The sequence below is a fragment of the Paenibacillus sp. YAE3 genome (assembly GCF_057546105.1).
Genome location: NZ_BAAIYF010000014.1, coordinates 57,672 through 115,342, shown reverse-complemented (window position 1 = coordinate 115,342; position 57,671 = coordinate 57,672). Strand labels below are relative to the sequence as shown.

At 49.6% G+C, this 57,671-nt stretch carries 43 protein-coding genes and 4 pseudogenes (1 of these 47 only partly in view); 8 read left to right on the top strand and 39 right to left on the bottom strand.

What is annotated here, in order from left to right; all coding sequences use genetic code 11:
* The 3 genes and pseudogenes from AC27KL_RS23545 to AC27KL_RS23535 form a co-directional block, all read right to left on the bottom strand.
* A pseudogene (locus tag AC27KL_RS23545) lies at positions 1–43 on the bottom strand (DUF4317 family protein) (its annotated part extends 281 nt beyond the left edge of the window); the annotation flags it as partial.
* 837 nt (positions 44–880) lie between these two features.
* Positions 881–2,071 carry a DUF4317 domain-containing protein gene (locus AC27KL_RS23540; RefSeq protein ID WP_487171274.1) on the bottom strand — a complete coding sequence of 397 codons (1,191 nt, stop codon included), beginning with the start codon at positions 2,069–2,071 and terminating at the stop codon, positions 881–883.
* Positions 2,072–2,305: 234 nt separating this feature from the next.
* Positions 2,306–2,875, bottom strand: coding sequence for an SF0329 family protein (locus tag AC27KL_RS23535; protein WP_487171273.1), 570 nt, complete (start codon positions 2,873–2,875; stop codon positions 2,306–2,308).
* A 766-nt stretch (positions 2,876–3,641) separates the two neighbouring features.
* Here AC27KL_RS23535 and AC27KL_RS23530 point away from each other — a divergent pair.
* Together AC27KL_RS23530 and AC27KL_RS23525 are read left to right on the top strand one after the other, a co-directional pair.
* On the top strand, positions 3,642–4,109 hold the full coding sequence (locus tag AC27KL_RS23530; RefSeq protein WP_487171272.1) for a hypothetical protein: 468 nt from the start codon (positions 3,642–3,644) through the stop codon (positions 4,107–4,109).
* A gap of 402 nt (positions 4,110–4,511) precedes the next feature.
* Positions 4,512–5,263, top strand: a pseudogene (locus AC27KL_RS23525) (IS3 family transposase); the annotation flags it as partial.
* A gap of 314 nt (positions 5,264–5,577) precedes the next feature.
* Here the strand turns inward: AC27KL_RS23525 and AC27KL_RS23520 are convergent.
* Entirely contained in the window at positions 5,578–5,943 is a 366-nt protein-coding gene (locus AC27KL_RS23520) for a MerR family transcriptional regulator (protein ID WP_487171271.1), read from the bottom strand.
* A 118-nt stretch (positions 5,944–6,061) separates the two neighbouring features.
* On the opposite strand from AC27KL_RS23520, the gene AC27KL_RS23515 reads away from it, so the two are divergent.
* A complete protein-coding gene (locus AC27KL_RS23515) occupies positions 6,062–6,712 on the top strand; it encodes a nitroreductase family protein (protein ID WP_487171270.1) in 651 nt (216 codons plus the stop codon).
* Positions 6,713–6,910: 198 nt separating this feature from the next.
* On the opposite strand, the gene AC27KL_RS23510 is transcribed toward AC27KL_RS23515, so the two are convergent.
* The 5 genes from AC27KL_RS23510 to AC27KL_RS23490 all read right to left on the bottom strand — a co-directional run bounded on the left by AC27KL_RS23510 (position 6,911) and on the right by AC27KL_RS23490 (position 12,074).
* Entirely contained in the window at positions 6,911–7,978 is a 1,068-nt protein-coding gene (locus tag AC27KL_RS23510) for a BtaManbiosPhlase (RefSeq protein ID WP_487171269.1), read from the bottom strand.
* Positions 7,979–8,040: 62 nt separating this feature from the next.
* Positions 8,041–8,979 carry an MTP-1 family protein gene (locus tag AC27KL_RS23505; RefSeq protein ID WP_487171268.1) on the bottom strand — a complete coding sequence of 313 codons (939 nt, stop codon included), beginning with the start codon at positions 8,977–8,979 and terminating at the stop codon, positions 8,041–8,043.
* A gap of 45 nt (positions 8,980–9,024) precedes the next feature.
* Positions 9,025–9,864, bottom strand: coding sequence for a carbohydrate ABC transporter permease (locus tag AC27KL_RS23500; RefSeq protein ID WP_487171267.1), 840 nt, complete (start codon positions 9,862–9,864; stop codon positions 9,025–9,027).
* Positions 9,851–10,726, bottom strand: a complete 876-nt coding sequence (locus AC27KL_RS23495; protein ID WP_487171295.1) for a carbohydrate ABC transporter permease — start codon at positions 10,724–10,726, stop codon at positions 9,851–9,853. The genes AC27KL_RS23500 and AC27KL_RS23495 overlap by 14 nt, the downstream gene beginning before the upstream one ends.
* 16 nt (positions 10,727–10,742) lie before the next feature.
* A complete protein-coding gene (locus AC27KL_RS23490) occupies positions 10,743–12,074 on the bottom strand; it encodes an extracellular solute-binding protein (protein ID WP_487171294.1) in 1,332 nt (443 codons plus the stop codon).
* 355 nt (positions 12,075–12,429) lie between these two features.
* Between AC27KL_RS23490 and AC27KL_RS23485 the strand changes: the two genes are divergently transcribed.
* On the top strand, positions 12,430–13,503 hold the full coding sequence (locus tag AC27KL_RS23485; RefSeq protein WP_339323481.1) for a LacI family DNA-binding transcriptional regulator: 1,074 nt from the start codon (positions 12,430–12,432) through the stop codon (positions 13,501–13,503).
* A gap of 205 nt (positions 13,504–13,708) precedes the next feature.
* Here AC27KL_RS23485 and AC27KL_RS23480 read toward each other — a convergent pair.
* A pseudogene (locus tag AC27KL_RS23480) lies at positions 13,709–13,891 on the bottom strand (tRNA-dihydrouridine synthase); the annotation flags it as partial.
* A gap of 101 nt (positions 13,892–13,992) precedes the next feature.
* Positions 13,993–18,771 carry an S-layer homology domain-containing protein gene (locus tag AC27KL_RS23475; protein ID WP_487171266.1) on the bottom strand — a complete coding sequence of 1,593 codons (4,779 nt, stop codon included), beginning with the start codon at positions 18,769–18,771 and terminating at the stop codon, positions 13,993–13,995.
* 278 nt (positions 18,772–19,049) lie between these two features.
* On the opposite strand from AC27KL_RS23475, the gene AC27KL_RS23470 reads away from it, so the two are divergent.
* A complete protein-coding gene (locus AC27KL_RS23470; protein WP_487171265.1) occupies positions 19,050–19,952 on the top strand; it encodes an AraC family transcriptional regulator in 903 nt (300 codons plus the stop codon).
* 80 nt (positions 19,953–20,032) lie between these two features.
* On the opposite strand, the gene AC27KL_RS23465 is transcribed toward AC27KL_RS23470, so the two are convergent.
* From AC27KL_RS23465 to AC27KL_RS23435, 7 genes are all read right to left on the bottom strand, one after another.
* Positions 20,033–21,184 (bottom strand): glycoside hydrolase family 88 protein, encoded by a 1,152-nt coding sequence (locus tag AC27KL_RS23465; RefSeq protein WP_487171293.1) that lies wholly within the window; start codon positions 21,182–21,184, stop codon positions 20,033–20,035.
* Positions 21,185–21,566: 382 nt separating this feature from the next.
* Complete coding sequence (locus AC27KL_RS23460) at positions 21,567–23,153, bottom strand: response regulator (protein ID WP_487171264.1); 1,587 nt, start codon at positions 23,151–23,153, stop codon at positions 21,567–21,569.
* A complete protein-coding gene (locus AC27KL_RS23455; RefSeq protein WP_487171263.1) occupies positions 23,150–24,955 on the bottom strand; it encodes a cache domain-containing sensor histidine kinase in 1,806 nt (601 codons plus the stop codon). The genes AC27KL_RS23460 and AC27KL_RS23455 overlap by 4 nt, the downstream gene beginning before the upstream one ends.
* A gap of 100 nt (positions 24,956–25,055) precedes the next feature.
* On the bottom strand, positions 25,056–26,627 hold the full coding sequence (locus tag AC27KL_RS23450; RefSeq protein WP_487171262.1) for a glycoside hydrolase family 43 protein: 1,572 nt from the start codon (positions 26,625–26,627) through the stop codon (positions 25,056–25,058).
* A gap of 96 nt (positions 26,628–26,723) precedes the next feature.
* Positions 26,724–27,551 (bottom strand): carbohydrate ABC transporter permease, encoded by an 828-nt coding sequence (locus AC27KL_RS23445; RefSeq protein ID WP_487171261.1) that lies wholly within the window; start codon positions 27,549–27,551, stop codon positions 26,724–26,726.
* Position 27,552: 1 nt separating this feature from the next.
* Positions 27,553–28,476, bottom strand: a complete 924-nt coding sequence (locus AC27KL_RS23440; RefSeq protein WP_487171260.1) for a carbohydrate ABC transporter permease — start codon at positions 28,474–28,476, stop codon at positions 27,553–27,555.
* 76 nt (positions 28,477–28,552) lie between these two features.
* Positions 28,553–29,899, bottom strand: coding sequence for an ABC transporter substrate-binding protein (locus AC27KL_RS23435; protein WP_487171259.1), 1,347 nt, complete (start codon positions 29,897–29,899; stop codon positions 28,553–28,555).
* 191 nt (positions 29,900–30,090) lie between these two features.
* Between AC27KL_RS23435 and AC27KL_RS23430 the strand changes: the two are divergent.
* Positions 30,091–30,466 (top strand): annotated as a pseudogene (locus AC27KL_RS23430) (IS66 family transposase); the annotation flags it as partial.
* Between the two features lie 99 nt (positions 30,467–30,565).
* Here AC27KL_RS23430 and AC27KL_RS23425 read toward each other — a convergent pair.
* The 8 genes from AC27KL_RS23425 to AC27KL_RS23390 form a co-directional block, all read right to left on the bottom strand.
* Positions 30,566–31,459 carry a carbohydrate ABC transporter permease gene (locus AC27KL_RS23425; RefSeq protein ID WP_487171258.1) on the bottom strand — a complete coding sequence of 298 codons (894 nt, stop codon included), beginning with the start codon at positions 31,457–31,459 and terminating at the stop codon, positions 30,566–30,568.
* Entirely contained in the window at positions 31,456–32,340 is an 885-nt protein-coding gene (locus AC27KL_RS23420) for a carbohydrate ABC transporter permease (protein ID WP_487171257.1), read from the bottom strand. The genes AC27KL_RS23425 and AC27KL_RS23420 overlap by 4 nt, the downstream gene beginning before the upstream one ends.
* Before the next feature lie 74 nt (positions 32,341–32,414).
* A complete protein-coding gene (locus AC27KL_RS23415) occupies positions 32,415–33,701 on the bottom strand; it encodes an ABC transporter substrate-binding protein (protein WP_487171256.1) in 1,287 nt (428 codons plus the stop codon).
* A gap of 114 nt (positions 33,702–33,815) precedes the next feature.
* Positions 33,816–35,348 carry a response regulator transcription factor gene (locus AC27KL_RS23410; RefSeq protein ID WP_487171255.1) on the bottom strand — a complete coding sequence of 511 codons (1,533 nt, stop codon included), beginning with the start codon at positions 35,346–35,348 and terminating at the stop codon, positions 33,816–33,818.
* A complete protein-coding gene (locus tag AC27KL_RS23405; protein ID WP_487171254.1) occupies positions 35,345–37,093 on the bottom strand; it encodes a sensor histidine kinase in 1,749 nt (582 codons plus the stop codon). The genes AC27KL_RS23410 and AC27KL_RS23405 overlap by 4 nt, the downstream gene beginning before the upstream one ends.
* A 135-nt stretch (positions 37,094–37,228) precedes the next feature.
* Positions 37,229–39,241, bottom strand: a complete 2,013-nt coding sequence (locus AC27KL_RS23400; RefSeq protein WP_487171253.1) for a glycoside hydrolase family 31 protein — start codon at positions 39,239–39,241, stop codon at positions 37,229–37,231.
* An 11-nt stretch (positions 39,242–39,252) separates the two neighbouring features.
* Positions 39,253–40,131, bottom strand: a complete 879-nt coding sequence (locus tag AC27KL_RS23395) for an aldose epimerase family protein (RefSeq protein WP_487171252.1) — start codon at positions 40,129–40,131, stop codon at positions 39,253–39,255.
* A 412-nt stretch (positions 40,132–40,543) separates the two neighbouring features.
* A complete protein-coding gene (locus AC27KL_RS23390; protein WP_487171251.1) occupies positions 40,544–42,703 on the bottom strand; it encodes a CBM35 domain-containing protein in 2,160 nt (719 codons plus the stop codon).
* Positions 42,704–43,312: 609 nt separating this feature from the next.
* Between AC27KL_RS23390 and AC27KL_RS23385 the strand changes: the two genes are divergently transcribed.
* Positions 43,313–43,492: a hypothetical protein gene (locus tag AC27KL_RS23385; protein ID WP_487171250.1), complete on the top strand. Its 180-nt coding sequence runs from the start codon at positions 43,313–43,315 to the stop codon at positions 43,490–43,492.
* Positions 43,493–43,792: 300 nt separating this feature from the next.
* Here AC27KL_RS23385 and AC27KL_RS23380 read toward each other — a convergent pair whose 3' ends face one another.
* The 9 genes from AC27KL_RS23380 to AC27KL_RS23340 all read right to left on the bottom strand — a co-directional run bounded on the left by AC27KL_RS23380 (position 43,793) and on the right by AC27KL_RS23340 (position 52,279).
* Positions 43,793–44,368 (bottom strand): dihydrofolate reductase family protein, encoded by a 576-nt coding sequence (locus tag AC27KL_RS23380; protein WP_487171249.1) that lies wholly within the window; start codon positions 44,366–44,368, stop codon positions 43,793–43,795.
* A gap of 127 nt (positions 44,369–44,495) precedes the next feature.
* Positions 44,496–44,879 carry a DUF4288 domain-containing protein gene (locus AC27KL_RS23375; protein ID WP_487171248.1) on the bottom strand — a complete coding sequence of 128 codons (384 nt, stop codon included), beginning with the start codon at positions 44,877–44,879 and terminating at the stop codon, positions 44,496–44,498.
* A gap of 309 nt (positions 44,880–45,188) precedes the next feature.
* Positions 45,189–46,172, bottom strand: coding sequence for a tRNA dihydrouridine synthase (locus AC27KL_RS23370; protein ID WP_212952334.1), 984 nt, complete (start codon positions 46,170–46,172; stop codon positions 45,189–45,191).
* Between the two features lie 485 nt (positions 46,173–46,657).
* The gene (locus AC27KL_RS23365; RefSeq protein WP_487171247.1) at positions 46,658–47,374 is read right to left on the bottom strand and encodes a 3-ketoacyl-ACP reductase; all 717 of its coding nucleotides are present in this window, start codon (positions 47,372–47,374) and stop codon (positions 46,658–46,660) included.
* 153 nt (positions 47,375–47,527) lie between these two features.
* Positions 47,528–49,030 carry a 23S rRNA (uracil(1939)-C(5))-methyltransferase RlmD gene (rlmD, locus tag AC27KL_RS23360; protein WP_487171246.1) on the bottom strand — a complete coding sequence of 501 codons (1,503 nt, stop codon included), beginning with the start codon at positions 49,028–49,030 and terminating at the stop codon, positions 47,528–47,530.
* A gap of 313 nt (positions 49,031–49,343) precedes the next feature.
* Positions 49,344–50,225, bottom strand: a complete 882-nt coding sequence (locus AC27KL_RS23355) for a diacylglycerol kinase (RefSeq protein WP_036714990.1) — start codon at positions 50,223–50,225, stop codon at positions 49,344–49,346.
* Between the two features lie 115 nt (positions 50,226–50,340).
* A complete protein-coding gene (locus AC27KL_RS23350; protein WP_339325037.1) occupies positions 50,341–51,105 on the bottom strand; it encodes a sirohydrochlorin chelatase in 765 nt (254 codons plus the stop codon).
* Between the two features lies 1 nt (position 51,106).
* Positions 51,107–51,397: a YerC/YecD family TrpR-related protein gene (locus tag AC27KL_RS23345; protein ID WP_036714986.1), complete on the bottom strand. Its 291-nt coding sequence runs from the start codon at positions 51,395–51,397 to the stop codon at positions 51,107–51,109.
* A 645-nt stretch (positions 51,398–52,042) separates the two neighbouring features.
* On the bottom strand, positions 52,043–52,279 hold the full coding sequence (locus AC27KL_RS23340; protein ID WP_487171245.1) for a hypothetical protein: 237 nt from the start codon (positions 52,277–52,279) through the stop codon (positions 52,043–52,045).
* A 262-nt stretch (positions 52,280–52,541) separates the two neighbouring features.
* On the opposite strand from AC27KL_RS23340, the gene AC27KL_RS23335 reads away from it, so the two are divergent.
* Entirely contained in the window at positions 52,542–53,090 is a 549-nt protein-coding gene (locus tag AC27KL_RS23335; RefSeq protein WP_212952327.1) for a hypothetical protein, read from the top strand.
* A 218-nt stretch (positions 53,091–53,308) separates the two neighbouring features.
* Here the strand turns inward: AC27KL_RS23335 and corA are convergent, their stop codons facing one another.
* The 4 genes from corA to AC27KL_RS23315 form a co-directional block, all read right to left on the bottom strand.
* Complete coding sequence (corA, locus tag AC27KL_RS23330; RefSeq protein WP_339323470.1) at positions 53,309–54,268, bottom strand: magnesium/cobalt transporter CorA; 960 nt, start codon at positions 54,266–54,268, stop codon at positions 53,309–53,311.
* Between the two features lie 268 nt (positions 54,269–54,536).
* Entirely contained in the window at positions 54,537–55,526 is a 990-nt protein-coding gene (locus AC27KL_RS23325) for an inorganic phosphate transporter (protein ID WP_339323469.1), read from the bottom strand.
* Between the two features lie 15 nt (positions 55,527–55,541).
* Positions 55,542–56,156, bottom strand: coding sequence for a DUF47 domain-containing protein (locus tag AC27KL_RS23320; protein WP_036714980.1), 615 nt, complete (start codon positions 56,154–56,156; stop codon positions 55,542–55,544).
* Between the two features lie 342 nt (positions 56,157–56,498).
* Positions 56,499–57,617 carry a DUF3048 domain-containing protein gene (locus tag AC27KL_RS23315; RefSeq protein ID WP_487171244.1) on the bottom strand — a complete coding sequence of 373 codons (1,119 nt, stop codon included), beginning with the start codon at positions 57,615–57,617 and terminating at the stop codon, positions 56,499–56,501.
* Between the last annotated feature and the right edge of the window lie 54 nt (positions 57,618–57,671).

Here is a 57,671-nt window from a genome sequence, read left to right as displayed (position 1 = left end):
CGCCGCTTGCGGTAAGCACGCGTCCCACATCGGTATAATCCAGCTACGATGTCTTCAAAGATCGCTCGCTCTTCCAGCGCCATTGACCGTTCAAGAATGTACGATACTTTTATAACTATAAATAAAAGCAAAAATCAATACATGAAATTAGAGTTCAAGTATTCGAACCATACTGTAAATAAGTTCTACTCTTTTATTCCTAAACCAGTTCTATTTCCAATCCATTCCCTGGAATGTATGGCGATTGGAGAAGGGATAAATTCAGATATTTATATAATTATTTACAGTTACTAAAGTTTTCGTTATGGTTGTAATAAAGGCGGTGGAATATGGTAAAAAAAATAAGCGCTCTTATTGGAATATTTTCAATAATGATCATCGCTTTTTGGGGTACAGATTATCTACTTTATATTTTCTATAGCAAAAAAAGCAAATTGTTCATTCCTTGCTTTATCTTATTTTTACTAATGATGTCACTGTTTTCAGGAATAATAACTAAATTCAATCTAGCAAACAAAATAATTGCATCTAGTATAGTGTTTTTTTCCATCTTTATCAGCCTAGTCATATTGAGAATTACACTTCCTTACTTATAAAATTGTTAAACAATCATAAAAAGGAACGGGGAATCGGTAGATTGATTACCGGAGATTGATCGCAAAAAGGCTGCTTTACAGTAATGAATCTCTCTACCGCAAAGCAGCCTGTACTTATCTTTAGGAAAAGAACATAAATTGATTACGCCGCGCTTTGGCGACCTGCGGAAGGGTAATCACCTCACCGGCCTTAAATAACAAAAGGTCAATAACCCCTCACGTTAGACAGGAGAAATCATAAAGCCTGCCTTCGTAAGGGGAGCATCTCAAAAGCTCTTATCCTTTCAATCCGCCTTCTCCAACAACGTCTCTGTCGTAAGCGTAAAGCCCTCAATAACAGCATCCTCGTCAACCTCAATCATAATGCAGCGTTTGCCTTGGAAGCTCACCTGTTTAATATACCTTAAATCCTGTGGGCTGATGGTAATCGTGGCTACCTTGGTCTCGATCTTAATCGATTTGGACGTAAATTTCGGGATCACGCTTTTCGCCTTCAGTTCATAGTTCTTATCGTCAACGATGGTTTCAAACGCCCGTTCCACGGCTTCCTTGGTCACGTTTTCTACGCCGCTTGCTGTCAGCACGCGTTCCACATCGGTGTAATCCAGCTTCGGAGGTTCTTCCTCGTCCTGGTGGGATTCAATCACATGATGAATTTCCTCGTACACGTGGGCGATCGTGGCCGAGTCCAGCTGTTCACCCGCCACTTCCTTCACGATGTCTTCAAAGATCGCTCGCTCTTCCAGCGCCGTCACAGATCGTTCCGCATTCAGGACCTCAGAGATGAAACGCTCATTCGGATCATTCGATTTCCCCGTACAATAGAGAACCCGGTTCACGTCGGAATAATTGTCCGTCACGCTGGGATAAAAGAATCCTTCCTCCGGCGTGCTGAGCTTGATGATTGGATCTACGATGACATTGTACTTAAACTCTTTCTCCACATAGTCGAACAAGAGCGCCTTCCGCTGCTTCTCCGTAGAATTCACGCTGCATAGAATGAACGGATGTCCGAACACTTCGTCGTTCCCTGTCTCTTCGGCTTCATCATTCCGCGCCTTGGTCGGCCGGTAGTATTGTCCGCGTACGAACGTAATGACGGTATCCCGTTCATAGGTCGTGTCCGCCATCATTTTCTCTACGAGCAGCAGCATCAGATCCTGCCACTCCTCCGGATCGCCCGTCTGGATCGCTTGGTGAAGCAGCACCCGCGAAGGGTCTTTCTGGTCTTCCGTCTCCTCCGTAAACTTAAGCTCGAACAGCTTATGATCCAATTCGCCGGTCAGCAGCTTTTTGAAATTGCCCATGTACAGCTCCTGCTTCTCCCGGTCCACTAACCCAAAAGGACTCCGCTCCCAGTGATAAATCTCGTTCGTTTCCTTCATAATGTACACGTTCAGAATATCGTAAATTTGCATCAAATGATTATCCAGCTTAAACTGCTTGCGTATGTGCGCGACTTCTTTCTTGTTCATGGTTCGTCAGACAACTCCTAGAAAGTAAATTGGCTCTACCATATCGAATGAATTAAATTTTTTACTTGTCATTCCATGATCCACAGGGAATATCCGTTTCAAAGATGTGACTTACTTTAATTCAATCTATATAGTATAAACGATATAAAAACCCTCCGCTAGAAGGGTTACGCGTCTTGCTTCTTTTCTCTATTTTATAGCCATCTGCCTTGCCGCAACGAAAGCTATTTTTCCTCAACATGTACTACGCCGTAGTTCATAAAAAAACTGCACAACGGGATGCTTTAACTTCATCTTCTCGGACATGTTCAAAATCCGCTTTTTCCCGATTCGTCTGTCTACCAAGGCCAGAATATTCAATAAAATATCTTTGCTCTCAATGCTTTCTTCTATAGAAGTCGATATAAATTGAGTAGCGACAGCGACAAAATTGGATTTGCTTAATGAAGCCTGCGCCGCCAAAAGCTCCTTGGCATATTCCGATATTTTTCGGTTTCTTGCAATGACTTTCAGACGATCCTCCGGAACGGTTCCTTTGGTATCTTTTCTGACCTTTTCCATTTCTTTGTCGCTGATCGGAATTTGGATATCGGGGTCATTTTTAATTTCCAGCTCCGTCTGGTACCACCTGATTGAACTCGCTTTATCATTCATTCGGAGGACGTCCTTTTTATCTACCGAAATATAACAAAGCCCTGCTTTATCAGGCAAATAACGATAACCGGTTGCTCGGTATTCAACCCTTCCATCTAACGCAGGACAGAGAAAACTCTCCAGTTGCTGCTTCAATTTACTCCAGGACATGGTTCCTCCTATATTCTCAAACCCTGCCGATCCGTATGTGCGGCTGTCAGGTGTCAGGCTTTCTTTTTTTTAAAATAAGTTCTCGTTTCTTTGCGCCTCTGTTCAGTATGAATAACCCCCTGCCAAAAAACAACCCACAAAGTTTGCACTGTCGTTCTCCTGTCGTTTTTGTGGCACACATTTTTCAGTTCCGATCCGGAGCAAATCATCGAGGTATCTTGTTTCAGAATCAACCAAACGCCAATCCGCTTCTTTTTCAAAAGTCTCTGCATCTCAAACACCAGGGCTATTTTGAATCCTCAAAGATCTTTAGAAATAATTTCAAACAATAACTTTTCCTTTATAGATGTAAGGGAGAACTGCGTAAAAACGGAATATTGTATTCAAATGGACATCTTCCAAATTGTCACATAATTCAAGATCATCTGGTCCGATATCCCTTATCATTAAATTGGGAGAGAAATTCTTCAAATATAAAGATCACTCTCTAATTTATAGAGTATGACGAGTTTTCAGCCCTTAGTAAACGGTGTTATGCGGCTTTTCATACAACAACTAAACGACCGTTCCCCGGTGGAGTACCGAGAAACGGTCGCAGCATAATGGTGTCTTTTTATTCTTGTCTACTTGACGGGGTTATGACCAACCTGGCCGGTTCTCTTCATACACACAATTTAAAATAATGTAACTTTTGTAACTTATTCCATTTCCGAGTGTTTTATATATTGTTCCACAAAACACTTTTATTTCAAAGGAAATGTAGCTCATGAATTTGAAAAAAATTGTAATAACGACTTTCATGGCAGGAACTATTTTAGGTCTTCCTTCTGTATTTGCTGTGTTTCTTGCACCAGTGAAATTAGTAGAATCGTCGGGGTCCGATGTTCTTGTACCGTATTCTACAGATCCAGTTATAATAAATGAATCAATCTCGAATACCAGATATGTAAATAACTTTACTATTGATCCTGGATGGGGTTATGTAAAAGTGACCATTAAGAACACTGGACCAAACCCAATCACGTTTACAGTTAACCAAGGTAGTCAGACAGGTCCGGAAAAGATGTATTACACGGTCCCAGCTGATAAACTACCACACAGTTATTACACCCAAGGGGCCCCATGGTCTACGGGTATCTTCTTCATCACCATTTCCTCAGGACAACAAATGTCTGGAACGGTCGGCGTCCGTTTAGGAACCAATCTGGATGAGCTGAAAAACACGGGTAGTTAACGCATGGGTTATTCATGGCTTTTCAATCTAGACATGTCCAAAATCCCAACTTATGTGAACATGTCCAGTCTCCCAGCACCCAAGTGAGGTAGCCATATAGAGCAAGCAAATACAAGAATAATGAATAACGGCCTCTTCGTAAACGATACAAACAGAGGCCGTTTTTTGGGCTTGGGATCTGAAAGGCAAAATCGCCCATCGATAACGAATCACTGTATTCGGCTCCAATTTTAGAACATCCTCAGATGTTTTCGGGGTAGCATTCCACCACTTCTGCGACTGTTATAAGGTCCAAGCAATATGTTTCTTCATTAAATAGATTGATTAAATGAAGGGTTAAAAATGGGGGCTTTCACTAAACTGTACCCTATCGAGAAGACACTTTAAAAAAGTCTCTCGGTAGGGTACTTTTGCAGGTACTGGTCTTCCGCAGCAAAGCAAAAGAGAAGCGAGCGTGAGCAGCAAGACGAAAAAGTAAAAGAAATCATCTTAAAAGCTTATCATTTCAAAAGACGCAAGAAAGGCGCCCGTTCCATCAAGATGACACTGGAGGGTCAGTTTGAGATTGTCTACAATCTGAAACGAATCAGGCGGATCATGAAAAAATACGGCATCGTGTGCCCTTTCAGGAAGGAAAATCCCTATAAGAGAATGATGAAAGCTACTCATGAGCACCGGGTCGTTCCTAACCTGCTGAATCGGGAATTTAAGCAGAATATTCCTGGTAAGGTATTGCTGACGGATATCACCTATCTATTCTACGGTTAAGTAAGAAAGCCTATTTATCAACAATCTAGGGCAGTTCAACTAATGAAATTCTGGCCTATCATGTATCAGACCAAATCACAATGGACCTCGCAACAGATACCCTTCTTAAGCTTAAGAAAAACAGAAGTTTTAAAAAGTCCGATGGTGCCTTCATTCATTCTGATCAGGGCTCTCATTATACACATCCGGATTTTCAAAAAATGGTTAAGAAAATGAAATTGAAACAGTCCAAAGATCAGGCCTCCATTAAATCTTGTTTGACTTTGAACGAGTTAAAACAGGAGACCAAGTCCTACATAACCTATTACAACCACTACAGGTATCAATGGAATTTAAAAAAGATGACCCCTGTTCAATACAGAGATCATCTTCTTCAATCTGCCTAGGCTTTTTTTATAAGGGGCACAGTTTATAATAATACTCCTGCTCTTTTCATTGTCAAACCTCCTCGCAGATAATTCCATCCCATGTCCTACATGAACAGCAAAAAAGCAGTGATTCCAAATGTCCGAAAACCGGGCTGTCGTTCTGGTTAAAGATGCTGGTGTAAACCGAAAGTTCATGTATTGAGAAAAACAAGTGATTTTGGCTTCGAAAATTAACAGGCTGTAATATCACACCTACCAAAAGAATCAGTAGATTCCGTTTGTGCCATACGGCAATCCATACGCTCCGATTCACGAGGCCGGTTCTGCATGCGTTAATATTTTCCGAACCCTTTCTCGCATGTAATATCCGTTTCAAGAATGTCGTACAGGTCTTTTTTGGAATCCTCTAACTTTTTCTGAGCATTTTCGATTTCGGATATTTTCTCCAAAATAATATGTGATTGATCCTCTTTGGACATTCCATTTTTCGAGATCATCGCTTTGATATCGTTAATTGAAAATCCCACAGCCAAACATTTTTTAACAACTTCTAGATAAGGAATGATTTCTGAAGCATAATCCCGGTAATTATTCTGTTCTCTCCGGATGTAATCGTTCGTGATAATGCCTATTTTCTCATAGTAGCGGATTGTTGATATGGGAAGGTCAACCATTTTGGCGACTTCACTAATCCTCATGTTAATCACCCCAATTCCTTCTCTTGCTATAAAGTATACTTCATAGTTTACAATCCTCCTAGTGAGGTGAAGCGGCCTGAATCTCACAACAAATATAGATGAAGGAGAGAAATAATACATGAGCACAATGACTGGAAAATTCCAAGCAACTAACAATTTCAATGAAATTGTCTTGGGACGCCGTTCGGTCAAAGAATACGACCCTGAAGTGAAAATTAGCCGGGAGGAAATGACTGAAATTTTAACAAAAGCTACCCGCGCCCCTTCCGCAATTAACATGCAGCCATGGCGTTTCCTTGTTATAGACAGCGCTGAAGGCAAAGAAAAACTTGCACCTCTGGCATCCTTCAACCAGTCGCAAGTTCTGACTTCATCGGCTGTCATCGCGGTATTTTACGATGCCAACAACATTGAATATATCGACGAGATTTACGATAAAGCTGTAGAACATGGATACATGCCGCAGGACATCATGGAGTTGAATTTGCAGCAAGCGAAATCCTACTATGCGAATATATCCTCATCTGACCTGCGAGACATGAGCTTGATCGACTCGGGCATCGTATCCATGCAGCTCATGCTTGTTGCCCGCGCCCATGGATATGACACGAACCCGATGGCCGGATATGATAAGGAACGGATTGCTGAAGTTTTTGGTCTTCATAAAGACAGGTTCCAGCCGGTCATGTTGATCTCGATCGGAAAAGCAGCCAAAGAAGGCTATCCGTCTTACCGCCTGCCGGTTGAAACCATTACGACTTGGGCATAACCAAACATCAGCTAAAAATGTGAAATCAGAACTCTATCCTGAAACACTTTATGTTTCAAGCTTGTTCAGGAGCATGTCCGAGTGTAGTCAACGGATAGCGGCAGCCAAATCGCGGGACTGGCTTGGTTTTTCTAGGAGACGTTAAAAAGGAGGCCTCCGGATCCTATCCGAAGTCCTCCTTCATTCTACTTATGCGGGTCATTCCCCTACGGGTTCAAGACTCTCTACTATTTCGCTAAGGCTCAGCTCGGCGCACGCCATGGACGTGTCAGCCACTCCGTAATACATCCGGACGACGTCCCCATGAACCGTCGCGCCGCAGGAGAACACCACATCGCCAAAGAATCCATTGGTTTCATAATCCGCTTCGGGCTCCATCACCGGCTTGCCGGAACGGGCGATAACTTTGGACGGATCATTCAGGTCCAGCAGGACGGCTCCCATGCAGTACCGGTGATCCCGGGTCGCTCCGTGGTACAGTTCAAGCCAGCCCTGTTCGGTTTTGATCGGAACGGTTCCGCCGCCGATACGGCCGCTGTCCCACATGCCTTGACGCAGGCCGATCAGATGTTTGTGGTTGCCCCAATACAATAAATTGTCCGATTCGGCGATCCAGATTTCGGGGCGGCCTACGCTTTTGGTTGTCGGACGGTGCAGTGCGTAATACTTTCCGTTGATTTGCTCAGGGAAAATGATCACGTCCTTATTGTCCGGTCCAAAGATAAGGCCATGATGGGTCCAGGTCCGAAAATCCTTCGTTGATACCATCGCTTCCCCGATGCCTACCGGCGATACGGCCGAGAAATAAATGTAATAGGTGTCGCCGATTTGCGTAATTCGCGGGTCTTCGATGCCGAAAATCTCCAGCGAGTTGGAAGGGTAAATGAAAGGCTTATCCTCAATGGTGAAATGATGTCCGTCCTTGCTGCGAGCAATCCGCAAATAAGACAAGGACGTGAGGTATTCAAACGCCGGAGCGTTGTTTTTTTTCACGATGACCCGGGGGTCGGAAAAATCATAGCTTTCATCATCCAGACGGATTTCTATGAGATCCAGATCCTGCTTTGCCGGATTGTAAACCGGTGCCAGCACAATGCCCGGGTCACGGCTGACCGGGCGCTCCGCAACGCGGAGCAGCAGGATCGTTTCGCCGTTATATTCGGCCACCCCGGCGTTAAACGTACCGATCACTTCAAAGCCATCACGATGAGGATGGACGTCAGCCGGCGTAATCAGCGGATTCTGTTCATAACGGTATATATTCATGGCATCTAGCTCCTTGTAGTCACTTTAGTTCATGAAATAAAGTCCGGGGTTTCATTCCGGCGTTATTCGAATTTGGCAAAAGGATCATCAATCACGATACGCTGCGCGTCGGCGTCGCCGACACCAGCGTAAAGCACGGCTGATCCGTCCTCCTTGCGGATAAGCCCGCCGCTAAACACAACGTCCTGCAGATCCGGGCGCTTGGACGGTCCAGGCAGAAAACGGTCGCGTACCGCGATGAGCTCCATATCCGTAAAGGTCAAGTCGCTCGGGCTGAACACAAATGCCATCGGATAATAATGACGGTCACCGCTTGGATCGTAGCAAGCCGCATGCCCAAGCACGCCTACCCGTCCGTCCTTGAGAAGATGGGCTTCATTCGCTCCTCCCCATTCGTCGTCGGTAAATTGTCCTTCCAGCAGCGGAGCATCGTTAATGACCTGAAGGGTCAGCTTTTCCAGGGATGGAACCTTGGCAAACCCGATTTTACCGCGGCCACCTTTCTTGCCCTGCGGTCTTGTAAAAATGCCGATGCTGCCGTCCTTCAGCTCTACCAGGCGGAGATCCTTCATGCCGTCCGGTCCTTTGAAAAATTCCTTCAGCCCGTTAACGGAGCTCCCTTGGTAAAATACGGTGCGCCACATCAGCGCATTTTCTTTCCCGGGATGCGGATAAATCTGCACGCCGCCGACGATCAGCTTTCCGCCGATCCGGGTATGAAACGGATCCTGCAGATCGAATACCGGCGCGCCGGCTCGCGGCAGCCATTTTCCGTCCCGCTCCACAAAAAACATCACCTGGGAATGCTCGCTGTCCCGCGGCTCAACGCGTCCGAGAAGCACCAATTCCCCTTCATCCTCAAAAGGAGCTGCAATATTGTAGACATCCTTGTTTCCTATCCCGTCAAACACTAGCCTTTCTGCCTGTTCAGCTCTCGCCTGCTTGCTGTTATAGGAGGCCAGCAGGGCAGAGCAGGTCAATGCTTCTCTTTGTATACTCATGGTTTCTTCCTCCAAATCCAGTGTCCAATAACTTCTTCTATCTGCTTACTTCAAACTGAACTGCATGCCCTCCTGAAACTTCTTGCCGAAAATGATAAACATCATGATAATCGGCAGCGTCAGCAGCGCGGATGCCGCATAAAGCGGACCCGGATACGAGCCGTAAGGGCCGAACATTTGCGAAATGAGCACGTTCAGCGTGAGCATCCGGTCGCTTTTGACAACGATCATATCCCACAGCAGCTCCGTCCACCGTTCCATCAGCAGGAACAGGAAAATGACGGTGGTGATCGACTTGGACATCGGCAGCATGATCTTATACATAATCTTAAGGTCCGAGGCCCCGTCCAGGCGGGCGGCTTCGATAAAGACCGTCGGTACGGCTTTAAAGAAATTAGTATACATAAAAATCGCCCATAAACTGACGGCTTTAGGCAGAATCAACCCCAAATAACTGTCATATAGTCCTACTCTCTGAATGATCAGGAACGTCGGAATTAAAAGAATAATCGCCGGGAAAAACATATGGAACAAAACGAAGTTGTTGATCGCGTTCCGTCCAAAGAAATTCAGCTTGGACAGCGCGTAAGCGACCATCACGCCGAAGATCATCATCAGTACCGTGGAAGCAAGCGAAACCATGACGCTGTTCAGAAAAGCATGCAGCCAAGGACGGGGAATCCCCGTTTCCCCGCCGGTAAACAGCCATTCATACGATTTCAGGCTGTATTTCGTCGGGAGCAGCTGCTTATCGATGTGCGCCCAGTCGGCAAAAGAGTTCAGCACCATATACAGGTACGGGTAAACCATCACGAGGAGCAGGATCATGGCGAGCGCATACCGGACCGTCCGTCTGATGCCGCGATTTCGATTAGACCCAACCATTTCTCTTCCCCCATATCTCCAGTAATTTGCGAATGATAAAGATCGAAATAAAGGTGGCGACCGAAGCGAGCAAGGCTACTGCCGACGCATAACCGGCCTGCAGGTTCGTAAATGCCTGTTTGAAGATTTCCATCTGCCAGGTGTTGGTCGCATTGTTGGGGCCGCCGCCCGTCAACTGATACACCTCGGTGAAAATACCGAACGTGACGCCAAATGCCAGAATCAGCGTTGTATAGAGCGACGGATACAGCAGCGGCAGCGTAATGCGCCAGAAACGCTGACGGTCGGTAACGCCGTCGATGGCAGCTGCCTCGTACACTTCCTTATCGATGCTTTCCAGGCCCGAGGTCAGGATCAGCGCATAATACCCGGTGAATTTCCAGGCCAGAATCAGGCCGACAATACATAGCGCAGATAATGGCGTGCCCAGCCAGTCGATATCGAGCCCCATTTTTCGCAAAAATACGTTCATCGGGCTGGTGTAAGAAAGAAGTCCCTTGGCAATAAGCGATGAAACAACGCCCGAGGACAGGTAGGGCAGAAAAAAACCGATCAAGAACAGGCTTTTAAAGCGCGGCAGACCGTGCACCAGCACAGCGACGGCCGTCGCCAGCACCGTTACAATCGGTACGAAAATAATCATAAACTTATAAGTCACCCAGAAGGCCGAATGTACGCTTGGCGATTTTAGGGCATTCGCAAAGTTCTCGATCCCGATCAAATTAAAAGTCGGAGCGATCAGATTCCAATCCGTGACGGACAGGAAAAACGACCAGATCAGCGGTCCGAAAAAGAAAATAAGCGAATAGATAAGGTAGGGGCTGGTAAATAACCAGCCCATTTTATTGTTTCTATGGTCCATCATCGGTCATCCTCCCTTATTGAAGGGCGCCTTCAATCGCTTTCTGCATGTTAGCCCAACCTTCAGCCGGAGAAATTTGCCCTTTGACGACTTTGTTAAAAGCTTCGGTTCCGATGATGGTTTGCAAATCGTTGTATTTTGCGTTATCCATCGGCGGAATGGCATTGGGAACATTCTCCGCATAAGGCTTCAGCTCCGGCTGCTTATCCAAAATAGCTTTGAAGGAATCGTTGGTTGTCAAATCGTCTCGCGCTGGCGGCAGGTTGGTCTGCTCAAACCACTTCGCGTCGTTTGCCGCATCGGAATATACCCATTTCATGAAGTCAATCGCGGCTGCCTGCTGTTCTTTCGTAGCGGAGGCATAAATGACCAGCCCTTTGGTATCCGCAAAGGTTTTGCTGTCTTTAGGATCCATCCCGTCCGGCACCGGAGGCATGGTCAATGCAAAGTTGTCGCCGTATTTCAGATCCGGATATTTCTCTTTCCAGGTTGTGAACGTCCAAGGACCCACGTCCGTAAAGACACCGACGCCATTTTCAAACGGATCCGTCACCTGGCGGGCCAGGAGTCCGTTCGCTTTCCGCAAATCGTCCATGAAAGTAAGGACTTCTTCGCCGGCTGTCCGATCGCCGGTAAACCGGCTGCCTTCAATAAACTTGTTGCCGCCGGAAGCCGCATCATACAGCATGTAGAAGTCAAACCAGCGTTTCCAGGCCGTAGGATCGGCCAAATCGGCTTTCGCCCACAGATATTTTTTATCGCCGTATTTGTCTTTCAGCTTCTTGGTCAGCTCCACGATTTCGCTGTAGGTTTGCGGCGGTTCGTTATAGCCAAGCTCTTTCAGAACATCCAGTCTCCAGCCGAACAGCATAGCGTTGGAATAGATCGGCAGCACGTATTGGTGTCCATCCGCGAATTTCCAAGGTTCGATGGTGCTGCTCATGTTGCGTGCCTTGATAATATCTTGGAATCCGTCCAGCGTATCGAGCGGAACCAGCGCTTTGCTGTCCGCCAGCTGCGCGCCGAAGCCCCGGTTAATGTTCTCGGACATGGTCGGAGCGCTCTTCGCTGCAATCGCGGATTGAATGCTCGCTTCGGATGTCGGCGACTCTTTGATGGCACTGACATTAATTTTGACGTTGGAGTGTTCCGATTCATAAGCTTTGGCCATTTCCTGCCAGTAGGCCTGCTGCGTTGGGTTAGGAGCGGCCCAGAATTCGATGGTTGTCACTCCACCCGAAGCCCCTCCATTTCCACTGCTTTCCGTCGAGCCTTGACCGGTGGAGCATGCGGACAACATCGTGGCGGCTACGGCGGCCAGCAGTAGTGCACCAAGTGATTTTCTCATCATTTGAACATGACCTCCAATAGAATGTAATTTCAAATTCAAACAAAAATCCGCAAAATAACATTACAAAACTTTATTTTCAGTCCATGTAAGCGCTTATGCACCTTATTATTACCTTGATTATGATACTTGTCAACTCATATTAATAATTACACTCTATTATAATACAACGAAAAGTAAGTTTACATTTCTATTTTGTAACGTTACAATCTTATCATATAACTAACGCTTGGATGAGGTCCGGTTTCAGAGCCTCGAATGCTTGACAGTCGTCTCCGGAACTGAAAAAATGAAATCGAATGCAAGACCGGTTTAATGCCCTTCCGGTTGTTGCTCGACGGAGGTTGAATTTATTTTGAAAAATAAAGTTACCATGCAGGACATCGCAGACCATCTACATATATCCAAAAATTCCGTCTCCCAGGCTCTAACAGGGAAGGACGGGGTCAGCGAAGCGACGCGCGCCCTGGTGAAGGAAACCGCTGAACGGCTGGGATACGTCTATAGGAAAAGCCGCCGCGGCCGGCAAAACGAAGCTGCCGCTTCCCCTGCTTCCACCGATCCTTCTGCGGTCCTTCAAGACGGCGGCACCATCGCCCTCATTGCTTCGGATTATGCTTTCTCCAGAAAATCGTTTTTTGGGGACATTTATTTAAGTGTAGATAAAGAATTGAAAAAGTACGGCTATGAACTTGTCATTCAATCCATCAGCCCGGAGGACGCAGAGGCGCTTCGCCTGCCCGCCTTTCTGGAGAACCGGTCGGTAGACGGCATTTTGATCCTGAGCCACATTACGACGCCCTATGTACAAGCCGTGTTGGATACCGGCATTCCTGCCGTCCTGATTGACCACCACCATCCCTCGCTGCAAGCCGACAGCATCCTTACGAACAACCGTTTCAGCGCGTATGAGGGGGTGCGCCATCTGATCGAATTAGGCCATAAGGACATCGGTTTCATGGGCGATATCGACTATTCTCCCAGCCATTACGAGCGGCTTGAAGGCATGCGTCTCGCCGCTTTCGAAGCCGGCATCCGGCTTCGCGAAGACTGGCTTATTCAAGACGCCATCGAAGACAGCAGCTATGTACACGGTGCAATTGCACAAATGCAGGAACGCCCGACCGCCTGGTTCTGCGTCAACGACGGCTTCGGCTTTATGATTACGTCCGCTTTGCAGCATCTGGGCGTGAAGGTTCCCCAAGAGGCTTCGGTGGTCAGCTTCGACAACGGGTATCTGTCGCAGGTTTGTACTCCCCCGACCACAACGCTGGATGTGAATCGCAGGTTATTTGCCACTTATGCCATTAAGCAGCTTTTCTCCCGCCTGCAGAATCCGGATCAGCCTTATACGGAAATTTTGCTGCCGACGCAGCTGCTGGTCCGGGAATCCACAGCACCGCCTCCAGGAAGAGAAGAGGAAGCTTAACTATGAAGCAGCATGTAAAAAACAGGGGGGCTATCGAGTAAACGAAGGCGGCTCCCAACACCTGACAAGATACACGTACTAACAAAAAGAAGAACAGCCCATCCATTCGGGCTGTTCTTCTTCCAGGTGCGTATATTTAGTTGCATCGCGTGCTATTCGATAAGGGGTGTTAACGTTCCCTTTTAACCTTTAACTTTCTCCACCCTCATCCATATGCTTCGTAAATTTCGTCCAGAAGCGCGCGTACTTCATCGGTAGACGTCGTGCTCATCAATTGATTTCTGAGTTCGCTTGCCCCTCGGAACCCTTTGACATAAATCTTGAAAAAGCGGTGAAGAGCTTTGAATGGACGGGCCTCTAATTTTTGGGAGTACTGATTATGGAGATCTGCGGTTGTGACTCCTCGCTTATTCGCAGTGGTTATTCCGCCAAAATACTGTCTGACACGCGTGCCGAATCGCTGGTACCATCGATGGTTAATCGTAAAATTCAACTATGAACTTGCGTTGAACTAATCGTGCGAATGAATCTTGCGAGAGCTGTCGCTGCCTCCGCACGGCTTACGTTGCCTTTCGGTTCGAAGTGTCCCCCCGGCTTGCCGGCCAGGATGCCTGAGGCCGCCATGGCGGCCGTGGCCTCCCTTGCCCACAAAGCGATGCTGCTGCCGTCGGCAAACACGGCTGTACCCTGTGCAGGCAGTCCGTAACCCTTATATTTCGCATAGTTGTAAAGTATAGTCGCCAACTGTTCGCGCGTGATGCCGTCATTCGGCCTGAATTGGCCTTGACCTGTTCCATTGAAGATGCCGTTCGTGGCCGCCCACGAAACGGCAGCCGTGTACCAGCGTCCCTCCGCCACATCGGAAAAGGCCGAGCGCGTAGAGGCGCTGCGATCAAGCCCCTCCAGGTTAGCCAATAGCTGCGCGAACATTGCCCTCGTCATGGTTGTTGCAGGGCTGAAGCGGTGATCTCCTGTTCCCTCGAGCAGGCCCCTTGCCGACATGAAGGTGATATCTCTTGACGCCCAATGAGCCGGCGAGATATCTTGGAAGGTCTTACCGTTATCGATCATGTCGTAGGTCCCCGTAGCCGTAATATCGAAGCTTGCGCTTTCATCTTCGCCGACAGCCAACGGGAAGATCTTGTCTTTGCCGTTGCCTCGTTTCACGGCGACATAGGCATACCGATCGCGGCCTTCCGCCACCTTGACAGGCAACGTGATGGTCATCGGATAGCCGGGTTGATCATAAACAACCGGCTGGCCGTCTTTCAGCACTTCGACAATGTAACTTCCCTTCCGAACGCGCAGACCAAGCGTCTCGCCGAATTTGTCTCTTATATGCTGTAAGGTGACGCTTGGAACGGTGACCGTACCGAATTCGCTCTTTATCGTCAACTTCGCCGTGCCCAGCGCCGCGATCGGAAGCTTCACCGTCAGATTCATAACTTCATTCGCCTCAATGATCAACTCATCGCCACCGCCAAGAGCGGCTGAGATTTGCGCCGCGTCACTCGTCAGCGTGAAGCTCCCGTCGGCATTTTGGGTAAGCGTACCTCGAGCCTGAGTGCCATTGAGGGTAACGCTCGCCTTGTCGTTCAACTGATCGAGGCTAGGCAAAGTTGGCCCCACTGAATAGGAAGGAGTCGATGCTGCATCAGAGACGTCAATACTAAGCATTGACGTGTCGCTGCCGGCACTATTCTCCGCTTGGACCGTGAACGTATAGGTCCCTTTCTTGGTTGGCCTGCCGCTAATAAGTCCATCTTCAGACAAACTCAATCCAATAGGCAGTGCGCCGTCAGTAACCTGCCATGTAATGGCCCCGTCACCGCTCGCCGCAAGAGTCTGACTGTAGGACTGACCCACTTCACCGCCAATCAGGGCGGTGGTCGTAATGGTTGGCGGTGTGCCAATTGGCCGCTTTGGCAGATCATTCAGCGCAATCTCCTCCGTGTTGTACATGAAGATGAATCTCTCGTTCGTCGAGACGTTCGGGATATCGGATATTTGCGACAGTGTTTTCATCCCAAGACGAAGCGTCAGCACCGCATTGCTCCCTGATCCAGCCGCGTGTTGATATACGATCCGGTTATCATATTTGGGTGAAACAAGGAAGAATGGCCCTACCCCGGTGGAACGCAGCAGAAACTTCTCGTTCTCGCCGATCGTCGTGGCATCGGCCCGGATGAGATTGTAACCCTCTACCGTTTCATCCTTAACCGAGAGGTAGTTGTTCGTCCTAACCAGTCGAATCGAATATGTGCCGTCATCGTTGGCAACCAGCTGATAGAAAGGTGCATCCTTCTTCATGACGTTTGTAACCAGTTCGCCGTTCTCATTCACATCATAGTAAGAGTTCAGCGTCTCGGCGACACGCTGACCGTCGACCATACTCCAATTCCGCTGGTACAAAGGCTCCCATCTCGTCCGCAGCTGAAAATACGGTCCGCTTGAACTTAACGGCTCGCCGTTATACTGTGTCAGCGTGCCGAAGTTCAAGTTGTCGAAATGCACCATGCCCTGCGGCCGCATCGCCTCTGCAGCCCTTTTCGTCCATGTTAAATCAAAGCCCCCGACCTTGTTGTACATCGCAAGCGCCTGCTCGAAGACGGGACGGAGCTCGCCTCTGTTCAGGCCGTTATTTTCACTGTCGAAACCGACGCCGTAATAGCCCCTGCTCGTATCGCCGAATACGTTCGGCATTGAGACGAACGGGACATCCTCGCCATACAGTTCCTTCGAGAACAGATTGTATTTCGCTGTATATTCGAAAGCCTTCGCTAATCTGTAATCGTAAAGCGAGTACAAGTCCTCGTCCTGATTGTAGGCGATTAGGCAGATTTCGGCCATGTACCCAAGGGCGAGCATGGCGTGAGCTTGGTCGCGGCCGGTCTCCATCGTCTGTCCCGCATCATTCACATAAGCAAAGATCGAACCGTTTACGTGAATGTCCTGGTACAAGGCTTTCGCGCGATCAAAGATTTCCGTATTGTCGCACAAAACGCCGATCGCCATCATGCTGACGATTGCCGCCGCATCCCAATTGCCGTTCGCGAGCATAGGCGCAGCTGCGTCCTGAATGACCGGATAGACTACGTTGATCATCATATTCTGCAGCGCCTTGAAGTCATCGTCGCTGTAGCCGCTATAGCCGCCGTCGTAATACCGGATGATCTCCGCCGCACTGGCATATTTGTAAGCGTTGATGCCAGCACCTAGAATTCGGTCTCTGCCGTCGATGACTTTCAACCCATTCGCCCATTGGGTAAGGATGTCGACCGCCTTCTCTGCATATTGCTCCTCACCCGTGATCACCCACTGCAAGGCATTGAAGTACGCCGCATTTCCCCCTTTCTCAAAATAACCGATGTTGGCCGAATCCGACGGTGCGCCGCCGCGTCCGACGTTCGAGAAAACGGTTGTCTCGTAATCGGGGCTCGCTACATCATAGGCAACGCTATCCAGGAGCCGCTTGTAATCGGAATACCACGGCTCTTCTTTCGCTCCAACATGGCGCTTCATGGCAGCCAAGTCATCTGCGGACAGCAGAATGCCCGGATGACTGAAGATTCGGACCTTCACATCGGCCTTCGCTTCATACCCGCCCCCATTATAAGCAACGGTATAGTCGTGTACGCCAACGCTCAAGTCCGATAACGTCACACGCAGCAAGCCATCGGCCAAGACGATGTCAGCACCACTCCCTTTTATGCTGTAATGGGCAGGGTTCGTATCGCCGTTCACGGGACGCCAGAACAATACGGCATCGCCCCCGGTTACTTCCTGACTTACCTCGAGTTGATCTCTGCCTGTCACCTCTTCGAAGTAAAATCGGTATTCCTGATCGAGCGCCGCCGTTCCGCTGCTCTGCATGGCGTCGTCCAGCATGGTGACATTGAACCGGTTGAAGCCTGCGTCGTCTCTCATCGTGGACAGGTGGGACTGGATTCGATAATAACCTGCATTCACAAAGTGATCGATATAGAAGCGTTCGTTCCAGTTCGGCATACTGGCCGACGCCTTGACCTCGAACGTTCTGTCGGTGCTGGTGCCGCTCGGGTCACCGCTTCGAATATTGAAGTAACGATGCGTATTTGTGAGGAATTCTTCCGCCGTATAGTAATTTTGGATCGTCAGGTATTTGCCAGTATCGAGTGATCGGATGGCATATGACGTGCGAGTAGCTCCGACCTCCGGTTCCTTATGATCCACGTTGGCAAAATAGTCTTGGACATACAGCGCAAACGTAGACGCTTCGGCGCCATCTGTCACAAACGACAGCTTTTCCGAGACGGAATCAACCTTCACGTACTTGCCGTCTTCATTTTTCATCCTGAAAATCATAGCCGCGGTCTTGCCGTTATTGAAATAATTTCCCATGTCCGGCGCCTCAATCTGGACAGGCAACTCTGCTGGCGCGAGATTATCCATCGTCGTTTGCAGCGACAGGAGCGCCTTATCCACTTCGGCTTGCGTGGCATTGCCTCCACTTACTCTCTTAGCCTCCTGAAGGGATTCTGCGAATACTGCCCAGCTAGTCGGTTCGTAATCGCTTTCAAATATCTGGTCGGCTTCGGTAATAAGCGCGTTAAGCGCCGTCTTATCGATCCCGTCGTCCACGATCGGTTGGCCCAGTGTAACGGACAAGGTTGGTCCGGGATATCCTGAAGCATTCCTCGAAGCGAACATCTCGCTGGCGGATACCGTGCTGTCATCTACACGGGTTGTCGTCAGATGAATGCTGATTGTTGTTCTTCCGTTATGGAGCGCGTTCCGAAAAATCGCCGACAAATCGACCGACAGATTCTCCTCCCCGGTTGACGTAACGTTCTGCGTGACGACCGGCGTTTCCGCGATATCATAAGGACGGTTATTATAGGTCAGATTGTTAACCGTCCACTCGTCACCGGCGTCTCGCAAGATCGACTCGCTTTCCGTGAAAACGAGTTCGTTAGGTGCATGCGACTTGCGAAAATTCAGTACCATATTCATTTCGTCAATTGCATAACGTTCCGTATCGATAGCGGATAAATCAAACTTGAGATAAACATGCCGGAGTTTACCGTAGATTAATTTATTCGCGTTCAAGCTGATGCCCAGGCTGTCTTCCTGCTTGTTGAAATTGGACACAAAGGCGTCTTGTACCGCCGGGTAGGAACTTGTCTCAGCCGCTGCCGCAATTTTCGCTCCCAAAATGGTGAATAGCGGCAAACATACGAGGGATACGCATAGCAATAGCGATAAAGCATGTTTCAACTGCTTTCTCATGACCGCTCTCCTTTCTCGTATAACCAACCTTCTTGAAGCCTTTTTCTTCTGAAGCACCCGAATCGTTCAACCTGCACATGCAAATGTAATCGCTGTCAATTCTGACCGTCCCCTCTTGTGCTTGTCAATGGTCAGAAAGATGCTTCCTCTGCCTTAACATTAACAACTCGTTCTCTCATTCGGAATGAAGTTTTTTAAGCTTCCTGTGCAGGTATTTAAGATGTTTCGAAGGGCACTGACTTTCCTTCTTCAATTGGCCGGAAAGGATTGCTATACTAGTGGCATTACACGCCGACCATGCGGAGGACATGATGAACTATTTGTTCGAGCCCGTTCAGTTAGGCAACAAGCCGCTCCTATACGGTCCAACCACTCGCTCGACAGCATCCTATCCAGGGTTCTACCACTGGCACCAGTGCTGCGAGATGCTGTACATTCGTGAAGGTAACGGATTCGTCATCGTCAATCAGAAGACCTATGAGATGAAACCGGGCATGCTGTTCTTCTTCCAGCCCTTCCAGCTGCATAAGGTCTACGCCGACGTAAACGAAGACGCGCCTTATGTCCGGACGATGATGTTTTTCGATCCGCATTATTTTCACCGGGCGCTGCTCCCCTTCCGCTCTCGTCACGCCCTGTTCGAACGACTATGGAGAAGCGCGCATGCCGAGCCGCTTGATCTTCGGCCCCATAGCGATTATCTTGAGCAAGTATTCGCCCTGTACAACGAAAAGTTCAAAGATGGCAACGGCATCAGCGAGGAGGAAGATATGACGATGCTGCTCCTCCACATGCTAGAGGCCGCAGTAGTAGAGGGCGGGATGCAGAAAGACGCTGCGATCGAGATTCGTCCCTTCTCGTATGTCGAGCGGATCATGAACTGGATTGAAGCACATTACACCGAAGAGATTCATTTAGAGGATATCGCCGACCATCTGCACCTCTCCAAATTTTATATCTCCCGGCTGTTCCAGCAAAAGACTGGCGGCAGCTTAAGCGAATATATTACGGCAAGGCGCATCAAGCAGGCGTGCCGGCTGCTGCAGAATTCCGAACATTCCGTCGAACGGATCGCTGAAGAGGTCGGGTATCCGAACGCCTCATATTTCATCCGGTTATTCAAAAAGGTAATCGGCACTACGCCGCTGAAATATCGCAGCGCAGCCCGGCAGCTGGAATAAAAAGAGGAGCCTAGCATTCCGAGACATCCCATCCCAGGTCAGCTAGACTCCTCTTGTTCGTTAATCGCGCAGCAGGGCTCCTACCACAGGTACAGGTCATTGCCTTTGAGCTTGAAGATGGCTTCCATGAAGAAATAATCGCCATAGATGATCGGGTGATGGTGGGCCTTCATATGATACGCCGCAGAACCGCGCTGAACGATCGCGTCCGACGCCCGGGACCAATCACAGCGTTCATCGACGACTCGGAGCAATTTCAGCGCCGCCTCCAGATAGAGCCGCTGCTCGTACTTACCGACAACCTTCGCAATCTCGATTAATCCGCAGGCTGCGATCACAGCTGCCGTATCGTCTTCCAGCCTAGGCTCTGCAGGCTGTCTGAAATCGACCGGGATGACGCCGTCCTCCGGCATATTCGCCATAAAATAATGCGCGATGCGCTTGGCCGTCTGCAAGTATTCATCCTTCTGCGTATGATTGTAACTCATCATATATCCGTACAGCCCCCAGGCCTGGCCTCTCGTCCACGAGGAACCTTCCTCATACCCTTGACCGCCATACGTGCGAACGACGCCGCCATTCTCCGGATCGAATTCCACGATGTGGTTTACCGATCCATCCGGTCGGACGAAAGCTTCCATCGCCGTATCAGCATGCTTGAGCGCAATCTGCTTGAAGCGAGGATCACCCGTCTCATCAGAGGCCCAATATAGAAGTGGGATGTTCAGCATGCAATCGATAATTGCCCAGCCTCTTGTATCGCCTTCCTCCAGGTCGTTCCATGCCCGTATAAAACCGCCGGCCAGGTTGAATCGACCTGCCAACAGGTTCGCAGCATGCAAGGCACGTCGGCGCGATGCCGGATTCTTCGTCACTCTGTAGTTCGCGACGCTTGTCGGCATCCACATGAAGCCGACGTCATGATGCAGCCCATAGAACTCCTCAAAGCAGCGATCCAGCATCTCCTCCGAGATCTCGGCGATTGCTTTGTATTCCTCTCTGCCGGTCTCGTGATGCATCAGCCACATCATGCCGCCCCAGAAGCCATTGGTCCACCAGTTGATGCCATCGGCCAGGTCCCCCGACGGATTATAGGCAGCGCGGTCATCATGCGTGCCATCAACCGTTGTGTATGGGATTTTGTAACGGGATTTCTCACTGACCCATTCCATCTTCGCCGTCAATCTGCCGATGATATCTTGCAGCCATTGTTGTTCTTTCGTTTGCAGCATCGTCGAAATCCAACCTTTCTTGTCGTAAATTTTTGTAAGCTTGTCATTCATGTGCTTCCAATGGACTTGATTATACCCCCTCGTAATGAACGAAAGTTGCCGTAAACAGACCAGAAATGTTCCTTTCTTGCGCTATGCGAAGAAAGAGTCGGCCTTTCGCAGAATGTTGACCCCGTCGCCCGAAGGAAAACGCCTTCAAATATGACTCTAACAAAACCGTCGCTCTACTTGGATGCTCTTTTTCATGTTTCTTGTGTGTTTTTTAAGAAAAGGGCACCTCTCCATGTAGAGGCGTTGCCTTTTCCCTGCTGTAGCTAGCCCTTGCAATAGCAAAAGCTGCAGATGAGGTCACCCCCTCTGCAGCCTTCCTGATCCGAATCGTTTATTTGGACTCGCCGGAAGTCCTGAACTCCTGCGGCAGCTTCCCGTATTGCTTCTTGAACATGTCGCTGAACTGTCTGGCATTGTTGTAGCCGACTTCCTCAGCGATCTGGTACACCATCAGATCGGACTGTAAAAGGAGCTTAACAGCCTGCTTCATACGGACTTCGGTCAAATACTGCTTGAAGTTCATCCCCGTATGTTTCTTGAAAAAGCTGCTGAAGTAATACGGGTTCATGAAGATCTTGGAGGCAGCCCCTTCGAGGGTGATGTTCTCCCGATAGTTGTTCTCGATATAGGACTTCACTGTCATTAGCTGCTGGCCTTCCCTGCCTGCTGTCTCCAAACGCAAGGCAAGGTTGTACGCGACGTTCCGCAGGTACGTCTTAAGCTGGGCGTATTTAGCTAAGCCGTGCATCGCGTTCAAATGCTGCTGGAGCTCGGTCTCATCCAGCACGATTCCGATTTCCGCCAAGCCATCCGCCCAATCCGTGATCGTGCCGTAGGCGGCCATAATCGTCTTCTCCCTGCTACCGCCGACATGAAGCTCGATCTTCTCGAATAACGCCTCACATACCGCATTCAGCAGCTCCCGGTCTTTCTTCAAGAACGATTCCAGCACGCGATTCCTCGCTTCGCCAAGCTCTCTAGCTGATACCAGGCTCTCCCATTTCTCATCCGACCAGCACACAACTGCCCCGGTGTCAGCGAAGAAACTACGATTCAACGCTTCCGTTGCCGTTTGGTAGGAACTGCGAATGCCCTCGATGCCAAGCTGCTCCTCCCCGATTCCAATCGACAAAGTGATCTTCAGGAAGTTCGCTGCATGCTGGCTGATCTCCGCAGCGAGCTCCTTCATGGACGTTGCCTGGCTATGATTCACAATGGCACAGATTCGGTCTCCCTTTCTGACCAGCACGCCTGCGGCGACGCGTGTCATCAGCTCCTCTGCCATATTGCTGATGGCAAACAGCAGCAGACGCCGCTCATGCTCGCCCCAACGGACTTCCGACTTCTGCAGCTCCGGCTCAAGCAGCAAGACGGTGTAGCAATCGAATTCGCACCCGGATCCAAGCATACGCAGCTTCTCCTGCGCCTCCTCCTTCCGAATGTCGCCGTCGATCAGGCGATCGAACAACTCCTCGAGCTGGGTTTTGCGATCCTTGTGCTCGTACCGGGCCAGCTTGTGCTTGGTTTCGCGTTCCTCGGACTCCTCCTGCAGCAGCGATAGGGCACGCTTGACCGCTGATAGCAGCAGCTCCTTCTCGATCGGCTTCACCAGATAGTCGACGGCTCCCAATGCCAGCGCTTCCTTCGCGTAAGAGAATTCCTGATAGGCGCTGATGAAGATCACTTTCGTGCCGAGGCCAAGCCTCCCAATCTCCTTCAGCACCTCGATTCCCGTTCCGTCCGGCATGCTGATATCGGTAATGACGATTGACGGACGCTCCTGCTGCACCAGCTCCATCAGCCCTCGTCCTGTCCACGCCTCCCCTAGGATTCGGATGCCGAGTTCCTCCCAGGGGATCAGTTTCTTCATGCCTCTGATGATGATCGGTTCATCGTCAGCAAGAACGACATTGGTCATGGCCCGCTCCCCTCTCTCCGGTAAGGCAGATACAGCCTTACGGAAGTCCCTATATCCGGCGTGCTGTTCAGATGGACGCCATTGCCTGGTCCGTAAAGCGCTACTAACCGGTCATGCACATTCTTGACACCGATCCCGCCATTGTCATGTTGATTCGAAGGAACATCGCCGGCAGACCCGCCGATGGAATTACCGCTAAGCTTCACCTTCAGCTGTTCCAGCTTGTCGCGATCCATCCCGATCCCGTCATCATCAACAGTAATGACTAGCTTGTCTTCCACAATGTCTGCGGAGATCCGGATCGTCCCTTTGCTTATCTTCGGCATAATACCGTGATAGATCGCATTCTCCACCAACGGCTGGATAGATAATTTAGGCAGCTTGCAGTCCAACAGATCTACGCCGATTCGGATGTCCATTGCCAGCCGATGCTCGCCGTACCGCAGCTCCATCAATTTAAAATACTGCTCGATATTTGTTTTCTCATCTAGAAGAGTCACGGTCTCTTCCCCGTAATCCAGCACATATTTCAATTGCCGGGACAAAGCGAGGATCATGTCTGCCACTTCCTCATCGTCGTTGGCGACCGCGCTCATGCGGATCACCTCCAGCGTATTGTATAGGTAATGCGGACGAATCTGGCTCTTCAAGGCGGTCAGCTCGGCCTGCTTTTGTTTGATCTGAGCTACGTATACTTCGTCAATGTAGTTTTTGAGCCGGTCGGTCATCTTATTAAACCCCCGAGCGAGCATGCCGATTTCGTCGGGGCTCCTCACTGGGACTTGCGTATCGAAATCTCCGGATTCCACTTTCGCCATATGACGGATGATGACGCGGATCGGGTTCGACAGGTTATTGGAGAACCAAACCGCTACGATGATGAGCGAGACGATCGAGAGGGCGATGACCAGGGCAATCGTCCCTTTGATGCCGTTGATTTTACGGAATAATTCATCCTTGTTCACCTCGCCGATGACGCGCCATCCCGCATTCGGAAGATCCTGCGTTACATATTGATAAGCGTCGGAATCAGAAGCATGGAAACTCTGTCCGATTCGATCGGTTTTATTGCTGAATAAAATCCAGCCGTTCTGGTCGACTACGTACATACCGTCATGCTGGTCCACGGTCAAGCGCTCGAAAATATCTTCGAACGCATCGAGCGAGATATCCATATACAAGCTGCCGACGACTTTGCCGTCCAGTCCTGCGCTGCCGACCACATCGATCAAATTGCGAGCGAACGTCAGGACATTGGTTCCCGAATTCAAATAATAATCCTGACGATGCGTAGGTATCATGACTAGCTGGTTCGGCTGCTCCAAGAGCGCCATACGCCATTCCGGAGGAGGGAAGTCGACGCGGAAGTCGATCACGCCTCCGATCCGGTTTCGATCGCGGTAACTGCCGTCCGGGAACACGAAGGCTGCGCTGCGTATGTGCACATCTGTGGCTACAACGGTCTGCAGCAGATCGTCCACGGCCGCTGCGACCTCATTGTCGTTCTTGGACGTTCCGGGCGCGATGCGTCTGGCTAATTGCCCAACGCCACCCTGTTGGCCGTACGAATACATCAGCTTGGAAATATTATTGTATTTGGTATAGAACTCATCCACGTTATTGCCTGCATTCATTACCATCTGCTCGAAATTATTGATGGAGTACCGCTCCATATAATTGCCGAACGTATTGAGCGAGAAGTAGCTTACGGCGAAAAGTGGTATGAGTCCGACGATAATGAAGGACAGCGCGAACTTCGCAAAAATGCTTCTTCGCAACCGGTTCAATCTGAATGCTCTCAACGATAGATAGCCTCCTTCATAGCCGGTTCCGCATACGGATTACGAGCATGATCACTGCCCTAACATCATAACATTGCCAAGCATGGGATGACCATGTGCATTACGAGTACTCCCGATAGGTGAAGTAATCAAAGTCAGCGTGCAGCATCGTCCCATTCAAATCCTGCGCGCACACCCCTGCGAACGCGCCCGTAAAGGATAATTTGTTCTTATATTCGTCCGCGAGCAGGCCCGTATATAACTCGGATCCAATCGGCTGCCAGCTCGAGCCGTCCTGAGAATAGCTGAAACGCAGCTTATCCTGGTCGATCGACGTTTTCAAATATATGCGGCCCCAGCCTGGAATCGCCTTCGCATCCAACTCGTCAATCTGGCCTTGGTCGCTGACGATGACTTTCAGATGTTTGCCGAGTTCCTCATCGTGGCTGATCCGCAGATAATAATGATCCTGATCATCATAGTAGAGCACGAGTCCGGCCATCTGATTGAAGTTCTCCGGCTCGAACTCCAAGCATGTCTCGATCTCACAGCGAAAGCTCTGGATGCGCCTTGCGACCATGCTCTGCCGATGAATTGAATACAAGGATTCTCTCCCTCGAAGACGCAGATAGCCTGGACGTTCCGTCAGACTGATCCATGAGGAATCCGCAGGCGTACGAAGGGTATGCCAATGGACGCTGAGTCTCGCATCATCGAACTCATCCCGCTCGGGTTCCACCGTGAACGGATGTGGAGGAAGCGCCGGCTCGGGCACCTGCAGCTCAGGCAGTCTGCCGCCCGAGGACAGACGCAGCCAGCCGTCTTCGGTCCAGGTTAGTTTCTGAATCGAGGTCTCTCGGCCGAGCGGACTTAATCCGCTCCCGTCCGGTAGCTGTCTGCTGCAAATATGCACCATATACCACTCTCCGTTCTGCGTCTCGATGAGCGAACCGTGACCTGCCTTCTGCAGCGGGTACTCGGGATGGCCTTTCGTCGTCAGGATGGGATAGTGCGGATCAATCTCGTACGGCCCTTCTACCGCCCGGGAACGCATCAGCGTCGCCGCGTGATTGATGCCTGTGCCTCCTTCCGCTACGAGCAGGTAATAATATCCGCCCTTCTTGTACACCATCGGGCCTTCTGTAACGCCAAGATCCGTCCCTTGGGTCACCAGCTTGACCGGACCCGTCAACTTCCGCTCGCCCGGATCATACTCCTGCATGATGATACCGGCAAACCGATTCTTGCCTTTGCGGAAATCCCACTGCATATTGAACAGATACTTGCGGCCGTCCGTGTCATGGAATAAGAAATGGTCGAAACCGCTGGAATTGAGATAGATTGGCTCGGACCATGGACCTTCGATGGAGGGCGCCATCACGACGTAATTATGGAGATCCTTATATACGCCTTTGCGGCCGACCACATTGGTAAAGCATAGATAATACATCCCTTCGTCATAGCTAAGGGAAGGAGCCCAAATTCCACCGGAGCTCGGAACGCCTCTTAAATTCAGCTGGCTCTCGCGGGTCAAGACATGCGTGAGCGGTCTCCAATGGACAAGATCCTTGGAATGGTGAATGAGAACGCCAGGGAACCATTCGAAGGTCGAGGTGGCGATGTAGTAATCATCTCCGACCCGGATAGCTGAGGCGTCGGGGTTAAACCCGCGTAAGATCGGATTGTGAATCATCGTATTACCCTCCTTCAGTGTTCGCATTGTTTAATGGATTAGCACTTAATCGATATGCGAAAAACCGCACCTGAACGCCAGGAGCGGCCCCTCGCCTTACCCTTTCGTAGCGCCTGCAGCGATCCCTTTGACGAAATACTTTTGCAGGGCGATGAACACGATCAGAACGGGAACGATGGACATCGTCGTGCCGGCGAATACCAAATCCCATTGCGAAGCAAGCTCGCCGACGAATCGGAAGATCTCGACTATCAGCGTCCGTTGATCGGAATGGAGCACCAGACTTGGCATGAGGAAGTCGTTCCATATCCCGAGGCCCTGAAGCACGACCATACTTGCAGTACACGGGCCGAGCAGCGGGAACACGATCTGCCAGAACGTCCGCACCCGGGTACAGCCGTCGATCGCTGCGGCTTCCTCGATCTCAGCCGGAATGCCTTTGATGAAGCTCGTATAGAGCAGGACGCCCATGCCGACCGAACCGGAAATATAGATCAGGATCGGGGCCGTCAATGTGCCGTATAGACTCAGCGTTTTCATCTCTTTGAACAGCGGAATCATGTATACTTGGAACGGGATCATCATCCCCGCCAGGAAATAGACGTACACGGCATTCGTCCACTTCTTCCCGGTGCGCTCGATCGCATAAGCGGCCATCGGGATGATGCCGATCATGCATACGATGGATATGACGGTCAGTATTAGGCTGTTGAGCATCGCCTTTGGAAAATCCGTCTGCGTCAGCAGATACTTGAAGCTGTCCAAATACAAACCCGCCGGAAGCGATATGGCGTTCCGCAGAATCTCCCCGTTCGTCTTGAACGCCGATATCAAGCTGAAGAAGACGGGAAAGAAGAACAGAACTGCTAATACGAGAGCCGCAATGAACATGATGATTTCAATGCGAAGTTTGGCCTTGTCCATGCTACATCTGCACCTCCCGTTTGCGAAGCAGCTTAATCTGGATCAGGGACACGATAAGAATTAAGACGAACAGCATCAGCGACAGTGCGGTTCCGTATCCTTGGCGGAGCTCACCGAAGCCTACCTTATAGACGATGTATGTGAGCGTCTCGGTCGAGAAGCCTGGGCCGCCGTCCGTCATGACAGCAATCTGATCGAAGATCTTCAGCGCGCCGATCATAGATAACATGACGCTGACTGTCATGGCGCCCGCCAGGAGCGGGAACGTAATGTGACGGAATCGCTGCCAGCGGTTCGCCCCGTCAATCGCGGCCGCTTCGTTCAGTTCCGGCGGAATGCCCTGAAGCCCCGCCAAGTAAATAATCATATAGTAGCCCGAGCCCTTCCAGACGGTGGTGATGATGATGGCCAAGAGCGCATAATTCGGACTGCCCAGCCAATCGATTTTCCAATCGCTTAGGCCGATCCGGTCGAGCAATTGGGAGATAACGCCAAAGTTATAGTTGAAGATGATCGCCCATACGAAACCCATGACGATCCCGCTAAGCAAGACGGGAAAATAGAAGATGCTACGGAACAAGCTTTTAAACCAGCGCACCTGATCCACCAGAATGGCGAGAATAAGAGCTGCAATGTTCTCAAGAACGACTAACGAGATGGACAGAATCAACGTGTTCTTCAATGCGTTGTAGACGCGTTCGCTGTGGAACATCTCCACGAAATTGTCGAAGCCGATATAACGTATCTCATTACTGACACCATCCCAGCTCGTGAAGCTGAGGTTCATGCTGTTTAAAGTCGGATAGATAACGAATGCGGTATACAGGATAAAAGCAGGAAGAATAAACCAAATCGAATAGGAAAGCCGGATTCTCTTTTTGGCTGTTCCAGTTGCGATTACGGGTATCGTTTCTTTGTTAGCCATGCGCTCACTCCTAAAGCCTGCTGTGTGAGGAGGAGCAGCCGTAGCCGGCTGCTTCTCATCTCGGGCAATCAAGATTTTATTTCGCGGCTGTGTTCGCCTTCACGTTGGCATCCCACTCCGCGTCGGCTTTCTTCATATACTCCGCACTAAAGTCGCCTTTGGTCAGCCACTCCTGCGCCAGCTTGTAGAACCAGTTTCTCCATTGTGTCGGCATCTGGGCTTCGCCCCAGAAAGCGTTGATCTGCATGGACTTGATCGTATTCGGGTCGTTCATTACCTCAAGCACGCGGTTCATCTGCGGCGAAGCCTCATACGTGATCGTTTCCTTCGTCGTCGGGATGCCGTTGACCGCCTGCACGAACTTCGTATATTGATCCTTCGAGAAGAAGAACTTCACGAATTCCGTTATGGCCGCTTGCTTGTCCGCATCCTTGTTCGCCGCGGTCGAGATCGCCCAGCCTTGCAGGTTGTTCGCTCCGTTGACGACGATTCTGCCTTTACGGTCCGGAACCGGGTACCAGCCGAAATCGAAGTTCGGATCGGCTTGCGAGATCTGTGCGAACATCCAAGGACCGGAGAATAATTGAGCTGCTTTGCCTGTCACCAGCATCGAAGCCGTCTGGTTGTCAGCCGTGCTCGCCCACCCTTTTTCCACATAGCCCTTGGTGAACAGCTCCGTAAAGTCCGTCATCGCCTGCATCGGGCCGGCGTCGGTGAAGCTTACTTCGCCCTTGGTCCGCTTAGCGTTCCATTCCGGATCGTCGGCGAACATATCGTCCATGAAGAATTTGTTGATCCAGAATCCCCAGTGGAAAATATCTTTGCCTCCGAAGGTCAGTGGCGTAATGCCGCTCGACTTCAGCTTCTCTTGAGCTGCGAGAAATTCGTCATACGTCTTCGGCTCTGCCGTTATCCCGGCGTTTTCATACGCCTTCTTGCTGTAGATGATCCCATGCGGGAACGCGCCGACGATCGGTGCGGTATAATGCTTGTCATTCAGCGTAGGCGCATCCGCGACCAAATCGAGCCATTCCTGTGGAAGTTCCGCAATCTTACCCGCTTCCGCGAACAATTGGGTATCGCGCATCTCGATCAGGTCCGGAAATTCACCCACGGCTTCCTTCGTCTTAAGCCAATCCAGGTAGGCCATCGAGCCTCCCTCGGACAGGTCATTGATCTTGATGTTCGGATTGGCTTTTGTGAATGCCGCGACTGCGTCCGCCATCGCCTGTTTCGTTGCCGGGTCACCGGTTGCATAGCCGATGGTGAACGTAACTTCTTTCTTCGCTGGTTCGCTCGAAGGCGAAGCCGTGTTTGAGTTAGCCTTGCCGCTATCGTTGTTGCCACCACAGGCCGACAGGATAAGTGAAAGCGCCATGACGATAGTAACGGATAATGCCATTGTTTTTTTGTGCTTTATCATTGCTGGGTGAGCCTCCCTTTTTTTGCTTCTTCATTCGTCAGAAGGAACGGTGCCAGATATATGAACACCGCTATCATTTCCGTGTCTTAAAGTTATCATAGACCCAAATTGCTTAGTATGCTGTTTTTTAAGCTTGATATGCGGGAATTTAAGAAGTAGGGAGGTTGGGCTGGCTGCGTCAGCAGTGAGGGAAAGTGCTGCCCAAGAGCAGGCTTGGCGAGAGGCAATCACCCTCAGCTTGAACCAGTGGGAGAAACTGACGGTTTTCCTAAGGCATGGACGGATAGAGATCGACAACAACCGAAGCGAAATGTCAATCAAGCCGTTTGTGATCATCGGGCTGAGGAACTGCGCGATGCAGAGGCGAGCGCGATGATCTGCAGCTTGATTGAAACGGAGAAGGAGAACGGTTTGAACCCGTTTCAATATTTGAAGTACCTGTTCGAACAGCTGCCGCAGCTTGACGATCCGAAAGATCCTCAATCGCTGGTATATCCTCATTGGTCTAAATGCATATTTATACACGAAGTGCAATTTCGCACAAATTCTGTAATTTGTCCGTTTTAACACATAAAAAATGCTTGCTACGCGGAAATCCAACGGCAAGCATTTTTTATGACAAGTCCATTATATACGACCAGAAAATAGGCTGCCATTACCCATAATTCATCCTTTAACTGCCCCATTTGTTAATCCACTGACAATGAATCGTTGTACGAATAGAAAGATAAGGACAACCGGTAATATACTAACCGTACCAAAAGCCATCGTATTGTTCCATGAAGTACTTTGGAATCCCAGGAATGTATATATACCTGCTGTAATAGGCCGCATGCTTTCTTTGCTAATAAAGGTCATACCATAGGCCAGATCGCCCCACGCAAACAAGAACGAGAATACCATGGCTACAACGACACCCGGCACGGCGATTGGCAGCATGATGCGATAAAAAGTCGTAAACGTATTGCATCCGTCGATCTTTGCTGATTCTTCAAGCTCCTTCGGCAGGGTGACGAAATAGGTGCGCAGCGTAACGATTGAAAACGGAATACCCGCAGTTGCGTTAGCCAAAATCGTGCTCCAGTAATTAGCCCCAAGCAACCCCATATGCTTGAACATAATAAACAAGGGCGTTAGCAGCAGCGATGCAGGAAGCATCTGTGTCACTAGAAACATGAGCAAAAATAAATATCTGCCTGGGAACCGGAAACGTGCAAGTCCGTAGGAGGCCGGAATGGCCAGCAACGTAGAGACGGCTAACGCTCCAAAAGCGATAATCGCGCTGTTCTTGAACCCCTTGAACAAATCATAGGAGGATCCGGACAATTGGTTGATATAGGAATCCAATTGAAGATGATTGGGAAACCATGTAGGCGGGGATTGAAATATCTCCGCTTCCGTTTTGAGTGACGTTACAACCAGCCAATAGACCGGAAACAGAAACATGGCTACAAGCAGTATACTTAAAGTTGGCACAATCGAACGTTTAAATTTCTGTTTCCCTCTTGCTTGAGCGTTCGCTGGCTGCGTTATTCGTACAGCATGTCCGGGGTTTTTCATGCCCGTTCCCCCTTATTCACAATTCTTAGGTAGATGATTCCGACGATAAGAAGAACAAGGAACATGACATTGGATACCGCGGCTCCTTGACTGTATTTGAATTCATCGAACGAAAGCTTGTAAGCATAGGTTGACATCATCTGCGTTGCATTGACGGGTCCTCCGTGCGTCGTAATCAGCACCAACTCAAACACTTTAAAGGTATAGATGAAGCCAAGTACGAGCAATGACATAATGGTTGGCTTTAACAGCGGCAGCGTAATTTTGTAAAACCGCTGGACGACGTTCGCTCCATCGATCGAGGCACTTTCATATATATCTCGCGGGATCGTAGTTAACCCTGTCGTAAGCAAAATCATATTGAACGGAACACCGATCCAGCTGTTTGCTACGATTAGAACGATCATCGCGGTGACCGGCTTGACGAGCCACTCAATTGGCTGGTCAATGATATGCAATTGCATTAATAGTTCATTAGCAATTCCATCCGAACTGAATATAAACTTGAACATCATCGCTGTAATCGTAGCTGGCAGCAGCCAACTAATCATAACAAGACCTCTAAGACGCGGAGCTAGCCGAAATGGAAGCGAAAACAACATGGCCAATCCCAAACCGATGATAAACTGAATAAGGATACTACCTACCGTGTAGATCAACGTATTAAGCAACGCTTTGCCAAGTATCCCTTCCTGGAATAATTCTTTGTAATTATCCCACCCCACGAATGGTTGATCTCCTGTAGCGATATTCATGACGTTGACGTCGATAAAGCTCAATCGAATGTTATCAATCATTGGATATCCAACAAAAATCAGCATATAGATTAGCGCGGGGAGTACAAACAAGTACCCAGCTATTCGTTCTTTGGACATCGCCATCGTTCATTACACCTTCCGGTTAAAGAATCGGAGTACATGAAGCTTTACACGTACTCCGTGTTTTGCCGTATATCTTATTTCCCCAGAATTTTATTGATTTTTTCCTGAGCATTTTTCGTGATGTCGGATACAGGAGCATCCTGCGTCAGTGATTCCACAAGAGCCTCTGACATAACATTGGAGATTTCCGGCCATTTTGGATGTGGACCACGAGGCTGCGCATAGTTCATATTTTCCGTAAACACTTTGAGTTGCTCGTTCTCCGACCAATACGGATCAGCTGCTACGTCTTTACGCGTAGGGAAATAACCGAAACTTTGAGCGAATGTTGTAAGCACCTCTGGCGAAGTGACATATTTGATGAATTCGACCGCTTCGGCCTCGTTATCACCTTTCACAACACCAAGGTTTTCACCTCCGAGCACCGATGCAAACTCCTTGTCCTTCGGTACGAGTGCAAGGCCGTATTTCAGTTCAGGAGCCGTCGTTTTCAATTCAGGAAGCTGCCAAGGACCATTAATCATCATGGCGACTTTACCCGTTGCGAACTTCTTCATCAGGTCGGACTGCGTCCAGTTGATGACCTCTGTACTCATCGAACCATCTTTCACGAGATCCCCTAGAAAACCGAATGCCTTAGCGCCTTCTGGTGTGTTCAAGTTGTCATAAGTTGCCCCCGCAGACAACAGCCAAGGGAGAAACTGGAATGTCCCTTCTTCATTGGCCGGCGCGCTTATTCCAAATCCCGTAACGCCATCCTTGGTAAGCTTTTTCGCAGCTGCTCGAAGCTCATCCCACGTTTGCGGAGGTGTGACACCTGAATCCTTCAATAATTTTTCATTATAAAATAATGCTAGATTATTACTGCCAAGCGGTACGCCGTATTGCTTGCCGTCATAAATCGTCGAGCTCCATGGCCCAGGGAAGAACTGATCCTTATCCGGCCATTCAGCAAGACGGTCCGTAATATCGGCGAATAATCCCATTGCCGCATATGCCGCGTGATCCGGGTTATCAATAATAACGAGATCAGGCAGGTCAGCTGATGCCAAACCGATCGACAAGCGCTTCTTGAAATCTGCAAATGGCACATAAACAGGTTCGATTACAACATTTGGATGCTCTTTGTTAAAGCCATCGGTAAGCGCTTTAATTTTGTCGAAACGCTCCTTACCCTCAAAATAGAACCACAGGGTGAGCTTTTTCGTTTCGGCTGCCTTTTTCTCCTCTGCTTCAGATTGCGAAGCTGTCTGTTTACTGGCCCCGTTAGGCTTTTCATCACTGTTGCCGCAGGCTCCAAGTAAAACAGAAAACAATAGAGCCATCATCAATCCGAGTACCCCAAACTTCTTTTTTCTCATAGCGCTACCCCCTCGAATCTTCGATCTGTAATTGATTACATCCTCATTGTAGCTTTATGAAAGCGCTCTGAAAATTTGAAATACATAATAAAGGTGGACTATTATAAGCTCATTTCAACCTTGATCTTTATGCAGACGCTGGTATTCGCCAGGCGAGATCCCCGTACTTTCTTTAAAGACGCGCGAAAAATATTTGGCATCCGGATAACCGATATTTTCCGCGATTTCGAATATCTTCATTTCCGAATGGATCAGCAGCTGCTTGGCCCGGTTTATACGTATTTCTTTCATGTAGGCTGAATAGGTTTTCCCTACTTCTTTGTTGAATAACGTGCTTAAATATTCAGGTGTAATACGAAGCATCGAGGCAATCTCTTCCAATGTGATTCCCTGTGTATAGTGGCTGTGGATCAACCTTAGTGCTTTATTCACGCTCAGGCTGTAAACTTGATCTTTCTTAAATAATGCTACTGTTTGTTTTTCAATTGATTGTAGTGCAGCAATAAACTCCGATTTCGTCTGTGCGTGTACAATCGCTTCTAGCCAACTCTTTTGCCGCTCATAGGTAATTTCATTCCCATACTCCCTAGCCAATAGGTTTAGTAGTGTCAATACAAAGCGCGTCGTTGCATCAATGAGTTGATCAGGAGGATAGATAGCGCCATAGCAAAAATTAATCCAGTCTGTGATGGCTTGCTGCAGCTGCTTCCCATTAGAATCGGTAACAGCGGCTCTCATCCGGTTCTCCAACTGCTCCGGATAATGAAATTGCTTCACGTTCAATGACCCTATCGCCTTCTCGCTTAAGATCGCCAAATTGGTGTCTATGATCGACCATTTGCGATATTGGCATAGCTGTCTGAATCCATCGCGCATCTCAGATAGATTCTCTAAACGTGTCATGCTGATAACGACCTGCTGTTCTGCGTTCTTGAGAATCGCGTCCATACTGAGCAGTGTTACTGCTCCCTCATACAGATCTTGAGGCATTAACAGATTAATGGAACGATCCGTAGGCACAGCGAATAAGAAACTACTGTTATCTCTAAATGACTTGTCTTGCCATATGCCCTTGATCTCTTCCCAGACATCATTGAAACGTGCTCCGGCATACCACTGAACCCATTGAAAGGGGCGATTAGCATCTACCGCCACAATTCGTTCCAAGTAGCGGCTTACGAGAGAAGTATTCACATCGTCGCGCGTAATGGTCCTGACGATCAAATGCTCTGCTTGCTCAGCCGGTGGAAGATTCGGAAGCCCCAGCAATTGCTGATCGACTAATTCCTGTTCGATGGTCAATAGTGCTGCTCTTAAATCATTGGCTGTGATCGGCTTCTCCAAGTAATCCACGACTCCTAATTGCAGCGCTTTTCTTGCATATTCAAATTCAGAATATCCGGTCAGAACAATCGTTTTGTGTGTATGCCCGATTTTCTTCAACTTGTCCAGCATTTCGATGCCCGACATGACGGGCATCTTAATATCCGTAATGACCAGATCAGGCCGGATGCGGTCGATGCACTCGAATCCTTCCTGGCCGTTTTCAGCTTCCGCTACAACCTGATACGCAGCATTGATTCGTTCAATAAGTCGAACGATACCTTCTCTTGCATTGGCTTCATCTTCGACGACGACAATCCTCATCTTGCATCCTCCCTTTCGCTCCTATACGGTAGTTGGATGACGACGACGGTCCCTACGCCCTTAACACTCTCTACATGAAACATGGATTGATTTCCATAATAAATTTCAAGACGCTCCCTAACATTCTGCATGCCGACCCCCTGTGGTGCAGAATGTATTGCATTCAAGCATTCTTCATCCATGCCGACTCCATTATCCTTTACGACGATTACGAGCGATTGATCCTCGGCAATCGATATCGTAAGCTGTAATAAGCCGCCTTCCTTGCGTCCTTCGAATCCATGAATGATCGCATTCTCAATGATTGGCTGGAGCAGCAGTTTCGGAATCGGAAATGATAGCGCTTCATCCGAACATTGAATTTCGCATCGGAACGAAGAACGGAAACGGTATTGCTGCAAATAAATGTATCGATCCATCCACTGCAGCTCCTCGCGAACCGTAACCCGTTTGTTACTGTCTTTAATGCTGTACCGGAGTATCTGTGCTAGTCCTTTCAGCATAGCGCTGATTTGATGCTCTTCTTTTTCTATCGCCATCCAGTTAATAGAATCAAGTGTATTATAGAGAAAGTGAGGGTTGATTTGGGCCTCCAGTGCTCGAATCTCGGCTTCCTTCTGCTTATCTACCGCTTTCTTGGTTTCAACCATCAGTTCATTGATTCGCTGCATTAATTTATTGAACCCAAACGCAATATGGGAAATCTCATCCTTGGACTGTTCGTTGTCAATCTGAACATTTAGAATACCTTGCTGGGCCACTTTCATACCTCGCAGAATATTGCGAATGGATGATGACAATCTTCCGGAGAAATAGTAAATAAGAATGATGGTAACCAGTACTGCCAGCAAACCAATGAGAATGCTGAGACGCCTCATTGCGTACATCTCGTTGAACAATTCATTCTCATCGATCAAGTTGTTGATAATCAGACCGCTTTTGCTATTGAGAAATTCATTCCGTATCGTGGAATGTGAGGAAACACTTGAAATCGTACTGCCAATGGCTGATTTATCCGGCGAGGAGACGATAACTCCCTGCTTGTTTACAAGATAATTACGATTATCGATGTCGTTAGGCGACGATGAACTCAATTCCGTTAAGTTTATCGCTTGGGCCAGTACGGATTCATAAACCGTAATGACGACAACGCCGACTCCGCTCAAGCTTAAATTGTTATAATCGATGAGCTTATGGGCCATGTGGAAACCGTATTGCTCCTTATTGTTGATGTTATCGATTTTCACAGGCTCATAAATCAGTGTTCTGGGTGCAGCAATCGCTTGTTTATAAATCGTTAGCGTTCTTACATCGTCTGCTTGCACCCATAAATTATCATAAGGTGAACCCGTCTGCCGGTCATAACTAACATTAACCCCTCCAGCAGTAAAAATCGAAACACTTCGGATGCCTTCCTTAGCATAGGAGTAACTCGCAAGAATGTTGATGAGCCGCCGCTTACTTAATTCGATGTTTGATTTAGCTAAATTAACGGCATTGACCAGTTGGATCACCTCATCATTGGTGATGATCTGGTTGATGATATCATCATAGGCTTGTATAGAGGTGTCCATGCTCTTGGATGTCTGCAATAAATTCGCTCTTACAAGAACATCGATTTTATCTTTCATCGCACTGCTTGAGACGTAGTACGAAATAATTTGTACAAGAACAACCGGCAATAGGCTTACAAGCATAAAGGATACAATTAATTTATTGCGAAAACTGAACCCCCGCTTCCACATCGATATGTTCATCTCCTGTTAACTTGACTTTGATTCTACATACAGTCATATTATCAGTAAAATGGACAGCAATAACAGTCAAAGCACCTGCATATAACAGCAGGTGCTTTGTATTTCGAATAACACTTAGTTAAATCAATGCTTTTCATGAACGGGAAATTCGGCCTCGTTCCTGAAGAAGAGCGGCATCCAATCGATCGGAGCATCACACTGGATCCATTGACCGCCATCGAAAGTTTTTCCGCTTGCCGCATCCTTCCATACCGCACCAGAAGGAAGATACAATGTTCTTGTCCGATCCCCATGAACAAGGACCGGTGCTACGAGAATATCCGGACCGAACATATATTGATCCTCAATCGACCAGGCTTCCGAATCAGCAGGGAACTCATAGAAAAGCGGCCGCATGACCGGCGTTCCTTTGCGATGGGAATCCTCCATCAAGCCTCGGATATATGGGCGAAGCCTCTCTCGAATTCGCATATATTTGGTGAAAATGTCGTATGCTTCATCACCGTAGCTCCATACCTCGTTCGCCGCTCCGCTCCAACACATGCCGCCGCCAGATGTACCTATTGGTGCCCCGGCAGGTTCGCGGTCACCATGCAAGCGGAAAACCGGTGAGAATGCGCCATATTGGAACCAGCGAATGATGCATTCACGGAAATCCGGGTCATTCGGGTCGCCGCCGTGGAAACCGCCGATATCCGTCGTCCACCAAGGAATACCGGCAATTCCCATGTTAAGTCCAGCTTTTAATTGATTGCGCAGCGAGTCAAAACTGGAGTCAATATCGCCTGACCATATAAGGGCGCCATACCGCTGACTCCCTGCCCATGCACAACGGACGAGGTTTACGATTCTTTCTTGTCCTTCTGCTTGCATGCCGTCATAGAACGTTTGGGCGTAATGGAGCGGATAGATATTTCCCACCTGAAGGTTTGGCCCCTTATGATAACGGTAAATATCGAAATCGTACATCGAGTATTCTGGCTCCGCTTCATCCAGCCAGAAGATGCGTACACCTTTGTCGTAATAGTTCTTTTTAGCGATTTTCCATACGTAATCGCGTGCGCCCGGATTCGTCGTGTCGTAGAATACCGTATCGCCCAGGAAGTCCATCGTCGTTCGAATGCCGCGATCGGTTCGAACCAGATAACCCTTCTGCATCATCTCTGCATAGTTCTCACTTGTTTTATCGACCGTCGGCCATATCGACACCATCAGCTCAATGCCCATCTTGCGAAGCTCGCTAACCATACCTTCCGGATCCGGCCAATAATCGGGATCGAACTTCCATTCTCCCTGCTTCGGCCAATGGAAAAAGTCAACGACGATAACGTCAATCGGCAGTCCTCTTCTCTTATATTCCCGCGCTACTTCAAGCAGCTCGTCCTGTGTCTGATAACGCAGCTTGCACTGCCAGAAGCCGAGCCCGTATTCAGGCATCATCGGAACCGTGCCCGTTACGCCGGCATAGGCTTCCTCAATCTGAGCCGGTGTATCCCCAGCCGTGATCCAGTAGTCGAACTGCTTGGACGACAACGCTTCCCATTCCGTCATGTTTTTGCCGAACGTGACTTTCCCGATTGCAGGATTGTTCCATAAGAAGCCGTACCCTTTGCTCGAGAGGGCAAAAGGAACGCTTGCCTGCGAATTACGCTGTGCAAGCTCGAGTGTACAATTTTTCATATCCAGATAAGGATGCTGATACTGTCCCATACCGAAGATCTTCTCGTTCGGGTCGGATTCGAACCTCATTCTCAACTGGTAATCGCCGCCTGGGATCGCTTTGAATTCACGCGATTGGATCATTAAGGCGCTGCAGAACTGCTTGAGATCGTTCCGGTTTCGTACATATTCTTCAAGCAGCACTTCATTGCGTTGATTATAAAAAACAATTTTGCCGCCAGCCGTCGATACGACAGCACGAATGTTTCCGTTTGTAATGGAAGCCGAATCTTCGCAGATCTGGATATTCGCGGGTACTTCCTGCACTGATAGCAGCGCCCACATATCCTCTTGCATTTCCGCTTGCTGTGTTGCTCTTACCCGAAAGCTGTTGGCCCCCCAAGGCTCAATCCACAGCTTCTCCGCGTCGAACTGCCAAATCAAACGATTGCCCTCACTCCGAAAAACACCTTGCATCTCATACACTCCTATTCAAAAGTCCCATCTGCATGGATTGCCTTGATCTCGCCTACCCAAATGCCTGTCGTAATTGTTAAATACCAGTCATAATGAGAATGCGGCGGTATAGAACGGACGGTTCTCCACTGTATCGCCGTATCGAGCGCATCGTACGCGCCCGTGCATGGTTCAAGCGCAGTGACGTACTTCCCGTCCATGATCCCTTCCCATACACCGAGATAAGGGACTTGATTCACCGGATAGGCCATTCCAATCGTGTAACCGGAATCTGCACCTTGAAGCGCGCACCAGCCTTCATCTATTTGGCCTTGTGCATAATACTTCTCGCATTTCCCTTCGTACTTCGGATATACGCGATCTATTGCATAATCCTGCCCTTGAACATGGGTTACCGGCCATGGATGAACGGTACCGAAATAGCCGAGCCGATTCGAGATGCTGCAGGTAGACATGACCTGCTTAACCGAAGAAGGCAGCACGATACGCGTATCTGGATCACACACCCATAAAGCGTGCGGCGCCCATATGAAAGGCATTTCGAATCCGGAATAATTATGCGCGCAATAGGAAATGGAAATCGCCTTACCGCTTACGAACCGAATCGTTTTCTCCAGCCGGTAAGGGAAACGTACGCCGTGCACGGATAAACGAATCGCGTCATCTGCAACCGTCTCAACCTTCCATGGCTGGGACCATACCTCCCCATGGTCAGGAATCCGAACGCCTTGCCAAGGGGCATTCGGGTAGTAACATGATTCAATCGAAGGGAATACCTCATCGAATCCGCTGACGTCTCCTGTCCCATAATGATCGTCATAGGATGAACGTCGATACGGGATTTGGGCATCATGCTGAAACAACAATTGCTTATCTTGGTTTTTATCCATAATGCCCTGTATCTTGCCTCCGCTTTCCGGTATAACGGTTATTAGAAGGTCCGGGCTCTCCATCGTAATACTTTCCATACCTTTATAGCCCGATTCATAAATTGGAATAGTCGATAACCCTCCCTTATGATTTAGCTGCTGTCTGTATCTATCAGTTTATCTATCATGAAAGCGCTTTGAAAATTTGAAATTAATAAGAATAGTGGATAAAACTAAGGTGATTGCACCTTCTGCCGGGTCCGCACTGGTGAGAAAAATTAAAATTTCAGCGGCCGTTACTTTTTGCTTCCCGAAGCAGAACACCAAACGAGGCGAAGCCCAGTCGGAAAAGGACCGGTCTTGGGCCGGTCCCTCAGAGCTGCCATATTCGTTAAACTTTTGTGATTCAGCTACTATGAATCGATAAGGACTCTTATTTCGTAAACAAGGTTATTTGATCAAGATTGATCGAATCATCGTTATTAGCAAGTTCCGCCTTGAATGAGATGGTATTGGTGCCCGCATTCAAGGCTACCTCTTGAATATCCTCCATCCAGATATCCCATGTAACTGTTCCCAACAAATGAATGTCTTTGATTTTGACACCATTGACATATAAACCGACCGTCCGATTATCTGCCCATCCTTGCAAATATTGCTCTCCAGCGCTGTACCGTAAAGCGGCATAGTAAGTGCCGGCCGTTGGTACGTTGACTGTGAAAGTAGTAGATGCGTTGGTGCTGGAGTCATAACCGGCCACAAAGCCGGTACCGTTATATCCCATGTGATCGGTTGCAATTTTAGCACTTCCCGCAAGTTGGGCATTCTCCGCCTGAATGACCGTGGCTGTCGATTCAGCTATATCCAAATAGTCCAGATTGATCGTGTCATTATTATCATTCGTCTCCGCACGGTATTCAATCGTATTGACTCCTTCGAGCAAGAACAGCTTCTCCTGTTTAGTCGCCCATTGATCCCAAGATGCCGTTGCACCAAGTACAGTATCTTTCCACTTAGTGCCGTTTACATAGAGACTAACAACGCGATTTGCTGTACCTCCACCAAGAGGACCGGCAGAATAACGTAGATTTGCTGTGTACATGCCATCATGATCCACGCTTACAACAAATCTGCTATTAGCCGTGTTTGATCCGTCATAACCTGCAACGAAACCTGTTCCGCCATAACCTGTATGGTCTCTCATTACCTTTGCGCTGCCGTCCAACTGTGCATACTCGGCCTCGAAACGGTTGGCTGTGTAAGAAGCCGTCGGTGTAGAAGGACTTACAATTAGCTGATATGCTTCCGTATCCACCATGTTGTTAAGCGTAACCGTTACTTGCCCATTCACAATGGAGTATTCGCCATCGGAGAGGTACTGTGGTGTAGTGAGCTTGCTTGTACGTGAGCCGGTATAGCTCGTTTTCCAAATTTGGATATGAACCTTATCAGATAAGTACGGCGTTGCTCCGAACCCTTTGATGACGACATCGTTGTTCCCAGTCCCTCCTCCGACAACTACTATGCTACGTTTGTTGCGGTCATCCCTGGACGCCATGCCGTCCAAACCGTTAGCAAATGGCGTTGTCGTTTTGACCATAGATCCCGTCATGTCGCCATAAAACTTATACAACCAATATGCTCCGTTAGGAACGCTGTTCGGATTAATTAACAGATCTCCAAGCGTTCCACCCTGAAACCAGAAAGGCAAAGCGGCGCTGTCCACACCGGCACGCTCAAATTTTGCCACCAATTGTACCAGATACCCCGGAATCCCAACATCACTCGGCCGACCATATTCGTTGATAGAGATGGGGCGATGAGAAATGCCAAGGCTATTCTCTATGGCTCTCACATCATCGACATGAGCTTGAATATCGGTATATGAATTATCTTCAAGTTCATGATAGGAAATAATATCAGGCAAACAGTTATTCGCTTTGCAATAGGTCAGAAAGTTCATCATAAAGGTATGATTGTAGGCTGCGATATTTGGACCTTCAGTCAGAGTGATCAGATCCTTTGATCGTATCCGGTCATAGATTCGTTTATACCCTTCAAGGTAATTGCCTGCCTTCGCGCTATCCCAAGTCCAATCTGGTTCATTCCAGGGGATATAGGTAAACGAGTTAGGTTTGTTGGCCTTTTGTACCGAATCAACGATGCTATCCACCTTTGATAAATAATCATCCCAGCTTATCCATTTCTGTGGGAAGTTGGGATAAACGTCAGGCATGTAAATTTGAATCTGTTCGATCCCGTTCCGGATTGCTTGTTCGGACACTTTGACAGCATCCCCGAAGGGTCGAACTTCTCCATTTGGCAGCATCCCTGGGTTCGCAGGCGGTTGCGCAAGCATCTTCATACGAAGAGGTGCGAGTGCACGATCATTAGGAACCCGATCGAATCGCAGGCCATAAAGTGCGCCGGATGCTGCATGATCGACATTTGGTTTAACAATGGTAGCCAAATCCACGGTTAGCTGCGGATTAGCCGCATGAGCATGCTGTTCTTGGTATCCAGGAATAAACGATGTAAAAACGGAAACGGCCAAGAATACGGTCAGCAGTTTTTTAGAATTATACCACTTCATAAATCTTTCTCCTCTCGGTTATTAAGATGTTGTACCGTGATGTAAGCGGTTGCATAACCATTCCTGGACAAATCATATCTTTTCTAGTTTCCATTTTCTATTCGAAAATTCTAAGCTTAGTGGATAATAATAATGAATTATAAAAAATTGGTGTTCAGGTACAAACTGAAATGCTATCGTTCCAAATGCAGGACATGTTGATCCGGCCAAGTAACCCAGGTTACTGGCCTGGATGGTTTGATCGAAAGACTTGAGCGAGATGAATTTGATTTGGTGGCCAATGGGCGCTCGTCGTTAGTAGACCCAGAGTGGGTTATGAAAATCCGGAACGGACGGTTCGGCGAACTGAATCCTTTCACAGTCGAAGCACTGAGATCCCTATACTGATTTTAGAAAAAACTTATTAAACGTGACGGACAAATTCGCGGTCGAAGGCATTTCCGAAAGCCTTGCAAAGAAAGTAGCGCCGATCGGAATCCATGTTACGCTTATCGAACCTGGGCTTTCCGAACCGATTGGGCAGGACGATCTGCAAACCCGCGCAAACCGCGATAAACGGCGTATATGGAAACGGTCGGATCAAGCATCAAACGACCAAGCGGGCAGGATATGGAAAATCCGGCCAAGCTGGCGGAAGCGGTCATTCAAGTTGCCGAGCTCCCCAATCCGCCATTGCGTTTATTGCTGGGCAAAGACGCATATGCGGCAGCAACCGCAAAATTGGGCGACATGCTTAACGATATTGGGAATTGGAAAGAAACAACGATGAGTTCCGATTTCGAGGAATAGGAAGGGAGATGATGTCGGGAATTTCGGGTAAAGTGGTCGCCATTACAGGGGCAATCAGCGGTCGGCGAAGTGGCCGCAGGCTTCTCTTACATTTCTATAAGATACGGTTCCCCGCGATTGATTCTTGACCTATGCTGCACGTCAACTTAATAATATGAGCAGGCTGCTGTGGCCTGCTCAACATTAAGTTATATTGAACGTACCCGTCAGCTCAATGCAACACCTTCAGTGTAAGTGTTACAAATAATCAAGTAATTAGCTATCGTAACCCATCTACGCATTCTAATCTACGAAACAAGGTCATCTAACCGCCTGATAATAGAGACCAATGGCCCCGGAATCAAAAGTTTTGTTTTCGATAAGTTTAAGATTGGTCTTCTCTTTGATGCCTTGGAATAACGGCAACCCGCTGCCGATCAGGACAGGAGAAACCGTGATCTTATACTCATCAATTAAATCAAGCCCCATAAGGTAGTGCGCGAACCTAGGACTGCCGAGGATGACCATATCTCTGCCTGGCTGCTGTTTGAGGTTTTTGATCTCTTCCTCGACATCTTCTTTCACCAGTCTGGAATTGTTCCACTCGACTTTCTCCAGCGTTGTGGAAAAAACGATTTTGGCTGTCTTTTCGATCCACTCGGCATGATCCCGTTCATGCTGCGAAGCTGATGGGTCCGAAGGCACAGATGGCCAGTAGCTGTGCATCATCTGATAAGTCCCGCGTCCCCAAATGACCGTGTCGGCAGTACTCAAAATTTCTTTCGCGTGTTTCTCCAAATCAGCATCGTAGGAAACCCAGCCAATGTCCATTTCGCCGTTTGGCCCTTCTACAAAACCGTCAAGCGATGAATGCAAAAATAAAACAAGTTTCCTCATTTTCATTTCTCCTTTGTTCATGTGGTATGCTTACCATTAACTACACTTTACAACATTTCAGTTCAGGCTGTTTATTATAGATTGCTAATTTAACCTGCCCGCTAGCTTAATAAATCTCCGCGTTGAACTACTCCTCATCATTAACTTCTGGATAAAACCGCTGTAAAACCTCACTCATACTTTTGTCTTTTGACACATCAAACTGTCTGGAGTAAATCTCCGTTTTATCTCTAATCTCATCGTCAAAAAGATGAAAACAATCTAATGGTTGGACATACACCCACTCCACTAGTTCACCATAAGGATTGAAATGCTTGGTTTCTGAATCTTTGGCTTCACATTCTGCCTTTTCATACGCTTCCTCAAATGAATCGGCATGTATAAGATATAACCTTTCTTCGTAAATTTTCGATTCATCATAAGCGTCATCGATTGTTAAGGGATTTGGCTCACCAGTGATTTTAGCTTCAAACAAAAGTTTTACAGAATACCATTTTACGTTCTCATGCACTACTTTGTTACCTCCTTAAAATATCAATAATCCTGCCCGTTAGCTTAATAGCTGCAGAAAACCGATCAACGTTCATAGATCATCGAACCGGCCATTTCCTGTCCATAGTTAACCTCATACGCATAGATATCGTCGCCAAACTTTCCTACAGATTGGTATCCGCCTGTTTTCAGGGGGATGTAATCGGTGTATCTCGAGGTCATCACTCCATATGGATCCATCATGAATATCGTACAATGATCATAATCTGCCCTTCCGTACAACACAAACGAAAAAAACTCCATCCCCTAAGGGACGGAGTTACTCCGCTTAACTTTCTGCGCCCTCATCCATATGTTGCGTAAATTCGTCCAAAAGCGCGCGCACTTCATCGGTTGACGTCGTGCTCATCAATTGATTTCTGAGTTCGCTTGCCCCTCGGAACCCTTTGACATAAATCTTGAAAAAGCGGTGAAGAGCTTTGAATGGACGGGCCTCTAATTTTTGGGAGTACTGATCATGGAGATCCAGCTGCAATCTTAAAAGATCAAGGTATTCGCTGCTGCTATGTTCCCTCGGCTCTTTTTCAAAAGCAAAAGGGTTTTTAAAAATCCCGCGCCCGATCATGATCCCATCCACGCCATATTGTTCAGCCAGCTTTAGGCCCGTTTGACGGTCAGGAATATCTCCGTTGATCGTCAGCAGCGTATGCGGCGCCACACGATCCCGAAGCTCCTTGATCTCAGGAATCAGTTCCCAATGCGCATCGACTTGGCTCATTTCCTCTCTCGTCCGCAAGTGGATCGAAAGATTAGCGATATCCTGCTTCAAAATATGGGTCAACCAGTCCTGCCATTCATCCACTCTTGTGAAACCAAGTCTGGTCTTCACGCTTACAGGCAATCCTCCTGCCTTGGCCGCTTGGATGATGTCGGCAGCAACCTCCGGCCGGAGAATCAGGCCGCTTCCCTTTCCGTTGCATGCCACATTATGGACAGGACAACCCATATTGATATCGATCCCTTTAAATCCCATCTTCGCCATATCGATACTCATTTTTTCAAAATACTCCGGCTTATCGCCCCATATATGCGCGACCATAGGTTGTTCATCCTCGGTAAAGAGCAGCCGGCCGCGCACGCTATGATTGCCTTCCGGGTGACAATAGCTCTCCGTATTCGTAAACTCCGTAAAAAACACATCCGGTCTTCCCGCTTTACTCACGACATGACGAAAAACAACGTGCGTCACATCTTCCATCGGTGCAAGCACAAAAAAAGGCCGGGGTAAATCAAGCCAAAAATTGTTGTTCACTTCAAACTCAAATCCTTTCGTTATGATGCAGTTTCAAACGTTGTCCCATAATATTACGCCTAACGTTCTTCTTATCCACTTATATCATGCTTAATCACTTAATGATTAAACAATAGTACCCTTGGAGATCCAACCAAGCAACTGCTTAGTGCTTACTGACAATATTATATATCAAATTAAAAGAATTTTTTATCTTACCAGCCTTTAAGAAAAAAGAACCAATTCCTCAACCAGAAATTTTCGAGTGCGACCAGAACCATACAATCCTTTTTTTAGAAAACACAAAAAAACCGAGCAGAAACAGGAGTAGATCCCCGCTTCTCGGTCGGCTCTCGTGCAAACTCATTGTCCTGTAGTCAGACTTCTTAGACTTTGGGTGAACGCAGATGCTAATGATGTTGAGCAGATATTGGGGCTTTTTACGATATAAAAAGGAAAACGCCACCCCACATACATAGGGCAGCGTCTTGATATTTCAACTATCATTAAGGGTTGGTTGACCAAAGTCCGGCATGTTTTAGTAAAACACGCGGATGAAGTTTTAGTTGTGCAACCATCAAGTCTGCTAAATCTTCTGCCTGCATCACTTTATCCGGATTGCCGTCTGTTAAGTTGAGTTCAACAGCCATGTCTGTTGCCACCGTACTTGGCGTTAACGTGGTCACACGAATATTGTGCTTACGCACTTCAAGCATTAATGACTCGCTTAATCCGATCACCGCAGCTTTTGATGCCGAGTATGCACTTGTAACCGGTGCGCCTTTTTGACCGGCTGTCGAGGAGATATTAATGATGTCGCCTGTTTTGCGCTCAATCATTTCCGGTAATACCGCACGTGTTGTGTAGTACACCCCTTTTACATTGACATCGATGATATTGGTCCATTCCTCAGGCGTTAAGTCCATGAAGTTGCCGAATTTGGAGATGCCGGCATTGTTGACCAAAATGTCAATGGCGCCAAGCTCACTGCGAATGGATTCAACCGCTGCAGTGATCGACTCTAAATCGGCCACGTTTGCCGTGGCGATGGCCACCTTCACATCATACTGTTTAAGTTCCTCTGCTACGTGTTGCAAATTTTCAAGCGTGCGTCCAACAAGACCTACGTGAATACCTTCTTTCGCAAAAGCTATTGCTGTTGCACGTCCAATTCCACGCCCTGCTCCTGTAATTAATGCCACTTTGCCTTGGATTGATTGCATGGTGTTCACTCCTTAATAAAATCGTTTTGAAACAACGCTGAACCCTGCATTCCACCGTTGCCTCAATATATAAACTTGCAAAACAGTCATTTTCTCAATGTTCGACCACACTTATTGTATCACGACTTGATTTGAATCTGAAATGTCATGCGATTATTCTAATTCCAACCAAGCCACGCTCTCCACATGCACCGTATGCGGGAACATATCCACCGGCGTCACTTCCACCGTGCGATACCCGCCATCCTCCAGCACCCGCAAATCCCGCGCCAGCGTAGAAGGATTGCAGCTCACGTAAACCACCCGCTCCGGTTTCATCTCCAAAATCGTCTCCAGCAGCTTCGGATCGCAGCCTTTGCGCGGCGGGTCGACGACGATGACGTCCGCTTCGATGCCCTGCTCTTTCCAGACAGGAATGACATCTTCAGACGCGCCAACCTCAAACGTAACATTGCTCATTCCGTTCAGTTCCGCGTTGCGGCGCGCATCTTCGATGGCTTCCGGCACGATTTCTACGCCGTACACCTTGCCCGCATGCTGCGCCAGGAACAGCGAAATCGTCCCGATGCCGCAGTACGCGTCGATGACCGTCTCTTTTCCGGTCAACCGGGCGTATTCCACCGTTTTGCCGTACAGCACTTCGGTCTGTGCCGGGTTCACCTGATAGAACGACCGCGCCGAGATGGCGAACTTCACGTCGCCGATATAGTCATAAATCACTTCGCGGCCCCACAGGACGCGGGTGACGTTTTCGAAAATCACGTTCGTCTGCTTCGTGTTCACGTTCTGGCAGATGCTGACCACCGATGGCAGCTGTTCGCGAATCGCGACGATCCATTCGTCCGCGTGCGGGATCTTGTCCCCGTTGGTAACAAGAACGATCATCATCTCGCCGGTACGGAAAGCGACCTTCACCACAACGTGACGGAGCAGACCTTTACCGGTTTCTTCATCGTACGCGGAGATGCCGAGCTTGCGGCCGATCGCCTTCACGCGGGCAACGACCTCGTCGTTGCTCTCGTGCTGGATGAGGCAGGCTTCCATGTCGATGATGCGGTGGCTGCCGCGGGCGTAGAAGCCGCCCACCAGGCCGCCCTCGGTCACGCCGATCGGCACCTGGGCCTTGTTGCGGTATCGCCACGGTTCGTTCATGCCAAGCGTGGCATGGACCTGGATCCCTTGGGAGCTTCCTGCTTCCGAAGGTGCCGCCTCAACAGACTCTCGCGAGTCCCCGCGCCGCAGCTCCGGCTCCCCGAGCACCTGCAGCTTCCCGATCCGCGTCAGGTTGTCCACGACAAGCTGCCGTTTCCACGCCAGCTGCGCGGCATAGTCCATATGCTGCAGCTGGCAGCCGCCGCATTTGTCGAAGATCGGGCAGGGCGCGGCAATGCGGTCCGGGCTGGCTTCGACCAGCTCGAGCAGCTTGGCGTAGCCGTACTGCTTTTTGGTCTTCAGCACCTTCACGCGCACTTTTTCGCCGGGCAGAGCGCCCGCGACGAATAACGTATATCCTTCGGCCCGGCCCACGCCTTCACCGTCATGGTTCATCCCGATGATGTCGATGACGACCTCGTCGTTTTTGGCCACCGGCAGTCCGGTGATGGGTGCAGGCGTGCTGCGGCGGCCGGCGTTCCGGCGGCTTTGTCGCTTGTTCATGCTGCTTACGTCACTTCTTTCCTTATATATTCAATCATAAAATGGGAGCCTATTGCAGACACCATTTTTCCGTATGCTCTCGCCTAACGTCTTTATTTTTAAAAAGGCACTGAACCTTCCCTGCATGACATCCATCCTATTATACCAAACATCTCCCCAACGCAAAAAAGATCAAGATGTCCCGCTCCCCTTCCCGGTGCGATGGGCAGCGACTGGACATCTTAACCTGCGTGAACTGCCGGTATGTATCGGTTTACGGCCGCTTGGGCCGTCTTGCAAACCGCAACGCTGGTCTTGCTAAAAAATCCATTCCTTACGCAAAAATCCTCAAATGCTGATGCAGCACCGAAAACTGGCCCGGAAGCGTTCCGCCCAGCTCGCCGTCGAGGTTGAGCAGCACCTTGCCCGGGGAAGTGACCTCCATCGAGCGGGTGCGGAAATACACGACCTTTTTGTCGTTAAAATGCTCGCCGCGCAGCGCCAACGTGACGACCCGGACGAATTCGGCCAGGTTGCATTTTTTGAGGGCGATCACGTCGAGCAGGCCGTCGTCGATCCGCGCGCCGGGCGCGAGCTTCTCGAAGCCGCCGACCGAGTTCGTGTTGGTGATGAGGAAAATCATGAATTCGTCGTGGATCGTCTCCTGCCCTTCGGCTTCGATGATCAGCTCCTGCGGCGACAGGCTGACCATTTTTTCGACCCCTTTAATGTAATACGCAAGCTGCCCGATCATCGTCTTGAGGCGGCTGGGCACGTCATAAGTCAGTTCCGTCAACGTCCCTCCGCCCGCGATGTTGATAAAATACCGGTCATTGGCTTTCCCGACGTCGATCGGACGGGTCTGCTGCCGGATCACGAGATCGCAGTAGTCCTCCCAGCTTCTCGGGATGCCCAGCCCGCGCGCGAAATCATTCGTCGTTCCCACCGGAAAAATGCCGAGGGGAGGTACATTGTCCTTGCCGGCCATGCCGTTGATGACCTCGTTCAGCGTGCCGTCGCCGCCCGCGGCGATGATCATGTCATATCCGCGTTCCACGGCATCCGCAGCCGCGGCCGTCGCGTCGCCTTCGCCGGTCGTCGCATGGCAGGAGGTTTCGATGCCGCCCAGATCAAGCCGCTGCAGCACGTCAGGCAGACGCCGCCTCATTTCCTCCCGGCCGGAAGTGGGATTATAAATCAATCTTGCTCTTTTCATTACCAAACGCCACCCATTTTAGGAATTCACACCGTTATGATTGCTCTAAGGGATTCGCATGTCGCCAAAAGCACGCAACCTCAAGGCCATACGCCCCTTAGAAGAATATAGCCCATTATTCCACTTTTAACCAGTCTTGAACCTGCTGGTCAATCCACGCGGTCAGCAGCGGATGCGGCAGCAGCGCCTTTCCCGGATACAGGTAGCTCAAGCCTTCCAGACGTTTTGGAATCACTTCGCGGATAAAATAACCCTCACTCAAAAAAAGCGGAGCCGCAATGACCTGCATTCCCCGGTCCTTTTGCCAATATGCCACTTTCTCGCGAACGTTGTCCGGCCGCAGCAGCGCAACATCGCTGCATGCGAAGCCGCCGATCTCCCGCACCTGGTCCGCCAGCCGCCGGAGCCCTTCCTCCCAGCGTTTGCGAAAACTTTCATAACTGCTTCCATGTCCGATCAGGACAAGGACTTCCCGCTCCGGTTCCCGGGATACCGGCCTTATTTTATCCCACAACATTTCCGCCACGTAAGGCCCATGCTCGATCGGCGAGCCGTAGTGAATGGTCGCACTGACCCGAAACCGCTCCAGGTCGCTGTCAAAAGAAGGAGCATCCAGCACGCCGAGCGCGTATGCAATTTCGTTCACATGCGTGCTCCCGGAAGAAACGAACAGCGGAATGACCAGAATGTCCGTGACTCCCTGGCCTTCAAGCCGGTCGATGCCATCCTGAATGAGCCGTCCTTCCACGAGTTCCAAGAACGAAGCCGCCACAGGGAGGTCTCCCCGCAGCGGCAGCTGATGAATGGCTTCATCGACCAGATCGACCCAAGCCTGTTCCCTTGAGCCGTGGCTGATGATTAGTACGCCCCGTTTGCGCATCTTATCGTCCAAGACGGTCTAACGTCATTTTATACCCTTCGTTGCCGTAATTCAAACACCGTTTTACGCGGGAAATGGTCGCGGTGCTCGCTCCCGTTTCAGCCTCGATCTGGTTGTACGTGCAGCCTTTGCCGAGCATGCGCGCCACTTCCAGACGCTGGGACAGGGACTGGATTTCGTTCACAGTGCACAGGTCATCGAAGAACACGTAACATTCTTCAATATTTTCCAGCGTTAAAATAGCTTCAAATAATTGGTCAATACTTTTATCATTAAGTTTCTTCAGTTGCACTGAATCATCATCCCCTACTATTACTATTGCCTATTCAGGATTGTGCTCCCGTCACAGGGTCTTTCCACATTATAATATCGGTCAATCCATATTCAAATGATAGTCCTCTATGTACTCTCATTGTACCGAGCCGGTATAAAATTTTCAAGCGTTAACGAATTCACGCACTGAAGAGTTGCATGGCAGCAGGCTAAATAAAGCGACATGGATCAGCCGCCCGGTCCATCGATGCCTTTCCATGGTTAAAATGCATCAAACACCACCTTCCATTTGAAAGCGCTTAAATTATACATCATCCATGCGGGCTTTTACATGATGTTTTGGCGGATCGTTTCCAAATTCCGGTTATTCGGCCCTCTAGCCCTCTGATTTTGCAGGCAGGCATGAGCCTCGGTATTGACGGGTTTCGCCATTCATTTTTGGCGGATAGGTTTCGGTCGATTGATAATCGCTCTCTTGGACAATCCTTCGTGACCCATGACAGGCGATTCCCTACTTCGGGATCTTCCGTACCTGCACCAACCGGGACGCCGCTGAATCTTTTAGGATAAGGGCTCTCCGAGCGATCCTTGAATACGGATTTTGCGCAAAAGAAAAACCGCCCTATATGGCGGCATGGCCCGTCGCTGTTGGTGTCGTGCCCGTTCACTCCGGACTCGAAAGTCCTTCCTTGGCCTGTGAATTTTTCTCCTGATGATAATCCTTCCAAAGCGGGGCGATGTATTTTTCCAACGTATTCACCATTTCATTTCTCCGGCCTTCTTCGATATGGACCGTGTCATGAAGAATATCGTTTCGAATCCGGATGAGCACAAATAGAGGAGGCAATGCCACCTCGCGCAGCGCCTGAATCATGTTTTCCTCTTGCGGCGAAATATTCATAAGCAGCATCTTCCTTTTCTGTTCGGGATGAACCCATTATAAACCCTGACATTAGTGTCAGGGTCAAGGTAGATAACCTGCAAATCATACGATGCCGCCGCTCCACACCCTGGAAGGATACCCCAAGCCCGCTTGCCGGACGCCGCTTCTGGGTATTCGCCCGATTCCGCACCTATCCCTGTCTACCGGGCATTCGTCCATACCTTATGTTCGCCCATGACATACAGTATAATAAAACATTCCAAAAAGGAAAGTGATATCCATGCCTGAGCATTACTATCACCGCAAGCCCCGCAACGATCATCGCTCACTGAACGGCGGTCCTTTCTCTCCTTACCCATCCTATTCACCCTATCCGGGTATCCCTTATAACGATTTTGGCGCCGGTCCGGGCACGGGCCTTGTTCCGATGCCGGGGGGCGAAGTGCTGCCAAGCGCCGAAGTGCTGACGGGAGCCGCCGAAGCGACCTCCGTGGCCGCTGCAGCCGCGCCTGCGGCTGCTGCCGCCAAATCGGGATTTTCCCTGGCCAATATCGGGGAGCTGAAAGGATTGATCGACCGGATGGGCGGGATTGACGGCATCGTCAATTCCATCGGGAAGGTGCAAAAGGTGATGACCGGCGTGCAGCAGGTGGCGCCGATGTTCAAACTGCTGTTCGGAAAAGGCAAAACGAACGCCGCCGAGGAGCCGGCCGAATACCGGCCCCGCCGCAGAAGAAACACGCGCAAAAAATCCTCTTCCAGAAAGCGTTCGAACAACGCCTATCGCCCCGGCAAATCCTCGAAATCCTCCCGCAAAAAGCGGCGCTGACCAGACACATAGGAGCATAGAATCTCCCATCCTTCCCAGCCCGGACATCGGTCCCCCGAACCCATCCGATCCCGGGCCGTTTCATGCCGCCATCGTGCCCGCCAGCCCCGTAGGACGAAAGATGCTTAAATTTACATCCAGGGGACCGGAAGGTCCCCTCCTCCCCCGTGTTTCGCATTGCAAAAAAAGCCGCCATCACGCGGCTTCCCACAGCATTTTTACTTAAACCAGCCCCGCCGCTGAAACCACAGCACCATGCCCGCCGCAAGAGCGAACATAAGCACCATCACCGCAGGGTAACCGTATTTCCAGCCGAGCTCCGGCATGTTCGTAAAGTTCATCCCATAAATCCCGGCAATCAGCGTCAAAGGCATGAACACGGTCGTGATGACCGTCAGCGTCTTCATGATCGAGTTCATCCGGTTGGAGTTGAGCGAGATGTAGCTGTCCCGCAGATCGGCCGTCATTTCCCGGTCCGCTTCGATCATGTCGGTCAGCTTCAGCAGATGGTCGTAAATGTCGCCGAAATACACCTTATGCTCGCTGCTGCTTTGGACATGCTGGGAGTTGACGACCCGGTACAGCAAATCGCGCATCGGCACGATCGTGCGCCGCAGCTTCAGCAGCCGCCCCCGCAGCTCGAACACCTGCTTCATCAGCTCCTCGACCGATTCCCTGCTGCCCCGCGTTTCAAGCTCCGCCAGCTCGTCTTCGATCGTGAACACGCACGGAAAATATTTGTCCACCAGCTTGTCCATCACGTTGTAGGCGCAGGACACCGGCCCGCGGGACCAGATTTTCCGGTCATGGGCATGCTGGATGATTTCCTTCCACGCTTCGTCCACTTCCTCCAGCTCTTTTTCGTGGAACGATACAAGCAAATCCTGCCCGAGAAACAGATCCACCTCTTCCACATGGAGCGTATCGGGATCGATGGCATGAAGCACGTAAAATTGCAGCTCGTCGTAATTGTCCAGCTTCGGGCGCTGCAGCACATGGAGGCAGTCCTCCACAGCAAGCGGGTGGAAATGGAAATAAGTCGTCAGCAGGGCCGATTCCTCTTCGGTCGGCGCGTTAAAGTCCACCCACATCCAGGCGTAATCCCCCGGACGGGTGTCCTCCAGCTTAAAATTCGTTACCACCTCATGCGTATGCGTCACAGCCAGCGTGCGTATCATCGGTTATCGACAGACTCCTTTCGAGAGCGGGATGCACAAGCCCAAATCCGTCCCTTGCGTTATTCTTTTATTGTACAGCAAAGACAGCCGTTCGCGAAATTCGGGAGGGAAGACCGTTTCCCGGGGCACGGGGACAAGCTCCAACGTCAGCCTTTGGAACGACGCGCCGTAAAACTCCTCACCCAAACGCCGGGCGCCAGCCGATCCGGGCATACAAAAAAGCCAACCTCATCGATTGGCCCCCACTTCATATCCATATGTGATTTGTCTAGAATAAAATCTTATAAATAATGCCTGCCAGTATGGCGGAGATCGGAATGGTAATAAACCACGTGATCACGATCCGTCCGGCCAGCGACCATTTCACTTCGGAAAAACGTTTGGCGCTGCCTACCCCGAGAATCGCGGAGGTTACCGCATGGGTCGTACTGACCGGCAAATGCAGCAGCGTTGCGCCGAAGATAACCGAAGCCGAAGTAAAGTCTGCGGCAAAGCCGTTGATCGGCTCGATTTTGAAGATTTTCGTCCCCATCGTCTTGATGATCTTCCAGCCGCCAATGGAGGTGCCGAGCGCCATCGAGGTGGCCGCAGCGATTTTGACCCACAGCGGAACTTCGAGATGATCCAGACGGCCGGACGCCACGAGCGCGAACGTAATGATCCCCATCGCCTTTTGCGCGTCGTTCGTGCCGTGCGTAAACGATTGGGCGGCTGCCGTGACGATCTGCATCATCCGGAAGCCTTTGTTCACGGTATGCGGGCTTTTTTTCGCAAAAATCCATTTGAGGATCGTCATGATGATATACCCGACCACAAACGCGATTAACGGGGAAAGCAGCAATCCTTCCACGATTTCGACGAATCCGCTCCATTTGACATGGTTTGCGCCGGCTCCGACGAATACCGCTCCGGCCAATGCGCCGATCAGCGCGTGGGAGGAAGAAGACGGAATCCCCAGCCACCAGGTAGCGAGGTTCCAGATGATCGCGGCCAGCAGCGTGGCAATGACGACCTCAATCCCGTTATCGAGCGTGGATGGATCCGCGACGCTTCCGCCGATTTTTTTCGCGACGCCCGTAAACATGATGGCCCCGACGAAGTTCATGATGGCTGCCAGGATGATCGCCGTACGCGGCTTAAGCGCCCGGGTCGATACCGAGGTTGCGATGGCATTCGCCGTATCATGGAAACCGTTGATGAAATCAAACGCCAGCGCCAGGAAGATGACAATGCCTAATACAATGATTGGTGTCTCCATGTGTTTGTAAACCCCTTACGAGTTGCTCATAATAATCGATTCCAACATATTGGCCACATCTTCGCACGTATCCGTGGTCGTTTCGAGACGTTCGTAAATTTCCTTGCGTTTGATCAGCTCGATCGGATCGGATACTTTGGCGAACAGGGCTTTGATGGAAATGCGAAGCAGCTCGTCCGCTTGGTTTTCCAGATCGTTCAGACGAATCGTATATTCGCGGATGGCAAGGAGCTTTTTCTGGGACAGCAAATGAACCGCCTTTTGAATCTCATAGGCCGACTGCCGCAAAATTTCCGCAAACTGAATGATATACTCGTCAGGGTCTGGCAGATGATACATATCGAAGCGGGAAGCGCAGGCCTCCAGTCCGTCCATTACATCATCCATGCTGGTTGTCAGATCCATGATGTCGTCGCGTTCGATTGGCGTTATAAACGTTTTGTTGAGCTCGGTAATAATGGTGTGTGTAAATTCGTCACACTGCGACTCAAACTTTTTCATTTCGTTGGCAAAAAGAACCACATCTTGAAGATTGGCCACATGCTGTGCGAAATAATCGGCAGCCTGCACAATCGTATCGGCCATATTTTCCAACGTCTGGAAGAATATGTCCTTTTTCTTCAATTTCATACGATAACCCCTTTACTTAAAATTGCTTGTATAAATTGAACAAAAGTTTAATCTTCCATATCCCGGTCCTGCCGATTTAATGAAACGATGCTCCTTGGCTTTCGTCCAATTTATAAAGAACGCGCGAAAACGGAAAAAAGACAACCCTAGTTATCTTATCAATCCACGGCGTATTTTGTAAAGATAACGGCTTTCAATTTTCGCGTAATCGCAAGGGTTTGCCGGTTGTCTTACCTTCAAAATACCCAATCTCCCGTAAAATTATCCAAGCGCTGGATATTACCCCTGCCAGTATTTACATAATGACGTCGAAATTCGTCCCTTTATGCTTTAAACCGGAGCTCACTTTGAACGAAAAATTTCGACATGGCTCCCGAAGGTTGGTGCGTTCGGCACGATGTTGAAATACGTCGTTCCCGGGTACAGCGGCACTTCCTTGCCGTCCTTGACGAACCGGATCGCATCCCCCTTGGCGCGCGCCCAGCGCCCTTGGAGGACTTTGCCCCGCTGCAGCAGCACGGCTTCCCCGCCGGAGACGGTATCCACGGCCAAACGGCCCACGTCGTCGAGGGTCTTGTGGCTGGCGCCGAGAATGATGACGTTGGCCGCGGCCAGCTGCTCTCCCGTGTTCAGGTCGATATGCGGTTTGCCGTTGATGGATCGCTTGTACAGCTTGCTCGCTTCGTCGTACCGGTATTCGACCTTGTAGCTTTTCAGCAGGAAGGTTACCTTCGCTCCTGATGCGTCCTCGCCCTCTGGAAGGTCCTCCTCGGCCCGGAACGCATACGCCGGGATATCCGCTTCCTTTTTGTAACCGCGCTTGTCTGCGCCCTTCCGGAGCGTGTCTGCGTCCGAATACAGGTTATGCGGAGCTTTGCGCGACTTGTCTCTCCAAAAGTATGCCCCTGCGTTGCCGATTTCATCGAGGTCTTCCTTATGCTGCTTCTGCAAAATGGCATACGCGTCGTTGCTGCCCCCGGCATGCACCAGTACGCCGCCGTAGCTTTCCCCGATGTCGATCAAATACGGGCGGATGCTGCGGACCGGGCCGATTTTTTCGTTCGTGCCCCGGCTTTGGAAAATGCCGATGAGCCGCGTGATGCCGCCTTCGGCCAGCACCTCGTATACGATATCGGCCTGGGACAGCCCCGACTGCGGACGCGCGGCCGGCGCGTTGTTGATCATGACCGCAAGCGGGCGTGCCGAAGCGGGCTTGTCCACGGGCAGCCCCGTCAGCGGCGCGGTGTAGGCGATCTTCTCCGGTTCCTCCGGAACGACTGGTTCGTTCTCGGCTGGTGCCGGCTCCTCCGGCGGCGTCGCTTCTTCCACAACCGGCGCCTGGGGCGCTTCCGCCTTCGGCTGCCCGCATGCGCCAAGCGCCGTCCCCAGCATCATCAGGCAGAGCAGTCCGCTCCCCAGCTTGTACCACCTGCGCGTTTCCCCATGGCCCTGCTTCTTCATCGATGAATGGATCCTCCTTTTCCTCTCTCCGTGCTTCCTTTTTTCACCATTTAA

What these genes read in the sequence shown, in the direction of transcription:
- AC27KL_RS23440 (WP_487171260.1), bottom strand. Translation starts at nt 28,476, where the DNA reads ATGGCTAACAAAGAAACGATACCCGTAATCGCAACTGGAACAGCCAAA.
- corA (WP_339323470.1), bottom strand. Translation starts at nt 54,268, where the DNA reads ATGATACGCACGCTGGCTGTGACGCATACGCATGAGGTGGTAACGAAT.
- AC27KL_RS23415 (WP_487171256.1), bottom strand. Translation starts at nt 33,701, where the DNA reads ATGAGAAAAAAGAAGTTTGGGGTACTCGGATTGATGATGGCTCTATTG.
- AC27KL_RS23505 (WP_487171268.1), bottom strand. Translation starts at nt 8,979, where the DNA reads ATGAGTATACAAAGAGAAGCATTGACCTGCTCTGCCCTGCTGGCCTCC.
- AC27KL_RS23520 (WP_487171271.1), bottom strand. Translation starts at nt 5,943, where the DNA reads ATGAGGATTAGTGAAGTCGCCAAAATGGTTGACCTTCCCATATCAACA.
- AC27KL_RS23530 (WP_487171272.1), top strand. Translation starts at nt 3,642, where the DNA reads ATGAATTTGAAAAAAATTGTAATAACGACTTTCATGGCAGGAACTATT.
- AC27KL_RS23365 (WP_487171247.1), bottom strand. Translation starts at nt 47,374, where the DNA reads ATGCAATCAATCCAAGGCAAAGTGGCATTAATTACAGGAGCAGGGCGT.
- AC27KL_RS23535 (WP_487171273.1), bottom strand. Translation starts at nt 2,875, where the DNA reads ATGTCCTGGAGTAAATTGAAGCAGCAACTGGAGAGTTTTCTCTGTCCT.
- AC27KL_RS23325 (WP_339323469.1), bottom strand. Translation starts at nt 55,526, where the DNA reads ATGGAGACACCAATCATTGTATTAGGCATTGTCATCTTCCTGGCGCTG.
- AC27KL_RS23425 (WP_487171258.1), bottom strand. Translation starts at nt 31,459, where the DNA reads ATGAAAAACCCCGGACATGCTGTACGAATAACGCAGCCAGCGAACGCT.
- AC27KL_RS23490 (WP_487171294.1), bottom strand. Translation starts at nt 12,074, where the DNA reads ATGAGAAAATCACTTGGTGCACTACTGCTGGCCGCCGTAGCCGCCACG.
- AC27KL_RS23495 (WP_487171295.1), bottom strand. Translation starts at nt 10,726, where the DNA reads ATGGACCATAGAAACAATAAAATGGGCTGGTTATTTACCAGCCCCTAC.
- AC27KL_RS23385 (WP_487171250.1), top strand. Translation starts at nt 43,313, where the DNA reads ATGGAAAATCCGGCCAAGCTGGCGGAAGCGGTCATTCAAGTTGCCGAG.
- AC27KL_RS23450 (WP_487171262.1), bottom strand. Translation starts at nt 26,627, where the DNA reads ATGATTCACAATCCGATCTTACGCGGGTTTAACCCCGACGCCTCAGCT.
- AC27KL_RS23475 (WP_487171266.1), bottom strand. Translation starts at nt 18,771, where the DNA reads ATGAGAAAGCAGTTGAAACATGCTTTATCGCTATTGCTATGCGTATCC.
- AC27KL_RS23540 (WP_487171274.1), bottom strand. Translation starts at nt 2,071, where the DNA reads ATGAACAAGAAAGAAGTCGCGCACATACGCAAGCAGTTTAAGCTGGAT.
- AC27KL_RS23355 (WP_036714990.1), bottom strand. Translation starts at nt 50,225, where the DNA reads ATGAAAAGAGCAAGATTGATTTATAATCCCACTTCCGGCCGGGAGGAA.
- AC27KL_RS23420 (WP_487171257.1), bottom strand. Translation starts at nt 32,340, where the DNA reads ATGGCGATGTCCAAAGAACGAATAGCTGGGTACTTGTTTGTACTCCCC.
- AC27KL_RS23515 (WP_487171270.1), top strand. Translation starts at nt 6,062, where the DNA reads ATGAGCACAATGACTGGAAAATTCCAAGCAACTAACAATTTCAATGAA.
- AC27KL_RS23335 (WP_212952327.1), top strand. Translation starts at nt 52,542, where the DNA reads ATGCCTGAGCATTACTATCACCGCAAGCCCCGCAACGATCATCGCTCA.
- AC27KL_RS23320 (WP_036714980.1), bottom strand. Translation starts at nt 56,156, where the DNA reads ATGAAATTGAAGAAAAAGGACATATTCTTCCAGACGTTGGAAAATATG.
- AC27KL_RS23500 (WP_487171267.1), bottom strand. Translation starts at nt 9,864, where the DNA reads ATGGTTGGGTCTAATCGAAATCGCGGCATCAGACGGACGGTCCGGTAT.
- AC27KL_RS23315 (WP_487171244.1), bottom strand. Translation starts at nt 57,617, where the DNA reads ATGAAGAAGCAGGGCCATGGGGAAACGCGCAGGTGGTACAAGCTGGGG.
- AC27KL_RS23395 (WP_487171252.1), bottom strand. Translation starts at nt 40,131, where the DNA reads ATGGATAAAAACCAAGATAAGCAATTGTTGTTTCAGCATGATGCCCAA.
- rlmD (WP_487171246.1), bottom strand. Translation starts at nt 49,030, where the DNA reads ATGAACAAGCGACAAAGCCGCCGGAACGCCGGCCGCCGCAGCACGCCT.
- AC27KL_RS23435 (WP_487171259.1), bottom strand. Translation starts at nt 29,899, where the DNA reads ATGATAAAGCACAAAAAAACAATGGCATTATCCGTTACTATCGTCATG.
- AC27KL_RS23405 (WP_487171254.1), bottom strand. Translation starts at nt 37,093, where the DNA reads ATGTGGAAGCGGGGGTTCAGTTTTCGCAATAAATTAATTGTATCCTTT.
- AC27KL_RS23465 (WP_487171293.1), bottom strand. Translation starts at nt 21,184, where the DNA reads ATGCTGCAAACGAAAGAACAACAATGGCTGCAAGATATCATCGGCAGA.
- AC27KL_RS23410 (WP_487171255.1), bottom strand. Translation starts at nt 35,348, where the DNA reads ATGAGGATTGTCGTCGTCGAAGATGAAGCCAATGCAAGAGAAGGTATC.
- AC27KL_RS23510 (WP_487171269.1), bottom strand. Translation starts at nt 7,978, where the DNA reads ATGAATATATACCGTTATGAACAGAATCCGCTGATTACGCCGGCTGAC.
- AC27KL_RS23350 (WP_339325037.1), bottom strand. Translation starts at nt 51,105, where the DNA reads ATGCGCAAACGGGGCGTACTAATCATCAGCCACGGCTCAAGGGAACAG.
- AC27KL_RS23445 (WP_487171261.1), bottom strand. Translation starts at nt 27,551, where the DNA reads ATGGACAAGGCCAAACTTCGCATTGAAATCATCATGTTCATTGCGGCT.
- AC27KL_RS23390 (WP_487171251.1), bottom strand. Translation starts at nt 42,703, where the DNA reads ATGAAGTGGTATAATTCTAAAAAACTGCTGACCGTATTCTTGGCCGTT.
- AC27KL_RS23340 (WP_487171245.1), bottom strand. Translation starts at nt 52,279, where the DNA reads ATGAATATTTCGCCGCAAGAGGAAAACATGATTCAGGCGCTGCGCGAG.
- AC27KL_RS23460 (WP_487171264.1), bottom strand. Translation starts at nt 23,153, where the DNA reads ATGACCAATGTCGTTCTTGCTGACGATGAACCGATCATCATCAGAGGC.
- AC27KL_RS23400 (WP_487171253.1), bottom strand. Translation starts at nt 39,241, where the DNA reads ATGCAAGGTGTTTTTCGGAGTGAGGGCAATCGTTTGATTTGGCAGTTC.
- AC27KL_RS23380 (WP_487171249.1), bottom strand. Translation starts at nt 44,368, where the DNA reads ATGAGGAAACTTGTTTTATTTTTGCATTCATCGCTTGACGGTTTTGTA.